57 protein-coding genes (1 of these 57 only partly in view) are annotated in these 55,497 nt (G+C 64.5%); 32 read left to right on the forward strand and 25 right to left on the reverse strand.

What is annotated here, in order from left to right; translation table 11 throughout:
* The first annotated feature begins 336 nt into the window (after nt 1-336).
* The 3 genes from pta to FHP91_RS10700 all read left to right on the forward strand — a co-directional run bounded on the left by pta (nt 337) and on the right by FHP91_RS10700 (nt 4,087).
* Nucleotides 337-1,350 carry a phosphate acetyltransferase gene (gene pta / locus FHP91_RS10690; protein WP_144309595.1) on the forward strand — a complete coding sequence of 338 codons (1,014 nt, stop codon included), beginning with the start codon at nt 337-339 and terminating at the stop codon, nt 1,348-1,350.
* A gap of 5 nt (nt 1,351-1,355) precedes the next feature.
* Entirely contained in the window at nt 1,356-2,114 is a 759-nt protein-coding gene (locus FHP91_RS10695) for a sulfite exporter TauE/SafE family protein (protein WP_144309596.1), read from the forward strand.
* Between the two features lie 92 nt (nt 2,115-2,206).
* Nucleotides 2,207-4,087, forward strand: a complete 1,881-nt coding sequence (locus FHP91_RS10700; protein ID WP_144309597.1) for a methyl-accepting chemotaxis protein — start codon at nt 2,207-2,209, stop codon at nt 4,085-4,087.
* Nucleotides 4,088-4,111: 24 nt separating this feature from the next.
* Here the strand turns inward: FHP91_RS10700 and FHP91_RS10705 are convergent, their stop codons facing one another.
* On the reverse strand, nt 4,112-4,966 hold the full coding sequence (locus tag FHP91_RS10705) for an IclR family transcriptional regulator (RefSeq protein ID WP_144309598.1): 855 nt from the start codon (nt 4,964-4,966) through the stop codon (nt 4,112-4,114).
* A 150-nt stretch (nt 4,967-5,116) separates the two neighbouring features.
* Between FHP91_RS10705 and FHP91_RS10710 the strand changes: the two genes are divergently transcribed.
* The 4 genes from FHP91_RS10710 to FHP91_RS10725 all read left to right on the forward strand — a co-directional run bounded on the left by FHP91_RS10710 (nt 5,117) and on the right by FHP91_RS10725 (nt 9,924).
* The gene (locus tag FHP91_RS10710; RefSeq protein WP_144309599.1) at nt 5,117-6,715 is read left to right on the forward strand and encodes a GMC family oxidoreductase; all 1,599 of its coding nucleotides are present in this window, start codon (nt 5,117-5,119) and stop codon (nt 6,713-6,715) included.
* Nucleotides 6,716-6,786: 71 nt separating this feature from the next.
* Nucleotides 6,787-8,013 carry a TRAP transporter substrate-binding protein gene (locus FHP91_RS10715; RefSeq protein ID WP_144309600.1) on the forward strand — a complete coding sequence of 409 codons (1,227 nt, stop codon included), beginning with the start codon at nt 6,787-6,789 and terminating at the stop codon, nt 8,011-8,013.
* 86 nt (nt 8,014-8,099) lie between these two features.
* Nucleotides 8,100-8,633 carry a TRAP transporter small permease gene (locus tag FHP91_RS10720; protein ID WP_144309601.1) on the forward strand — a complete coding sequence of 178 codons (534 nt, stop codon included), beginning with the start codon at nt 8,100-8,102 and terminating at the stop codon, nt 8,631-8,633.
* 4 nt (nt 8,634-8,637) lie between these two features.
* Nucleotides 8,638-9,924 (forward strand): TRAP transporter large permease, encoded by a 1,287-nt coding sequence (locus FHP91_RS10725; protein ID WP_144309602.1) that lies wholly within the window; start codon nt 8,638-8,640, stop codon nt 9,922-9,924.
* A 295-nt stretch (nt 9,925-10,219) separates the two neighbouring features.
* Here the strand turns inward: FHP91_RS10725 and FHP91_RS10730 are convergent, their stop codons facing one another.
* Entirely contained in the window at nt 10,220-11,131 is a 912-nt protein-coding gene (locus tag FHP91_RS10730; protein WP_144309603.1) for a LysR family transcriptional regulator, read from the reverse strand.
* 110 nt (nt 11,132-11,241) lie between these two features.
* Here FHP91_RS10730 and FHP91_RS10735 point away from each other — a divergent pair, with 110 nt between their 5' ends.
* Nucleotides 11,242-12,567, forward strand: coding sequence for an SGNH/GDSL hydrolase family protein (locus FHP91_RS10735; protein WP_144309604.1), 1,326 nt, complete (start codon nt 11,242-11,244; stop codon nt 12,565-12,567).
* A gap of 189 nt (nt 12,568-12,756) precedes the next feature.
* Here the strand turns inward: FHP91_RS10735 and FHP91_RS10745 are convergent, their stop codons facing one another.
* On the reverse strand, nt 12,757-13,569 hold the full coding sequence (locus tag FHP91_RS10745) for an AraC family transcriptional regulator (protein WP_222105172.1): 813 nt from the start codon (nt 13,567-13,569) through the stop codon (nt 12,757-12,759).
* Between the two features lie 85 nt (nt 13,570-13,654).
* Between FHP91_RS10745 and FHP91_RS10750 the strand changes: the two genes are divergently transcribed.
* The 4 genes from FHP91_RS10750 to FHP91_RS10765 all read left to right on the forward strand — a co-directional run bounded on the left by FHP91_RS10750 (nt 13,655) and on the right by FHP91_RS10765 (nt 17,474).
* Entirely contained in the window at nt 13,655-14,647 is a 993-nt protein-coding gene (locus tag FHP91_RS10750) for a bile acid:sodium symporter family protein (RefSeq protein ID WP_144309606.1), read from the forward strand.
* Nucleotides 14,648-14,786: 139 nt separating this feature from the next.
* Nucleotides 14,787-15,476, forward strand: a complete 690-nt coding sequence (gene aqpZ, locus FHP91_RS10755) for an aquaporin Z (protein ID WP_144309607.1) — start codon at nt 14,787-14,789, stop codon at nt 15,474-15,476.
* Nucleotides 15,477-15,654: 178 nt separating this feature from the next.
* Entirely contained in the window at nt 15,655-16,368 is a 714-nt protein-coding gene (locus FHP91_RS10760; RefSeq protein WP_144309608.1) for a haloacid dehalogenase type II, read from the forward strand.
* Between the two features lie 224 nt (nt 16,369-16,592).
* Entirely contained in the window at nt 16,593-17,474 is an 882-nt protein-coding gene (locus tag FHP91_RS10765) for a hypothetical protein (RefSeq protein ID WP_144309609.1), read from the forward strand.
* 106 nt (nt 17,475-17,580) lie between these two features.
* On the opposite strand, the gene FHP91_RS10770 is transcribed toward FHP91_RS10765, so the two are convergent.
* The 7 genes from FHP91_RS10770 to FHP91_RS10800 form a co-directional block, all read right to left on the reverse strand.
* A complete protein-coding gene (locus tag FHP91_RS10770; protein ID WP_144309610.1) occupies nt 17,581-18,369 on the reverse strand; it encodes an enoyl-CoA hydratase-related protein in 789 nt (262 codons plus the stop codon).
* Complete coding sequence (locus FHP91_RS10775) at nt 18,369-20,543, reverse strand: acetate--CoA ligase family protein (RefSeq protein WP_144309611.1); 2,175 nt, start codon at nt 20,541-20,543, stop codon at nt 18,369-18,371. The genes FHP91_RS10770 and FHP91_RS10775 overlap by 1 nt, the downstream gene beginning before the upstream one ends.
* Nucleotides 20,544-20,545: 2 nt before the next feature.
* Nucleotides 20,546-21,328 (reverse strand): enoyl-CoA hydratase/isomerase family protein, encoded by a 783-nt coding sequence (locus tag FHP91_RS10780; RefSeq protein WP_144309612.1) that lies wholly within the window; start codon nt 21,326-21,328, stop codon nt 20,546-20,548.
* A gap of 63 nt (nt 21,329-21,391) precedes the next feature.
* The gene (locus FHP91_RS10785; protein ID WP_222105173.1) at nt 21,392-22,330 is read right to left on the reverse strand and encodes a MurR/RpiR family transcriptional regulator; all 939 of its coding nucleotides are present in this window, start codon (nt 22,328-22,330) and stop codon (nt 21,392-21,394) included.
* 407 nt (nt 22,331-22,737) lie between these two features.
* The gene (locus tag FHP91_RS10790) at nt 22,738-24,087 is read right to left on the reverse strand and encodes an alanine/glycine:cation symporter family protein (RefSeq protein WP_144309613.1); all 1,350 of its coding nucleotides are present in this window, start codon (nt 24,085-24,087) and stop codon (nt 22,738-22,740) included.
* A gap of 26 nt (nt 24,088-24,113) precedes the next feature.
* A complete protein-coding gene (locus FHP91_RS10795) occupies nt 24,114-24,491 on the reverse strand; it encodes a Rid family detoxifying hydrolase (RefSeq protein WP_144309614.1) in 378 nt (125 codons plus the stop codon).
* A 46-nt stretch (nt 24,492-24,537) separates the two neighbouring features.
* The gene (locus FHP91_RS10800; protein ID WP_144309615.1) at nt 24,538-25,791 is read right to left on the reverse strand and encodes a D-amino acid dehydrogenase; all 1,254 of its coding nucleotides are present in this window, start codon (nt 25,789-25,791) and stop codon (nt 24,538-24,540) included.
* A gap of 269 nt (nt 25,792-26,060) precedes the next feature.
* Here FHP91_RS10800 and FHP91_RS10805 point away from each other — a divergent pair, with 269 nt between their 5' ends.
* From FHP91_RS10805 to FHP91_RS10820, 4 genes are all read left to right on the forward strand, one after another.
* Nucleotides 26,061-27,590 (forward strand): sigma-54-dependent transcriptional regulator, encoded by a 1,530-nt coding sequence (locus FHP91_RS10805; RefSeq protein WP_144309616.1) that lies wholly within the window; start codon nt 26,061-26,063, stop codon nt 27,588-27,590.
* Nucleotides 27,591-27,890: 300 nt separating this feature from the next.
* Nucleotides 27,891-29,246, forward strand: coding sequence for a KAP family P-loop NTPase fold protein (locus FHP91_RS10810; protein ID WP_144309617.1), 1,356 nt, complete (start codon nt 27,891-27,893; stop codon nt 29,244-29,246).
* 545 nt (nt 29,247-29,791) lie between these two features.
* Complete coding sequence (locus tag FHP91_RS10815; protein ID WP_144309618.1) at nt 29,792-30,187, forward strand: cupin domain-containing protein; 396 nt, start codon at nt 29,792-29,794, stop codon at nt 30,185-30,187.
* A 41-nt stretch (nt 30,188-30,228) separates the two neighbouring features.
* The gene (locus tag FHP91_RS10820) at nt 30,229-30,759 is read left to right on the forward strand and encodes a gamma-glutamylcyclotransferase family protein (RefSeq protein WP_144309619.1); all 531 of its coding nucleotides are present in this window, start codon (nt 30,229-30,231) and stop codon (nt 30,757-30,759) included.
* Between the two features lie 224 nt (nt 30,760-30,983).
* On the opposite strand, the gene FHP91_RS10825 is transcribed toward FHP91_RS10820, so the two are convergent.
* The 3 genes from FHP91_RS10825 to FHP91_RS10835 all read right to left on the reverse strand — a co-directional run bounded on the left by FHP91_RS10825 (nt 30,984) and on the right by FHP91_RS10835 (nt 32,946).
* Nucleotides 30,984-31,517 (reverse strand): REP-associated tyrosine transposase, encoded by a 534-nt coding sequence (locus FHP91_RS10825; protein WP_144309620.1) that lies wholly within the window; start codon nt 31,515-31,517, stop codon nt 30,984-30,986.
* 136 nt (nt 31,518-31,653) lie between these two features.
* Nucleotides 31,654-31,941: a DUF2502 domain-containing protein gene (locus FHP91_RS10830; RefSeq protein WP_144309621.1), complete on the reverse strand. Its 288-nt coding sequence runs from the start codon at nt 31,939-31,941 to the stop codon at nt 31,654-31,656.
* A gap of 153 nt (nt 31,942-32,094) precedes the next feature.
* Nucleotides 32,095-32,946 (reverse strand): LysR substrate-binding domain-containing protein, encoded by an 852-nt coding sequence (locus tag FHP91_RS10835; protein ID WP_144309622.1) that lies wholly within the window; start codon nt 32,944-32,946, stop codon nt 32,095-32,097.
* A gap of 130 nt (nt 32,947-33,076) precedes the next feature.
* On the opposite strand from FHP91_RS10835, the gene glyA reads away from it, so the two are divergent.
* The 3 genes from glyA (at nt 33,077) to FHP91_RS10850 (ending at nt 37,619) form a co-directional block, all read left to right on the forward strand.
* Nucleotides 33,077-34,330 carry a serine hydroxymethyltransferase gene (gene glyA / locus FHP91_RS10840; protein ID WP_144309623.1) on the forward strand — a complete coding sequence of 418 codons (1,254 nt, stop codon included), beginning with the start codon at nt 33,077-33,079 and terminating at the stop codon, nt 34,328-34,330.
* Nucleotides 34,331-34,346: 16 nt separating this feature from the next.
* Nucleotides 34,347-35,726, forward strand: a complete 1,380-nt coding sequence (locus tag FHP91_RS10845; RefSeq protein ID WP_144309624.1) for an L-serine ammonia-lyase — start codon at nt 34,347-34,349, stop codon at nt 35,724-35,726.
* A gap of 87 nt (nt 35,727-35,813) precedes the next feature.
* Complete coding sequence (locus FHP91_RS10850; RefSeq protein WP_144309625.1) at nt 35,814-37,619, forward strand: ABC transporter transmembrane domain-containing protein; 1,806 nt, start codon at nt 35,814-35,816, stop codon at nt 37,617-37,619.
* A gap of 11 nt (nt 37,620-37,630) precedes the next feature.
* On the opposite strand, the gene FHP91_RS10855 is transcribed toward FHP91_RS10850, so the two are convergent.
* A complete protein-coding gene (locus tag FHP91_RS10855; protein WP_186301513.1) occupies nt 37,631-38,659 on the reverse strand; it encodes a GGDEF domain-containing protein in 1,029 nt (342 codons plus the stop codon).
* Nucleotides 38,660-38,888: 229 nt separating this feature from the next.
* Here FHP91_RS10855 and FHP91_RS10860 point away from each other — a divergent pair, with 229 nt between their 5' ends.
* The 9 genes from FHP91_RS10860 (at nt 38,889) to FHP91_RS10900 (ending at nt 45,053) form a co-directional block, all read left to right on the forward strand.
* Nucleotides 38,889-39,221 carry a thioredoxin family protein gene (locus FHP91_RS10860; protein ID WP_144309627.1) on the forward strand — a complete coding sequence of 111 codons (333 nt, stop codon included), beginning with the start codon at nt 38,889-38,891 and terminating at the stop codon, nt 39,219-39,221.
* Nucleotides 39,218-39,937 (forward strand): hypothetical protein, encoded by a 720-nt coding sequence (locus FHP91_RS10865; protein ID WP_144309628.1) that lies wholly within the window; start codon nt 39,218-39,220, stop codon nt 39,935-39,937. Before FHP91_RS10860 ends, FHP91_RS10865 begins: the two co-directional genes overlap by 4 nt.
* Nucleotides 39,938-40,045: 108 nt before the next feature.
* Nucleotides 40,046-41,446 (forward strand): sensor histidine kinase, encoded by a 1,401-nt coding sequence (locus tag FHP91_RS10870; RefSeq protein WP_246116279.1) that lies wholly within the window; start codon nt 40,046-40,048, stop codon nt 41,444-41,446.
* Complete coding sequence (locus FHP91_RS10875) at nt 41,418-42,053, forward strand: response regulator (protein WP_144309630.1); 636 nt, start codon at nt 41,418-41,420, stop codon at nt 42,051-42,053. Before FHP91_RS10870 ends, FHP91_RS10875 begins: the two co-directional genes overlap by 29 nt.
* A 133-nt stretch (nt 42,054-42,186) precedes the next feature.
* Entirely contained in the window at nt 42,187-42,903 is a 717-nt protein-coding gene (locus FHP91_RS10880) for a hypothetical protein (protein WP_144309631.1), read from the forward strand.
* Between the two features lies 1 nt (nt 42,904).
* Nucleotides 42,905-43,393, forward strand: a complete 489-nt coding sequence (locus FHP91_RS10885; RefSeq protein WP_144309632.1) for a MotA/TolQ/ExbB proton channel family protein — start codon at nt 42,905-42,907, stop codon at nt 43,391-43,393.
* Nucleotides 43,393-43,734, forward strand: a complete 342-nt coding sequence (locus tag FHP91_RS10890) for a DUF2149 domain-containing protein (protein ID WP_144309633.1) — start codon at nt 43,393-43,395, stop codon at nt 43,732-43,734. The genes FHP91_RS10885 and FHP91_RS10890 overlap by 1 nt, the downstream gene beginning before the upstream one ends.
* Entirely contained in the window at nt 43,731-44,591 is an 861-nt protein-coding gene (locus FHP91_RS10895; protein ID WP_144309634.1) for a sel1 repeat family protein, read from the forward strand. Before FHP91_RS10890 ends, FHP91_RS10895 begins: the two co-directional genes overlap by 4 nt.
* A gap of 12 nt (nt 44,592-44,603) precedes the next feature.
* Nucleotides 44,604-45,053 carry a regulator gene (locus FHP91_RS10900; RefSeq protein WP_144309635.1) on the forward strand — a complete coding sequence of 150 codons (450 nt, stop codon included), beginning with the start codon at nt 44,604-44,606 and terminating at the stop codon, nt 45,051-45,053.
* A gap of 42 nt (nt 45,054-45,095) precedes the next feature.
* Here the strand turns inward: FHP91_RS10900 and FHP91_RS10905 are convergent, their stop codons facing one another.
* From FHP91_RS10905 to FHP91_RS21150, 4 genes are all read right to left on the reverse strand, one after another.
* Complete coding sequence (locus FHP91_RS10905; RefSeq protein WP_144309636.1) at nt 45,096-45,491, reverse strand: hypothetical protein; 396 nt, start codon at nt 45,489-45,491, stop codon at nt 45,096-45,098.
* A 198-nt stretch (nt 45,492-45,689) separates the two neighbouring features.
* Nucleotides 45,690-46,310, reverse strand: coding sequence for a flavin reductase family protein (locus tag FHP91_RS10910; RefSeq protein WP_144309637.1), 621 nt, complete (start codon nt 46,308-46,310; stop codon nt 45,690-45,692).
* A 98-nt stretch (nt 46,311-46,408) separates the two neighbouring features.
* Nucleotides 46,409-47,986 (reverse strand): winged helix-turn-helix domain-containing tetratricopeptide repeat protein, encoded by a 1,578-nt coding sequence (locus FHP91_RS10915; RefSeq protein WP_144309638.1) that lies wholly within the window; start codon nt 47,984-47,986, stop codon nt 46,409-46,411.
* Between the two features lie 7 nt (nt 47,987-47,993).
* Entirely contained in the window at nt 47,994-48,143 is a 150-nt protein-coding gene (locus tag FHP91_RS21150; RefSeq protein WP_186301514.1) for a hypothetical protein, read from the reverse strand.
* Here FHP91_RS21150 and FHP91_RS10920 point away from each other — a divergent pair.
* From FHP91_RS10920 to FHP91_RS21300, 4 genes are all read left to right on the forward strand, one after another.
* The gene (locus tag FHP91_RS10920; protein ID WP_144309639.1) at nt 48,142-48,900 is read left to right on the forward strand and encodes an SDR family oxidoreductase; all 759 of its coding nucleotides are present in this window, start codon (nt 48,142-48,144) and stop codon (nt 48,898-48,900) included. The genes FHP91_RS21150 and FHP91_RS10920 overlap by 2 nt on opposite strands.
* A gap of 44 nt (nt 48,901-48,944) precedes the next feature.
* A complete protein-coding gene (locus tag FHP91_RS10925; RefSeq protein WP_144309640.1) occupies nt 48,945-49,424 on the forward strand; it encodes a carboxymuconolactone decarboxylase family protein in 480 nt (159 codons plus the stop codon).
* A 20-nt stretch (nt 49,425-49,444) separates the two neighbouring features.
* Nucleotides 49,445-49,846: a cupin domain-containing protein gene (locus FHP91_RS10930; protein WP_144309641.1), complete on the forward strand. Its 402-nt coding sequence runs from the start codon at nt 49,445-49,447 to the stop codon at nt 49,844-49,846.
* 213 nt (nt 49,847-50,059) lie between these two features.
* A complete protein-coding gene (locus FHP91_RS21300) occupies nt 50,060-50,317 on the forward strand; it encodes a hypothetical protein (protein ID WP_222105174.1) in 258 nt (85 codons plus the stop codon).
* Between the two features lie 29 nt (nt 50,318-50,346).
* Here FHP91_RS21300 and FHP91_RS10940 read toward each other — a convergent pair whose 3' ends face one another.
* The 7 genes from FHP91_RS10940 to FHP91_RS10970 form a co-directional block, all read right to left on the reverse strand.
* Nucleotides 50,347-51,210: a universal stress protein gene (locus tag FHP91_RS10940; RefSeq protein WP_144309642.1), complete on the reverse strand. Its 864-nt coding sequence runs from the start codon at nt 51,208-51,210 to the stop codon at nt 50,347-50,349.
* An 11-nt stretch (nt 51,211-51,221) separates the two neighbouring features.
* Nucleotides 51,222-52,703, reverse strand: a complete 1,482-nt coding sequence (locus FHP91_RS10945) for a SulP family inorganic anion transporter (protein WP_144309643.1) — start codon at nt 52,701-52,703, stop codon at nt 51,222-51,224.
* A gap of 583 nt (nt 52,704-53,286) precedes the next feature.
* Nucleotides 53,287-53,484, reverse strand: a complete 198-nt coding sequence (locus tag FHP91_RS10950; RefSeq protein ID WP_144309644.1) for a hypothetical protein — start codon at nt 53,482-53,484, stop codon at nt 53,287-53,289.
* 4 nt (nt 53,485-53,488) lie between these two features.
* Entirely contained in the window at nt 53,489-53,860 is a 372-nt protein-coding gene (locus FHP91_RS10955) for a Lin0512 family protein (RefSeq protein ID WP_144309645.1), read from the reverse strand.
* Complete coding sequence (locus FHP91_RS10960; protein ID WP_144178199.1) at nt 53,853-54,206, reverse strand: Lin0512 family protein; 354 nt, start codon at nt 54,204-54,206, stop codon at nt 53,853-53,855. The genes FHP91_RS10955 and FHP91_RS10960 overlap by 8 nt, the downstream gene beginning before the upstream one ends.
* Nucleotides 54,207-54,209: 3 nt before the next feature.
* Entirely contained in the window at nt 54,210-54,584 is a 375-nt protein-coding gene (locus tag FHP91_RS10965; RefSeq protein WP_144309646.1) for a cupin domain-containing protein, read from the reverse strand.
* A 29-nt stretch (nt 54,585-54,613) separates the two neighbouring features.
* On the reverse strand, nt 54,614-55,497 hold the 3' portion of the coding sequence (locus tag FHP91_RS10970) for a cobaltochelatase CobT-related protein (protein WP_144309647.1). The gene runs 856 nt beyond the window's last position; 884 of the gene's 1,740 nt are visible here — the last part of the coding sequence; the start codon falls outside the window, past its right edge — the gene reads right to left on this strand; its stop codon occupies nt 54,614-54,616.

Raw genomic sequence — 55,497 nt, forward strand, 5'->3', positions numbered from 1 at the left:
CAAGATCGAGGACGTGGGCCCGGCGCTCAAGAAGGCCATCGACGCGCAGATGAACGAGGGCAAGACGACCATCATCGAGATCATGTGTACCCGCGAGCTGGGCGATCCGTTCCGACGCGATGCACTGTCCAAGCCGGTGCGTTTCCTTGATAAGTACAAAGACTACGTTTAAGGGCCGCCCTGACCGTATTTCTCCTCCCGCCTCGCCCCACCCTCGCATAACGGGGTAGAGGCTTTGCCGGAACGTCAGCATCTTTCCCCCGATGCATCGTTCCGGCATATTTTTTTCCGTTGGCTGACGGGCTCACCCGCCACCCGACACTGGAGCTGATGATCATGAAAGCACTGAATCGCATCATCGAGCAGGCCCGCAAAGCACCGGGCCGCATCGCCCTCTCCGAAGGCGACGACGCGCGTGTTCTTACCGCCGCCGTCCGCGCCACCCAGCAAGGCATCGCCCGCATCATCCTGGTTGGCAGCCGGGCCAACGCCGAAGCCCTCGCCGCCAAGGAAGGCCTGCCGCTGGACGGCATCGACTTTGTCGATCCGACCGACTCCCCGCTCATGCCCGAACTAACCGACGCCCTGTTCGAACTGCGCCGCCACAAGGGCATGACCCGCGAGCAGGCCGCCGAGCAGGCCGCCCAACCGCTGATCTGCGCCAACTTGCTGGTCAAGGCAGGCCACGCCGATGGCACCGTGTCGGGTGCGGTCCACACCACCGGTGACGTGGTGCGCGCAGCCATCCAGATCCTGGGCGTGAAGCCCGGTTTCAAGCTGATCTCCAGCTTCTTCCTGATGATGATGTGCGAGCCGTTTCACTCGCTCAAAGGCGGGCTGATCTTTTCGGACTGCGGGCTGGTGGTTGATCCGAACGCGGAAGAGTTGTCGGAAATCGCCATGGCCGCTGCCGACAGTGCGCGCGACCTGCTGATGGAAGAGCCGCGCGTGGCAATGCTATCGTTCTCCACACGCGGCAGCGCCCGACATGCAGCCGTGGACAAGGTGGTCGAGGCCGCACGCCGTGTGAAGGCACAGCGCCCGGGCATGGCAATTGATGAAGACGTGCAGCTCGACGCCGCCATCGTGGCCGAGATTGCCAACCGCAAGCTGCCGGACTCACAGGTCAAGGGCAACGCCAACGTGCTGATCTTTCCCAATCTCGAAGCCGGTAACATCGGCTACAAGCTGGCCGAACGGGTCGGCGGCGCGGTGGCCATCGGCCCGCTCATGCAAGGCCTGAGCCTGCCGGCCAACGATTTGTCGCGCGGCTGCAGCGCAGAGGACGTGTTCCATGTGATCGCTGTCACTGTGGTGCAAGGCCACAGCGCCGCCGCGGCCAAGGCCTGACCGGCATGCCCGATCCCGCCCTCATCGCCCTGCTGGCCTTCTTCGCCATCGGCACCTATTTCCAGACCGTCACCGGTTTTGGACTGGGCATGATCGTGATGGGGGCGGCGAGCGGCTTCGATCTGGCGCCGCTGCCGGTGGTGGCGGCGGTGGTCAGCCTGATGGCGCTGATCAACAGCGCGATCGCGCTGCGCGGGAATCTGCATCTCATCGACTGGCCGGCGGCCCGCGCGGTGCTGATCGGCGTGGTGCCGGCGATTGTCGCCGGCGTGCTGCTGCTCGACTATCTCAGCGTGGTCGCGGCCACCGCACTCAAGCTGCTGCTCGGCGTCGTGATCACCTACAGCGGCATCGTCTTTGCGCTACGCCCCACCCAGCTGGCCGAACGCTCGCCCAACCGCAGTTTCTTCGTCAGTGGCGTGCTCGCGGGTCTGTTTGGCGGCCTGTTCGGTATGGCCGGCCCCCCGGTGATCTTCCATTTCTATCGGCAACCGATGGAACTGCCCGCGGTGCGCAGCATGCTGCTGCTGGTGTTCACCTTCACCTCGGCCAGCCGCACCGTGTTCGTCGGCGCCCAGGGCGGGCTCACCACCGAGGTCTGGCTACTCACCGGTTTCGCCTCCGTGCTGGTTGCTGGGGCTGCCTTTGCCGGACGACGCTACCCGCCCCCGGTCGCACCGACCACGCTCAGGCGCATCGCCTTCAGCGTGCTGATCCTGATAGGTCTGAGCCTGATCACCTCCGCGGTCAGCGCCCTTCAGTAAACCGCCACATGCCCGATAACACCGGAAACCAGACGTCGATCTGGGCTTAACCCGAGTTGCGCTCAAGGCGCAGCCCAACGGAGACATGCATCGTGAAGATTTCCCACAAAGTCGGCATCGCGGCCGCGGCCGTCCTATTCCTGACCGTCGGCATCCTGTCATGGATTCAGGTCAGTCAATTACGCAGCAGCCTGCAAAGCCAGGCCGAGTCGAGCATTTCGCAATCGGGCAGCGCGCTGGCGCGGCAGATCGAGAACTGGCTCAACGGCAAGCTGCAACTGATCGACATGATGTCGCAAAGCGTGGACGCCGAATTCACGCCAGAGCACATCCAGCAGGTCTTCGACCAGCCGATTCTCAAAGAGCAATTCCTGCTGATCTTTGGTGGCCTGGAAACCGACGGCGTACGCATCACCAACACCCAGAGCTGGAACCCGACCGGCTGGGACGCCCGCAAGCGGCCCTGGTATCCCGTGGCCAAGGACAGCCCCCGCGCCGCGCTCACCGAGCCCTATGCCGACGCGGCCACCGGCGAGATCCTGATCTCGGCGGTGGCCAAGCTGACCGACAAAGGCCAGTTCATGGGCGCCTTCGGCGGCGATCTGAGCCTCAAGACCATATCGGAGGCGGTGAACGCGCTGGACCTCAATGACGCGGGCCAGGCCTTCCTGATGGCGGGCAACGGCAAAATCATTTCGCACCCGGACGCCAGCCGCAATGGCAAACCCTATGAGGAATTGTTCGACAACCAGCGCCCGGCGCTCCAGGCCACGCTGGCCACAGTACAAAGCGGCGGCAAGGAGTTGATGGTGTCCTTTACCCCGCTCACCCATCTGAAAGGCATGGAATGGTATCTCGGCATTGCGCTGGATAAAGCCGTGCTGATGCAGGAGGCGCAAGCGGCCACCGTGCGCGCGATCATCGGCACGGTCATCGGCGTGGTCCTCAGCATCATCGTGCTGGCCGCGCTGATGGGCCGCATGCTCACCCCGCTGCAACGCCTGCATCAGGCCCTGCAGGAGATCAACGGTGGCGCGGGCGACCTGACCCGCCGCCTGCCGGCCGATGGCAAGGACGAGGTCGCGCAGCTGTCGCAGGAGTTCAACCGCTTTGTTGAGTCACTGCAGTCGCTGATCGGCAACGTCATGGGCAAGGCCAGTCAGGTTAGCGAAGCCAGCTCGGAAACCTCCAGCCAGGTACAAACCGCGGCCGGCCGGCTCCACCGCCAGCTCGAAGAACTCGATCAGCTCGCCGCTGAAATGGATGGCATGAACAGCACAGCGATCTCCATGGCCGATCAGGCGGCCGCTGCCGCCCAGGCCGCCCAGGCCGCCAACACCCAAACCGAGCAGGGCGTGAAAGTGGTCTCGCAGTCCTCGGACGCGATCGGCCGCCTGGCCAATGACCTGAGCGACACGGGCCAGTCGATCAACAAGCTGGTGCAGCTGAGCAAGAACATCGACAGCATTCTGGCCAAGATCACCGGCATTGCCGATCAGACCAACCTGCTGGCACTCAACGCGGCCATTGAAGCGGCGCGCGCAGGCGAGTCGGGGCGGGGTTTTGCGGTGGTGGCCGACGAGGTGCGCACCCTGGCATCGTTGACACAGGAGTCCACCGGCGAAATCCGCAACATCATCGAGCAGCTGCAAAGCGGCGTGACGCTTGCCGAGAACAACATGCGCCAATGCAGCAAAACCGCCGTCCAGACCGTCGAAGACGCCAGCACGGCGAACACCATTCTTGGCGAAGTCAGAACGGCGATTACCCGAATCAACGACTTGAATCTGCAGATCGCCGATAGCGCCAAGGCGCAAAGCACACGGGCCGGCGAGTTGAATCAGCGCACCGGCAGCATCCGCGACATCAGTCAGGAGGTTGCTGGCGGGGCGAAGACGCGGGTTGGTCTATGCGCCTCCATGGTCGAGCACATCGGCCAGCAAAACGCGCTGCTGGCGCGATTTAAAGTCTGAGCACGCCGGGGGCCCGCCCCCGCGTCACGCCTCGCGCGGCAGCAACACATCACGCATGAGTTCGGCAGCGGTGCGCATCTGCGGCACGTTGCCGAGCAAGTCCTCGAGCGACACGCGTGCGCTCGGCCCGTGGCAAGCGATGGCCGCCACCAATTTGCCTTCGTGGTCGCGCACCGGCACGGCGACCGCGATCATGCCGCGCACGAATTCCTCGTTGTCGATGCCGACGCCGCGCTTGGCAATGCGGTCCAGCTCGACCTCCAGCGCGGCCCGGTCAGTGATGGTGCGCGGCGACGAGCGCGGCAGCGGCATGTGCGCGAGCACCGCCTGCCGCTCAAGCAATGACATCGAGGCCAGAAACAGTTTGCCGCTGGCGGTGCAATGCATGGGCACCCAGGTGCCCGGCTGCACATACATGCGCAGTGGCTCGGCCGTGTCGACCCGCTCGACGTAGAGCACCCGCCCAGCGTCGGGCACGGTGAGGTTGCAGGTCTCGCCCAGGCGCCGCACCAACGCGCGCAGCACCGCCCGACACTCCCGGCGCATGTTCGACCCGCGCAAGGTGTTGAGCGCCAGCGACACCGAGCGCGTGCCGGTCACATAGCCGCGATCAGCCGGCATGTGCAACACATAACCCTGTGCCTCCATCGAATGGAGCAGACGCATCAATGTGCTCTTGGGCACCTGCATCTGAAGCGCCAGTTGCGCCAGCGTCAGCGGTTGCGGTGAGTGGGTCAGCAACTCCAGCACGGTGAGCGGGCGCAAGCGCCGGATGTCCTCATTGGCGCCCGAGGTGGCCGCGTCTTCCACATCGTCAAAAACAGGCTCAATCGATGTTGCAGTGCGATTCTGGTTCGTCTCGTCCGGGTTTCGTTTCATTTCAGGCCTCTTGTGCAAATAGCGCTTGGCTTTTCATCTCACTGCCACAATAGTGCATTCAAGGATTTATTGGAACGATACGTTTCATTTATAACTAGATTTTCGGTAGGACACACCGTGTCATCGACCGAACCCCAGGAGACGAGAAACATGTCCATCGACGTTGACTACATTGTGGTCGGTGCCGGCTCTGCCGGTTGCGTACTGGCTAATCGCCTGTCGGCCGATCCAGCCAACCGCGTATTGCTCCTCGAAGCGGGCGGCCCGGACAACAACCCGTGGATTCACATCCCGGTTGGCTACTTCAAGACCATGCACGACCCGAAGTACGATTGGTGCTACAAGACCGAGGCCGATGCCGGCATCGCCGGGCGCCAGCTGCAGTGGCCGCGCGGCAAGGTATTGGGCGGCTCCAGCTCGCTCAACGGCCTGCTGTATGTCCGCGGTCAGCACGAAGATTACGACCGCTGGGCCGCGCTGGGCAACGCGGGTTGGAGCTTCGCCGAGGTGCTGCCCTACTTCAAGAAATCTGAAGACCAGGAGCGCGGAGCGAGCGAGTACCACGGTGTCGGCGGCCCACTGAAGGTCTCTGACCTGCGCCTGCGCCGCCCGATCGCCGATCACTTCATTGCCGCGGCCAAAGACATCGGCATCCCCTACAACGACGACTACAACGGCGCGGTACAGGAAGGCGTGGGCTACTTTCAGCAGACCGCGCACAAGGGCTTTCGCTGGAGCACGGCCAAGGGCTTCCTGAAGCCGGCGCGCAGCCGCGACAACCTGATCGTAGAAACCCGCGCGCAGACCACCCGCGTGCTGTTCGAAGGCAAGGTCGCCGTCGGCGTGGAGTACATGAAGGGCGGCAAGCTGCTGCAAGCCCGCGCCAAGGCCGAAGTCATTCTGGCCTCGGGCGCCATCGGCTCGCCGCAGATTTTGCAGAACTCGGGCGTCGGCCCGGCCGAGGTCTTGCAAAAAGCCGGCGTCGCGGTGCTTCACGATCTGCCCGGCGTCGGCGAGAACCTGCAAGACCACCTGCAGGTCCGGCTGGTCCTCAAGACCCGCGAGCGCACGCTCAATGACGAGGTCAACAACCCGATCAACAAGCTGTGGATCGGCATGCAGTACATGCTCAACCGCACCGGCCCGCTGACCCTCGCCGCCAGCCAGGTGGCGATCTTCACGCGTTCGGGCCCGGATGTGGATCGCCCGGACATCCAGTTCCACATGCAGCCGCTCAGTGCCGACAAGCCGGGCGAAGGCGCGCATCCGTTCTCGGCTTTCACCGCCTCGGTCTGCCAGCTGCGCCCGTTCAGCCGCGGCCATGTGCGCATCACCAGCGCTGATCCGCTCAAGTATCCGGCGATCCAGCCCAACTACCTGTCAGACGAACGCGACCACCCGGTGGTGATCGGCGGCATCAAGGTGGCGCGGGCGATTGCCGATGCGCCCTCGCTCAAGAAACACATCATCGACGAGTTCGTGCCCGGCCGGCAGTTCCAGACCGACGACGAACTGCTCGACGCGGCCCGCCGATACAGCCAGTCCATTTACCACCCGGCCGGCACCTGCAAGATGGGGAATGACCCGATGGCGGTGGTCGACGCACGCCTTAAGGTGCACGGGCTGGGCAATCTGCGCGTGGTCGATGCCTCGATCATGCCGGAGCTGGTCTCGGGCAACACCAATGCGCCGACGATCATGATCGCTGAAAAGGCAGCCGACATGATCCTGGCCGACAACACGCGCTGAACATCGCGATACCTATAGAACGCTTCACAAGGGCAATCATGCCCGCCCTGCCACCCAGAGGAGACACTCAAATGGCTAACGACAACACTCTCGACCGCCGTGGATTCCTGCGCATTGCGAGTCGCTACGGTCTGACGTCAACCGCCTTTGCTGCGGCGACCGTCGCCGGCCCGCTGACACTCAGCAGCGTCGCCCACGCAGCCTCGAAAAACGCCGATGCACGTGCCGCCAGCACCCCGCTGGTGACGCTCAAGTTTGGCGCATCGGGTTTCAACGAAAACAACCTGAAGATTCAGGAGTCGGGCCAGCTGTGGTTTGCCCAGCAACTGGAGGAGCGCAGCAACGGCGCGATGAAGATCGAGTTCATTGGCAGCAACGCCATCTGCAACCAGCTCGACTGCGTCAAGAAAACCCAACAGGGCATCGTGGACATCTACTCGGCCAGCACGCAAAACTCGGCCGGCTCAGCGCCCTACTACAACGTGCTCGACTTCGCCTACATGTTCCCGTCGCGCGCGGCCCAGCACCACTTCTTCTATCACCCGAAGAGCGAGAAGCTGCTGCGCGAACCCTTGCGCAAGCGGCACAACATCCAGTTCCTCTACACCCACTGCGAGCTGCGCGGCATCATGCTGGGCAAAAAGTTCGCCGACAAGCCGCTGGTCACCAGCGTCGATGACCTCGCCGGCACCAAGAACCGTGTCACCGGCACCCAGCTGGGCCGCATCGCCATGCAGTTGATGAATCTCAACCCGATCCCGCTCGCCTGGGAGGAGACCCTCGACGGCCTCAAGCAAGGCCTGATCGACGGCGCAGAAACCTGGATGGGCGCAGCCGCCTACGCCAACATGTCGCCGGTGCTGTCACAAGCGGTGGATCTGAAGTTCTTCTGCGGTACCGAACACACCGCCATGAACAACAAGACCTTCGAAAAACTGCCCTCCACGCTGCGCGACATCGTGATGGAAACGGCTTACGACGCGCAGCAATACACCCAGCGCGAACAGGAACGAGCGCTGATCGAAGTCGTCGGCGCGGTGCCCAATCCGGGTCCGAACACCGAATTCGGCAAAAACGGCGTGCGCGTTGCGACGCTGTCCGACGCCGAAATTCTCAAGGCCGAAAAGATGTGTTCGCCCGAGTACCAACCCAAGCCGTGGGAAGAGTGGCGCGAGCGTCTCAACAAGATGTCGGGCGGTCAGGATGTGTACAAGGAGATCTTCACCATCGCGCGCGAGATCCCCAAGGACCTGCCGGTTGCCGACGTGAAGCCGCGCCGCTGGTGGCAGAGCGCCTGATCGGCGCCTGACACTCCGCGCATCCCATCGCCCAGCCCCGGCGCAGACCGGGGCGGGCACACCCCCCTGACTTCGGAGGCCACCTCATGTCTTTCCTGATGGCAATACTTCGGTGGCTGGACCGCCACGCCGAGCGCACGCTCATACTGATCGCCTACTCAAGCATGGCTTTGATCATTGTGTACGCGGTCTTCGAGCGCTACGTGTTCAGCACCCAGATTCCCTGGAGCTCCTCGATCCCGATCTACCTGTTTTTGTGGGTCACCTGGGTCGGCTGCGCCTACAACGTCAACCAGCGCACCCACCTCGTGTTCAACGAGTTTCGCCTGCGCATGTCCTACGGATGGCAGTTCGCCATGATGTGGCTGGACGCCATCCTGTGGATCAGCTTCGGCTCCATGGTGGCCTGGTTCACCATCGAGCAGACCCAGTTGGCCTACATGAACTTCGCCATCGTGCAGGGCACCGACAACATCATGCAGTGGTGGTTCTATCTCGCTACGCCGATCGGCTGGGGCCTGCTGATGTTCCGCGCGCTGCAGAACCTGATTCAAGACATCGGCCGTTATCGCCGCGGCGATCCCTTCCTGGTCGACATCCAGACCATCGGCGGAGACTGAGACCATGGACCAAACACTGCTCATCACACTCGTCACGATTGGCGTCGGCATCCTGTTCCTGGTCGGCGTACCGATCTTTCTGGTCATCGGCTTCTGGGTGACCGGGGTATCGATCGTCATCGACTTCACGCTCGCCAACATCGGCGTCACGCTGTTCGAAGGCCTCAACTTCTTCGGCCTGCTGTCGCTGCCGCTGTTCATCCTCACCGGTGACCTGATCGCCGCCGCCGGCATCGCCACCCGCCTGGCCAACTTTGCCCACGCCTGCCTGAGCTGGATGCGTGGCGGCCTCGGCCTGGCAACGATTGGCTCCTGCGGCCTGTTCGCCGCCATCTCGGGCTCGAACTCGGCAACGACGGCCACCATCGGCGGCATCATGCATCCGCTGCTGGTCAAGGATGGTTACGACACCCGCTTCGCCGCGGCCACGGCTGCCGCCGGCGGCACGGTCGGCATCATCATCCCGCCATCGATCATCTTCATCGTCTATGGCTTCCTGATGAATTTGTCGATTTCCGACCTGTTCGTCGCCGGCATCCTGCCGGGCGCGCTGATGGTGATCGCCATGCAGCTGGTGTGCTGGTGGATGTGCCGCAAGCACGGCTGGGGCTCGGTCACGCCGCTCGACATGGGCCGTGTGCTGCGCACCGCGCGCAGCGCCTACCTCGGCTTCTTCGCCATCTTCATCGTCATCTTCGGCATCTACTCGGGCATCTTCTCGCCCACCGAAGCGGCGGCCATCACGGTGGGTTTCTGCCTCATCGCCGGCCTGCTGATCACGCGCGAAATCAAGTGGAAGGCCCTGCCCGACATCCTGCTGCGCTCCGGTCAGCTCACCGGCATGCTGGCGCCGATGATCGCCATCTCCATCGTCATGCAACAGGTGTTCGCCCTGCTCGGCGCAGCCGAGACGGTGCAGGCCTTCGTGGCCTGGTTCGGTGACGGCGAGATCGTCGTGCTGCTGGTGTGCATGGCCATCGTGCTCGCCGCCGGCTGCATTCTGGAAAGCCTGCCAGTCACCGTCATCTTCGCCCCCATCCTGGCGCCCATCGCGGTGGCCACGGGGGTGGATCCGGTGCATTTTTCGGTGATCTTCCTGGTCGGCGCGGCTATCGGCTTCATCACCCCGCCCTTCGGCCTCAACCTGTTCGTGGCCAGCGGCGTCACCGGCATCCCCTACGCCAAACTGGTGAAGTTCGCGGTGATGTACATGATCGGTCTGATCATCTCCTGGCTGATCATCGCCTTCATCCCGTGGCTGTCGCTCGGCTTGATACCGGCGCCGGGCTGACCCCCCTGCCGATGCCCTGACGCGTTCGCGTTCAGGGCATCGGCGATGGCACCCACCTACCGCACCACCTTCTTCTGCTGCTCTCATGGCGGCAGTTGCCAGCGACATCCCGCCCCGTAGCGTCCCTACCATCCAACGCAGGACCGACCAGCACCGCGGCAAGGCAAGAAATCTGGTCGAGCGCTTCTTCAACCAACCCAAGCATCTTCGTCGCCTCACCACACACCATGACAAGCGGGCTTCTCGGCTCAACGCTTTGTCACATGCACCTGCATCGGGCTACGGTGAACACGCACTAGCCTTGGCTGATATTCACCCGCTCCGCCAAGAAGTCCAGAAAAGCACGCACCCTCAGTGGCAGGTAGCCACCCTGCCCAACATAGACAGCGTGGACTTCCTCAACATCGCCCGGATTGCAGTCTTCAAGCACCGGCACCAGCCGGCCGGCGGCTATGTCGTCCCGTACCTGAAAGGCTGCCAGGCGTGCCAGCCCCAGACCGGACAAAGCCAAATGGTGTAAGGCTTCGCCATCACTGGCCTGCGCATTGCCAGTCACTGGAAAAACGATATTTTCGTCCTTGTCTCGCAATGGCCAGCCGGGCTGCGCTCGCTTGTAGTTCGCCCCCAGGCGATTATGCGTAAGTAGTTCTTCCGGTATAGCGGGCGTGCCGTGGCGAGTCAGGTAGCTTGGTGCGCCTACGATCACCATGCGCGTACTGCCCAGTTTGCGCGCCCCCAGATTCGAACTTTTCAGCGGACCAGCGCGAACAGCCACGTCAGTGCGCTGTTCCAGGATGTCGATGACCTCATCGGTCAGCACGATGTCCAGGGTCACGTCGGGATGACACTCCAGGAATTCGGGTACCAGCGGCAGCAAAAAGTGGTGTCCGAAAGGTACGTTGGCATTCACGCGCAGGCGACCGCGAGGCGCAGCGTGCGCGCTCACGCAGCGTTCGGCGTCTTCCAGGTCGGCCAGGATGCGCACACCGCGCTCGTAGAAGGCGCAGCCTTCGGCGGTGAGCTGGAGTTGCCGAGTAGAGCGGTTTACCAAGCGTGTACCCAAGCGTTGCTCCAAGCGAGAAACCAGCTTGCTGACCGCCGAGGGCGTCATGCCACAGGCACGGGCAGCGGCGGAGAAACCGCCCAGCTCGATGGCGCGCACGAACACCTCCAATTCGCCAGATCGGTTGACTTCCGAGCGAGCCACAACACCTCACCTGTGAATTCAATTCACAAATCATTTTCCTTCGGCCAGCCTACTCCAAATTGGTCTGTGAATTCATACTTGCCACACCAACGGCCAATGAATTCACCAACATGAAGAAACCCACAACATCACTTCTTTCTCGTGCCTCGGCCGTGCTGATCTTGGCATTGGCGACGGGCAGCACGATAGCTTTCGCACCTGCGATGGCCGCCCCGCCGGCTTGGGTGGCAACTTGGCAAGCCAGCCCCCAGCAGGTCTGGGGATCGGACTTCCTGTTTCCCACGAATGTCCCGCCGGCATTGCGCAGCGAAACCGTGCGTCAAGTGGCGCGCATCAGCTTGGGCGGCCACCGCTTGCGGATCGTGCTGTCCAACACCTACGGCAACCAGCCCCTGACCGTGGGCAAGGCGACGGTCGCACAGCCCAAGCAGCGCGGCGGAGTAATCACCGACAGCCTGCGTACCGTGACGTTTGGCGGCCGGGAAGGAGCGAACATCCTGCCCGGCGCAACGTTGGTCAGCGACCCTGTAGCCTTGCCGGTGTCTTCGCTGGCGCAGGTGGCAGTTAGCCTCTACCTGCCGGATACGACGCCGGTGAGTACATTCCATTGGGACGGTCGGCAGACGGGCTGGATCGTCCCCGGCGATCAGACTTCGGCGCCGGCACTGAAACTGACTAAGGCCGACGGCACCACGGCTCGCCCGCTGCTAACGGGAATTCAGGTCGAAACCGAACAAGCCGCACGAGCGGTCGTGGTGCTTGGCGACTCCATCACAGATGGTGCGACAGCCAGTCTGGACAAAGATAGCCGCTGGCCTGACTTTTTGGCCGCTCGCCTGGCGCCTCACGGCGTTGCCGTCGTCAACGCCGGTATCTCTGGTGCGCGCCTGCTGTCCGATGGCATGGGCGCCAACGCACTGGCGCGGCTGGATCGGGACGTGCTGGCCCAACCGGGGGTTCGTAGCCTGATCGTGACGCTGGGCATCAACGATATTTCCTGGCCAGGCACCGCTTTCGCACCGGACGCGCGCAGACCGACACTGGACGATTTGACGGCAGGCTACCGGCAGTTGGTCACACAAGCCCACAGTCATGGCGTTCGCGTGATCGGCGCAACGCTGACGCCGTTCGAGGGTGCGTTGCCCGGCACGCCGCTGGACAACTACTACCACCCCGACAAGGACGTCTTGCGCCAGCAGGTAAACGACTGGATTCGCCATGGTGACGTATTCGACGCGGTGATCGACTTCGATGCGGTGCTGCGCGACCCCCACCATCCAGCCAGGATCGCTACGCGCTACGACTCCGGCGACCATCTACACCCCGGCGATGAAGGCAACCGTGCGATGGCCGACGCCGTCAATCTCGAAGCCTTGTTGCCTGGACTCGATGCCCCGCCTGCTGACATTTCGCTCAAGATCTCACCGGCACGTTGAACCATGCAGTTCACGCCTTATCGCCTGGAACACCCGGAACGGCCCAACCGCATCGTCTTGCCGCCGATGACCCGTTCGTACTCGGGCGCGGGCAATGTGCCCCTTGCGTTGATGGTCCGGTTTTTGTCGCCCCTCAGGGACGAAAATCGCAATCGGCCGTTGGCGGGGCGATGCCGCGTTCAACCCGCCTCACCCCACCTGCGACAGGTCACGATTGGCCTGCACGAACGCCCCCGGCGTCGCATCAAACTGTTGCTTGAACGCCGCAATGAAAGCCGACAGCGAATCGTAGCCACAGGCCAGCGCCACATCGGTGACCCGCTCGCCGCGCGCCAGTGCCGGCAAAGCGCCGAGCAAGCGCACACGCTGACGCCAGACACGGAAGCTCAAGCCGGTCTCGCGCACAAACACCCGGCTCAAAGTCTTCTCCGACACCCCCACGCGTGCACTCCACTCGGCCAGCGTGACACGCCGGTCGGGGTGCGCCTGCACCCGGTCGCACAACTGCCGCAGCCGCACATCCGTCGGCAGCGGCAGCATCAGCGCCACCTCGGGCGCGGCCGCGATCTGGTCGAACAGCACCGCCGCCAACCGACCGTCGGGGCCGGCCTCATCATAGGCTTCCGGCACCAGACTGAAGGCGCGGATCAACTCGCGCAGCAGCGGGCTGACCACCAGCACCCGGCAACGGTCGGTCGCCCAGCCGGGCATCTCGGGCGCCACATACAGGCTGCGGATGCGCGTCTGCGCGCTACACACCACCCGATGCATCACGCCGGCGGGAATCCACACCGCGCGCTGTGGCGGCGCCACGAATCGCCCGGCAGCGCTACGCACTTCAAGCACGCCTTGTTCGGCATAGGCGAACTGCCCCCACGGGTGGCGGTGGCGATAGCCGAGCACCCGGTTGGGCAAGGCCTCGACATGGCCATAGAGGGGGCGTGGCAATTGCGTCAGTTCGCTGAGCTGGCGGGCGATTGCGCCGGGCGTTTGTCCGTTCATCGACATTTGACCGCCTATCTGCGTTAGTCGGAAGGTTTAGAGCACGCTACCGTGTGCCTTATCTCAACGCAAGCCGGAGCTCGCCATGCTCTTCCTCCGACGCCTGTTCGACCCGTTCTCCATCGCGGTGATCGTCGCCGTGCTGATCGCCACGCTGCTGCCGGCCGTGGGGCGCGGCGCCACCGTGTTCGGCGGGCTCACCCACCTGGCCATTGCCTTGCTGTTCTTTCTGCATGGCGCCCGCCTGTCGCGCGCGGCGATCCTCGCCGGCGCCGGACACTGGCGCCTGCATGCGCTGGTGTTCGCCTGCACCTTCGTGCTGTTTCCGTTGCTGGTGCTGGCGCTCAAGCCGCTGATTCTGCCGCTGGTGGGCGAGACGCTATACCGCGGCATGATCTACCTGTCGGTGCTGCCCGCGACGGTGCAGTCGGCCATCGCCTTCACGTCGATGGCGCGCGGCAATGTGCCCGCCGCCATCTGCAGCGCCGCGGCGTCCAGCCTGCTGGGCATCGTCCTCACGCCGCTGCTGGTGATGGTGCTGATGGATGCCGGCGACGGCAGCGGCTCGGGGCTCGGCGCGGTGGGCAAGATCGTGCTGCAACTGCTGGTGCCCTTCCTCGCCGGCCACGCCGCGCGCCACTGGATCGGCGCCTGGGTGGCGCGCCACCAGCGCTGGCTGAAGTTCATCGACCAGGGCTCAATCCTGCTGGTGGTGTACACCGCCTTCAGCGACGCCGTGACAGGTGGCCTATGGCAACTGGTGCCGGCAGCCGATCTGCTCGCGCTGGCGCTGGTGTGCTGTCTGCTACTGGCGATGGTGCTGTGGATCACCCAACTGCTGGCGCTGCGCCTGGGCTTCAGTACCGAAGACTGCATCACCATCGTCTTCGCCGGCTCGAAAAAGAGCATGGCCACCGGCGTGCCAATGGCGCAGATTCTCTTCGCCGGCGGCGCAGTGGGCCCGCTGATCTTGCCACTGATGATCTTCCACCAGATCCAGCTGATGGTCTGCGCCGCGCTGGCGCAGCACTACGCGCAACGCGACGAGGCGCCACTGAGCGCGGCCGACACGGCGTGACGCCGCAACCGGATCAGACCGCGCGCGGAAGCCGACACAAAACGTCACCGCCATGACGCACGATTTAACGACATCCGCATTGTCCGCCCGCCCGCAGGGGCTCTAGAGTGCGTTCTCCAATATCTGAGAGAGACGCACAATGAAACACTACGGAGCAGAGTTTCTGGGGACCTTCTGGCTGGTGCTGGGCGGTTGCGGCAGTGCCGTGCTGGCGGCAGCTTTCCCCGAGGTCGGCATCGGCCTGCATGGCGTGTCACTGGCCTTCGGCCTCACGGTGCTGACCATGGCCTTTGCCATCGGCCACATCTCCGGCTGCCACCTCAACCCGGCGGTGTCGATCGGCCTGTGGGCCGGCGGGCGGTTTTCGGCCAGCCAGCTCGTGCCCTACATCACCTCGCAGGTGCTCGGCGCCATCGCCGCCGGTGGCGTACTGTATGTCATCGCCAGCGGTGCGCCCGGCTTCGACGTGTCGGCTGGCTTCGCCTCCAACGGCTATGGCGAGCACTCGCCCGGCGGCTACTCGCTGGTGGCCGCACTGGTCACCGAAGTGGTGATGACCATGTTCTTCCTGCTGGTGATTCTCGGCGCCACCGACAAACGCGCCCCGGCCGGCTTCGCGCCAATCGCCATCGGCCTCGCGCTGACCTTGATCCACCTCATCAGCATTCCGGTCACCAACACCTCGGTCAACCCGGCGCGCAGCACCGGTGTGGCGCTGTTCGTGGGCGACTGGGCGGTCGGCCAACTCTGGCTGTTCTGGATCGCCCCCATCGTCGGTGCCGTGTTGGGTGCCGTGGCTTACCGTGCCATCGGCGGCGAGACTGACTGACGCTGCAACATTATTCACAGAAAATGCCCCTCCCCTGAATTCCAGATAGATACAGGAGGCGGGGCGCCATGAGGCCAAAACACAGCACCTCTCTACCCGCGCCTCGCCAGACATCCACGCGAATCTGCTATCTTCCTTCTCGAACTCGCCAGGTTCGGCATCACTTGAAGAGGCGCCCATGCAGCAGATCAAAGCCCTGATATTTGACGTCTTCGGCACGCTGGTCGACTGGCGGACCGCCATTGCGCGCGAAGCCGAACAGGCGCTGGCGCCACGCGGCATCACCTTCGACGCCCTCGCCTTCGCCGATGCCTGGCGCGATCAATACCAGCCCGCCATGGAAGAGGTCCGCGCCGGGCGCATCCCGTTCTGCAAGCTCGACCGCCTGCACCGCCGCAACCTCGACGTGGTGCTCGCTGACTTCGGCCTCGACCGCGTTGATGAAACCACCCGCCAGCACCTCAACCTCGCCTGGCACCGCCTCGATGCCTGGCCCGACGTCAGCGCCGGGCTGCACACGCTGAAGCCACACTGCCGGCTCGCACCCTGCTCCAACGGCAACATCTCGCTGATGGTCGACCTCGCCCGCCGCAACGACTTCCCGTGGGACGCCATCCTCGGCGCCGAAGTGGCGCGCGACTACAAACCCAAACCGACGGTGTACTTATCGGCCGCCGACGCCTTCGACCTGCGCCCCGACGAAGTCATGATGGTCGCCGCCCATTCATCCGATCTGGCAGCCGCCGCCGAGGCTGGATTGCGAACCGCCTTCATTGCACGGCCGGACGAGTTCGGCCCGGGGCTGGGCGAGTCGGCGGCAACGGTGGCGGTGGATGTGTCGGCGGGGAGTCTTGCTAACCTGGCACAGCAGCTTGGAACAGCATGCGTCTAGCAACATCCTCTCTCCCACTCCTGCAGCTGGATGTCGCCCTCCGACACCGCTCGAATTCTAGGCTAAGCAGAACTTCCCACGAACCACTTCAGGGCCACCATACCCTTAATGACTGAGCCAAGGTATACTCTGTGCCGACCACTCAGCCCCCTATACGGCCACAAAATTGACTCGAAAAGCATGCGGCTGGTCAGTCCAGATATTCTCGTTAGATCGGAAATAAAATGATTGTTATTGCTCGCATATTGATTGTGGCGTTTGCCCTCACGGTGACAGGTTGCGCGACCATCCGTGAAAGTGTTCCTCCCGAGACGACAATAGGTTCAATGAAGTCACTTTCGATCTCCGAGGATCTTCCCTCATCGGACTTTTTTCCCGGACACTCGGCGGTAGCGCAAGGAACGCGCTACGTTGTCGTTCAGGCCGACGGGGGAAACATTCTTCTCGGGCCAATTTTTGGCGCAATCAACATTTCAGCCAACACGCGAAAAATGGCGGAAAAATACCGAGGATCGTTGCTGAGTATCGATCCTATGCCTATCGCACGTGAAGCGATGGCACGCGGGGGTGTTCTCCCCTCCGAGACAAGAGCATCGTTTGTCGCAAAACCTTTTGTGTTTGTTCAGCATTGCTACGACGACAGATTCCGTTTGTCTCTCGTTTTCCATGTTGAGAATACTGACCAATCACCGAGCTGGATTGGTAGATATACCTACCACCTGCCGACTACGTATGCAGCATCTCAATTCGCGCAGCTGTCGGAAGGCCAGATCCAAAACTACCGGACAGAACTCACTCTGGGGGCCACGATACTAACGCGCTTGATGCAGCGAGATCTTTCAGGAGAACTTCCCGCAACAGGGAAGTTGGTCGACTTCGGGAGTTTGCATCTCTTGGGTCACAAAATGGGGGGGCTCGGAATCTACACCATGCCGGAAGAGCTGTATTTCGCCAAATCGCAGCTTATTGAGGAAACCGATAGTCATGTAACTATGCGCGTCAAGGGAGTCATGAACACGGCTGCTGTATTCGGGGGGATGGGCTTCGGGGTACACTATATTCACAGGAAGCTGGTCCATACTCTGAAGCCCGTCAAGACTGAGTGAGCGGACTCAGATAAGACTTCCCGCATCTTCGGCTATCGCATTGAATGCAGACTCAAAACGACAACGGACCGCAAGGTCCGTTGTCGTTTTATTTAGCATGCCTTCTCTACCGCTTCAACATCTGATGCACCGCCTCAAGATGCTCCGGCTCGTTGTGGCACATGCCCTGGAAGGTGGCGCACAGATCGAGGAAGTCTTTCAGTTCCATGCGCTGTGCCATTTTCATCAGGCGCTTGGTCAGGCGGGTGGCCTTGGGCGGCTGGGTGGCGATGCGGGCGGCGATTTCCTGCGCCCGCGCCATCAGCTGTTCCGGCGCCACCACATCCAGGACGATGCCCAGCGTCTTGGCTTCATCGGCACCAACAATGCGGCCCGAGAGCGTCAGCTCGAAGGCCTGCTGGTAGCCGATCAGGCGCTGCATGAACCACGCCCCGCCGTCGCCAGGGATGATGCCGAGGTTGAGGAAGGTTTCACCGAACTTGGCCTTGCTGGAGGCCACGCGGATGTCGGCCATGTTGGCCAGATCAAAGCCGGCGCCGATGGCCGGGCCGTTGACTGCGGCGATGACCGGGATCTCGACATTGTGCAGCGCCAGCGGAATGCGCTGGATGCCGCGCCGGTAGCGGTCGGCGCACTCGGCCACATCGCCGGCAAAATCGCCGCCGCGCTCGGCCATGTCCTTGACGTTGCCGCCGGCCGAGAAGGCGCTGCCGGCGCCGGTCATGACCAGCACGGAAACCTCATCGCAGCCATTGACCCACTCGGCCACCTGCACGATGTCGTCGATCAGGCCGGTGCCGGTGAGGGCGTTGCGCACGTCATCACGGTTGAAGGTCAGCGTGGCGACGCGGTTTTCGACGCTCAACAGCGCGTCTTTCAGAATCGGGGGAGTCATCAGATGGCGTCCTTGCGATTGACGATGATGCGGGCATCGACAATGGCGTAGCCGTCGTCGTAGGCCAGCACGGGGTTGAGGTCGAGTTCGGCCAGTTGCGGATAGGCCGAGACAATGCTGGAGACCTTGAGCAGCAGGTCGACCAGCGCGGCTTTATCCACCGCCGCTTCGCCGCGCGCGCCTTCGAGGATCTTGCGTGCCTTGATCTGGTTGACCATCGACTCGGCGGCATGGCGCGACAGCGGAATGGCACGGAAGGCGACGTCTTCGAGAATTTCGACGAAGATGCCGCCGAGGCCAAACATCAGCACCGGGCCAAAGATCGGGTCACGGCTGACGCCGATGATGATCTCGGTACCTTTTTTGGCCATGGGGGTCACCAGCACGCCCTTGATCTCGGCGGTCGGCAGATAAGCCTTGCAGGAGCGCATGATCTGCTCGTGGGCGTCTTTGAGCGCCACTTCGCCGCGCAGGAAGAGCTTCACCCCACCCGCGTCGGACTTGTGCAGTATGTCTTTCGACACCACCTTCATCACCAGCGCCTGGTCGCCAAAATGCGCGGCGACGTTGCCCAGCTCGTCGGCGCTCTCGACCAGAATCTCTTCGGCCACACTGATGCCATGCGAGCGCAACAGCGCCTTGGCCTCGACCTCGAACAGGTCGCGCCCCTCCGCCTGAGCCTTGGCGAACACCGCCAGTTGATCGGCGTGCGGCACCACCGGCGCTGCCGGCACCTGCTCGGCCGCCCCCTTGAGGTAAATGCCCCGTTCCCCCAGCGCCGCCAGCACACGCACGGCAAGTTCGAGCGAGCTGTACACCGGCAGTCCGGCTTCGTGCAGGCGACGCAACGGCGGCGGCTTGACCGGCGCATACAGGCTATAGATCACCAGCGGCTTGTCGATGCGGTGGGCCAGCTCGATCATTGTCTCGGCACCACGCATCTCGTCGCCGAGCAGATGTTCGGCAAAACGAATGCTGTAGCCACCGAACATGCCAACGAGAAAGATCGCATCGACCCCCTCGTCGTCGGCCACGATCTCCATGCAGGTCGCCAGCAAGGCCGGATCGGCGTCGGTACTGCCCGCCACGTCGACCGGGTTGATCACCGAGGCTTGCGCAAACAAGACCTCACGCAAGCGCTGCTTGGTCGCGTCAGACAACTCAGCCAACTCCAGCCCCGCCTCCGACAACCGATCAGAAGCAATCGTCGCCTGACCGCCGCCGTCGGCGATCACCGCGATGCGCTTGCCCGGCGCCTTCTGCAACTGCGCCAGGCCCTCGGCCACGGGCAGGATCTCATCGGAGTTCTGCACCACACTGACGCCCACCTGGCGCAGCAGATCGACCGTCATCGCATAGCTGCCGGCCAGCGCACCAGTGTGGGAGCTGGCGGCCTTGGCGCCCATTTCGGTCGAGCCGGATTTGTACACCACCACCGGTTTGACCGCGGTCACGTCGCGCGCCACTTCGAGGAAGCGCTCGCCGTCGCGGAAGCCCTCGACATACAGCGTCGCCACATGGGTGTTTTCGTCCTCGCCCAGATAGCGCAGGTAATCGTTAAAACCGATGTCCACCTGGTTACCCGGACCGACATAGGTCGAGAAGCCGACATGGCGGTTGTGCTCGGCTTCGAGCACCAGCGACAGCAACATGTTGCCCGACTGTGAGATGAAACCCACATGCCCCGGCTTGACGTTGGACAGCGCCAGCAGGTTGACCTGTTTGTGCAGATTGAACATGCCCGAGGTGTTCGGGCCGATGATGCGTACGCCGCCCGCCCGCGCCGCTGTCATCATCTGCTCTTCGAGCGCCGCACCTTCCGGGCCGACTTCCTTGAAGCCGCTGGCCAGCACCACCGCGCCCTTGACGCCCTTCTTGCCACACTCGGCCAGAATACCGGGCAGTGTCGCCGCCGGCGTGCAGATCAGCGCGAGATCGATCTTGCCGGGAATCGCCTCCAGCGAGGGGTAGGCCTTGACGCCCAGCACCCGGTCCGCCTTGGGATTGATCGGATAGATATCGCCGGCGTAGCCGTCCTTGATCAGCCCGACCATGGCCTTGTAGCCGCGCTTGGTCGGGTCGGCCGACGCGCCAACAATGGCAATCGCGTCGGGGGCGAGAAACTCATGCAGCGGACTGCGGCCGCTCAGTGATTGATGTTTTGCAATAGCCATGCTCAAACCCCCTTGAAAACCGGTGTGCGCTTTTCGGCGAAGGCGTCGATGCCTTCCTGCCAGTCTTTGGTGGTGCCAACAAACATCATGCCTTCGAGCTCGGCCGTGAGCGCCGCGTCGAGCGTGCGCTCGGCGGCCATGTTGAGCTGCTCCTTGGCCAGTTGCATCGAGAACGGCGCCTTGCTGGCAATGCGCTGCGCAAACTCGCGCGCCCCGTCCAGAAAGCCATCATCTGGCAACACGCGATTGGCCAGGCCGATGCGCACCGCCTCCTCGCCCTTGATCCGCTCACCCAGAAACACCAGCTCGCGCGCCTTGGCCAGCCCGACCAGACGCGGCAACAAATAGGTGACGCCGCCGCCCAGGTAGTTGCCGATACTCACTTCGGGCAGCCCGATCTGCGCGCTCTCGGCCATCAGGATGAAGTCCGAGGCCATCGCCACTTCGGCGCCTGCGCCGAGGGCATAACCGTTGACCGCGGCAATCACCGGCTTGGACAAGAGCATCAATCGCTTGCAGACAATCTGCTCGCCTTGCAAATACTGGCGTCGATCAAAAGCGGTACGCCCCGTCTTGTGCTCCTTGAGGTCGGCGCCCACGCAAAACGCCCGGCCCTCGCCGGTGAGCAGCACCACGCGCGCGTCCTTGTCAGCCTCCGCCACGCCCAGCGCGTCGTTCAACTCGTCATACAGCGTCTGCGTGACGGCATTCATGCGATGCGGCCGGTTAAGCCGGATCTCGGCAATGCCGTTTTTCATCTCGTACAGAATCGTTTCGTAAGCCATGGTCACTCCTCTGAATTGCGCATTCGGTTCTGCGGCCGCACCGCACAAAATCGTTCAAACACTTCATCGCATCTCGATGCCCAGCGCATCGAGAAACTGCTCCTGCCGCTCCAGCGCCCGTAGCGCCTTGCCGCCCAACTCTTTGGCCACCAGATTGGTCAGCCCCTCGCAAAACACCACATAGGCGCCGATGCTGTTGCTGATGAAACTGCTCTGGTGCGGAATGAAAAACGCATGCCCGGCCCGCGCAGCCAGGGGTGAGGCACGCGAATCTGTCAGCGCAATCACCGAAATACCCGCCTCACTGGCCACCCGCGCCACCTCGGCCACGCGGCGGCTATACGGCTTGACGCTGGACACCACAAGCACATCGCCCTTGGCCATCTGCGCCAGCGCCTCGGCAATGCCCTGCCCCGGCGCATCCAGTAGCGACACATCCGGGCGCACCAGACTCAAGCCATACGACAGCAGGCTGGTCACCGCATGGATCTGGCGAACACCAAAGAGCCGCACCCGACGCGCACGCGCCAGCAGCCGCGCCGCCTGGCGCAATTCGGTGGCATCCAGTTGAGAGAGAAAGCCGTCGACATTGGCCGTCGACTCGCGCGCGAGCTGAACGACCACACCCACGTAATCGTCGGTATCGCCATCCGCGTCGAGCAATCGGTGTGCCTGACGGCTATAGAAATTGCCGTGCGCCCCGGCAATGCGCTCGCGAAACACACTCTGAAAATCGGAGAATCCTGAATAGCCAAGGCTGCGCACCATGCGTGAGAGCGTCGATGCATTCACACTCAAACAGCCCGCCAACTCGGTGATCGAGCGCACCGCCACTTCTTCGGGGCGATCCACCAGCCGCGCCACCACATCCAGCGCCTTCTTGCCCAAAGACACCTCCGCCTCGCCCCGCCGGATACGCACCACCAACTCGCGCAAAGCCTCCACACTGCGCGGCGGCAGTAGCGGCTCAACACATTGCGCCGAAGCAAGCGGGGAATTCACGAGGGTATCGGACTCCTGATCAGGTCGGGGCGTGGCGCCCCATCTGTGCGCAATAAAATTTGCGCCATGGCAACGTTCAGCAAGAATAGTTGCATTTCGTGCCACATGGCAAGTCGGCGAACACCGACCGAGACAAGGCGATTAACCCAATTTGCATTGCTGCGGCGCGGTAGTGAAATATTCGGAATCCGATCGCGAAGAGCCAACTCTCAGTGCTGTTTCGCGATTCTGAGCACCCAACGCCGCGGCAAAAAAAACGGCCCCGACACAAGGTCGGGACCGACAATCACGCAAGCGGGGGAGCCTGCGTGGTTTCGACGCCATCCGGGGAACACTGAGGGAGATCCGGATAGCGTCTTGGGAGCGTTATCCCGGCAGCGCGACGCGCCGGGACCGGTTTTGTAGAATCAGCCGCGCCGACCCGCAAAGTAGTCTTGCGTGAGCTTGGCAACAATGGGCGACAAGAGCAGCAGCGACACCAGGTTGGGCAGCGCCATGAAAGCGTTGAGGGTGTCGGCGACCAGCCAGACGAAGTCCAGCTGCGACACCGCACCAATCAAGACAAAGATCGTCCACAGTGCGCGATAAGGCTTTTCGACCGCCGTGCCAAACAGATATTCCCAGCACTTCTCGCCGTAGTACGCCCAACCAAGAATGGTGGTGTAGGCGAACACCGCCAGCGAGATCGCCAGGAAACCCGCGCCCACGCCGGGGAAGGCCGTGGCAAACGCGCTGGAACTCAGCGCCGCGCCGCTCAGGCCGCTGCTCCAGGCGCCGGTGACGATCAACACCAGACCGGTCATGGTGCACACGATGAGCGTGTCGATGAAGGTGCCCATCATGCCGACCAGACCGGACTCCACCGCGTTCTTCGACTGGCCAGCCGCCTGGGCGATACCTGCCGTGCCGAGGCCTGCCTCGTTCGAGAAAATACCGCGAGCAACACCATAGCGAATCGCCATCATGATCGCCGCGCCAGCAAAGCCGCCGGTGGCTGCCGCCGGGCTGAAGGCGTGGCTAAAGATCAGCGTCAGCGCGTCGGGAATCTTGTCGGCGTAAAGCCCAAGCACCACCAGCGAGGCGGCAATGTAGGCGATACACATGAAGGGAACGAGCTTTTCGGCCACCGCGCCGATGCGCTTGACGCCGCCGAGCAGCACGAAGCCGGTCAGCGCGGCAAGGACAACCCCGGTCACCCACGGGTTGATGCCAAAACTCGCCTGCATGGCTTCGGCGATGCTGTTGGATTGCACCATGTTGCCAATACCGAAACCCGCCAGACCGCCAAACAGCGCGAAGGCCGCGCCCAGCCAGCGCCACTTCGCGCCCAGGCCGTTCTTGACCGCATACATCGGGCCACCGACCTGCTCGCCGTTGGCATCGGTTTCGCGGTAATGCACCGCCAGCACCACTTCGGCGTACTTGGTGGCCATGCCGACCAGCGCGGTCATCCACATCCAGAACAGCGCACCCGGGCCACCCACGGCAATGGCCGTGGCCACACCGGCAATGTTGCCGGTACCCACCGTGGCAGCGAGTGCGGTCATCAGCGCAGCAAAGGGCGTGATTTCACCGGGGGCGTCAGCGGCCGGCTTGCGGCCCTGCCACACCATGGCAAATCCGGTGCCGATCTTGGCGATCGGCATCAGCTTGAGACGAATTTGCAAAAACAGGCCCGTGCCAAGGATCAGCACCAGCATGGGCGGACCCCACACGATGCCGTTGATGGCCGAGACGAATTGCGTCAATGCTTCCATGAAGTCGATTCCTTGAAATGGCGCGATCAGCGCGCAAGTCGGGCGATGGCTTCGACTTCGACGCGGGCGCCGGTCGGCAGCGCCACCACCTGCACCGTCGAGCGGGCCGGGCGGTGCGCGCCAAAACGCTTGGCAAACACGGCGTTCATGGCCGCGAACTCGCCCAGGTCCGTCATGAACACGGTGACCTTGATGACGTCGGACAGCGTCGCGCCGGTGCTCATCAGGATGCCTTCGAGGTTGTTGAAGACCTGCTCGGTCTGCACGGCGATGTCGCCCTCGACCTTGCTGCCGTCGGTGGTCAGCGGAATCTGGCCGGAGGTGAACAGCAACCCCTCGAGTGCGATGGCCTGTGAATAGGGGCCGATAGCCTGCGGGGCATTGGGCGTGGAAACAACGTTCATCAGGGGTTCTCCTTTGGTTTGGTTCGTGTTTTTTTTGGGGTGCGACTCAGCGATAGCGGGCGACGGTCAGCCCTTCCATGCTGATCTCGGGCTGACGACCGCTGATCAAATCGGCCATCACGCGGCCGGTGCCGGCCGCCATGGTCCAGCCCAGCGTGCCATGACCGGTGCTGAGGTAGAGGTTGCGATAACGCGTCTCGCCCAGGATCGGGGTGCCGTCCGGCGTCATCGGGCGCAGACCGGTCCAGAACTCGGCCTTGCTTACATCACCGCCTTTCGGGAACAGATCGGTCACCACATAATTGAGCGTCTTCTGGCGCGAGGCGTCGAGCGCCAGATCGTAGCCCGACAACTGCGCCGTACCACCAACCCGAATGCGATCGCCCAGACGGGTCACCGCCACCTTGTGCGTCTCGTCCATGATGGTCGACTCCGGCGCCATCGCCGCGTCGGTGATCGGCACCGTGATCGAGAAGCCCTTGACCGGATACACCGGGATGTTGATGCCGATCGGCTTGAGCAACTGCGGCGAATAGCTACCCAGCGCGAGAATGATCTTGTCGGCAGTGAGTACGCCCGCGTCGGTGCGCACGCCGGTCACACGGTCGCCCTCGCAGTCGATGCCCTGGATATTCACGCCAAAGCGGAAGGTCACGCCCAGCGCCTCGGCCATGGCGGCCAGCTTCTGGGTGAACTTGAAGCAATCGCCAGTCTCGTCGGCCGGCAGGCGCAGCGCGCCCACAAATTTGTGCTTCACCTGCGCGAGCGCCGGCTCGTATTGCAGATAGGCATCGCCCGCCAGCACCTGATAGGGCACGTCGTACTGCTTGAGGATGTCCACATCCTTGCCCACACTGTCGAGCTGCTTCTGGGTGCGGAACAACTGCAGCGTGCCCTGGGTACGGTCGTCGTACTGAATGCCGGTGTCGGCGCGCAGTTGCTTGAGGCAGTCGCGGCTGTATTCCGCCAGACGCACCATTCGGCCCTTGTTGATGCCGTAGCGCTCGGTCGTGCAGTTGCGCAGCATCGCCATGCCCCAGCGCCACATGGCCGGATCGAGCATGGGCTTGATCACCAGCGGGCTGTGATGCATCAGCATCCACTTGATCGCCTTGATCGGCACACCGGGGCCGGCCCACGGCGCCGAGTAGCCCGGCGACACCTCGCCCGCGTTGGCATAGCTCGTCTCCAGCGCCGGGCCGGGCTGCCGATCCACCACCGTCACCTCATGCCCGGCCTTCGCCAGGTAGTAGGCCATGGTGGTGCCAATCACGCCGCTACCAAGAATAAGAACTTGCATGAGGCCGCTCCGTTGCTGTCGATGGGCAGCGCCGGGGAGGCGCCGCAATGCCAAGTCAATTAGCAACCCCCATGCCAGAAGCAAAAAAAGCAGGAAAACCAATCGCTTGCAAGACATTAGCGTAAGCGCAGGCAAGGGCATCTGTATTGACATCCATACAGATCGATTGAACGGCATGTTAGCAACAGACATTGATTGTTAATAATCAATAAGTTGCAAAGCATGTATTGATCTCAATACACTGTACGCAAATCAACACGGAAGCCACCATGCGCATCGCCATTCTCTTTGCCGACCGCGTCGGCATCGCGCAGGAAATCCTCGCCGTCCTCGCCCAGCGCGCGCTCAGCGTGACTGCCGTCGAAGTCGAGCCGCCCTATATCTATATTGAAGCGCCGGCATTGGCTCAGGCCGATTTCGTCAAGTTGCGCGGGCAGTTGCAACAGGTGCGCGACGTGCAGTCGGTCGACGTGGTCGACATGCTCCCCGGCGCCCAGCGGCGGCTCTACCTCGCCGCCCTGCTCGCCTCCCAGGCCGACCCCGTATTCGCCATCGACGCCCAGGGCCGTATCGTCATCGCCAACGGCGCCGCCGTCACTGCCTGCGGCATGCCCGAGTCCGCCCTGCTCGCCACCACCATCCAAACCCTCATCGGCGACCCCGGCCTGCTCGACGTGCTGGTCGACGGCGGCTTCCACCTGCCGGTGCGCGAGATCGAAATCCACGGCGAACCCTACATGCTCGAAACCCTGCCGCTGCACGAAACTAGCGGCCGTGCCGCCGGCGCCGTGCTCACCCTGCACGCCCCCAGCCGCATGGGCGAACGCCTGAGCGCGCTGCAGAACTACAACGCCGGCGGCTTCGAAGCCATCCTCGGCAAATCGCCGGAAATCGAACAACTCAAACAGCGCGCCGCCCGCATGGCCCAGGTCGACGCCCCGCTGCTCATCACCGGCGAAACCGGCACCGGCAAGGAGCTGCTCGCCCACGCCTGCCATGCCGGCAGCAGCCGCCGTGCCGAACCCTTTTTCGCGCTCAACTGCGCGGCCCTGCCCGAGAGCCTCGCCGAGAGCGAGCTCTTCGGCTACTCCCCGGGCGCCTTCACCGGCGCCCTGCGCGGCGGCAAACCCGGCCTGCTCGAAATGGCCGACGGCGGCACCGTGTTTCTGGATGAAATCGGCGAAATGTCGCCCTACCTGCAAGCCAAACTGCTGCGCTTTCTCAATGACGGCAGCTTCCGCCGCGTCGGCGGCGACCGCGAAGCCAAAGTCGACGTGCGCATCATCAGCGCCACGCACCGCCCACTCGAAGCCATGGTCGAAGCCGGCCACTTCCGCCAAGACCTGCTCTTCCGCCTCAACGTGCTCAACCTGCACATGCCCGCCCTGCGCGACCGCCCCGGCGACATCCTCCCCCTCGCCGACACCTTCCTCGCCCGCGCCTGCGCCCAGGCCGCCCGCCCCGCCATGCGCCTCTCCCCCGCCGCCAAATCCGCCCTGCTCGCCAATCGCTGGATCGGCAACGTGCGCCAGTTACAAAACACCATCTTCCGCGCCGTCACCATGGCCGAACGCCTCGTCATCGACGCGGGCGACCTCGAACTCGCCGATGCCACCACACCCGCCGACACCACCGCCGACGGCGACATCACCACCCTCGAAGCCGCCGTCGCCGACTTCGAAAAATCGCTGCTGCAGCGGCTGTATCGCGACTACCCGTCCAGCCGGCGCTTGGCCAAGCGGCTGGCGGCGTCGCATTCGGCGATTGCTGTGCGGTTACGGCGGCATGGGATCGGGTGAGTGCGCAGCGCGGATAGTGATCTGGGGTACTTGTCACGGAGTGGAAAGCCGCGTTTAATCCTTGGCTTATAGAGCTGCCCAATGAGCATGGTGCTGAAGCCAGTATGAACGCACGCCGGCCCACACCAAGCAATTGAGACGGCGACGTATTTGCATCCATTTTTTAGGATGGTCTACACAGCGAACAACCATTGAATTCAAAAGAATTTTTTTGAAAAATCGACATGCCTACATCATCGTGACGCAATGTGTTGCGTCAATTAGGTTGTCCACTTAACGTTATACCCATTCGAGACGCCTATGAAACTTGTCACTCCCTCCTTGGTGGTTGAAGATTCAGACGGATTCAGGAACGACGTGCTCCAGCGCCAACAGTTTGGAGAAGCTCTATCAAATTTGGTCACTCGCTCGACGGACGAACTAGTAATCTCGCTTGATGGTAAATGGGGTGAGGGAAAAACGACATTCGTAAAGATGTGGCAGGGCCTTTTGAATGAGAGAGGCATTCCGAGTATCTACATCGACGCGTTTCAAAATGACTACACGGAAGATGCATTCATGTCGATTGCGAGCGCAATCACTTCGTACGTAGATCAGCACTCCGCCGAATCTCAGAAAAGCTCTAATTTTAAGGATAAAGCAAAGAAAGTCGGGGTACGCCTGCTCTCATGGACCGCGAAGATCGGCATCAAAGCAGCAACACTTGGAATCATCAAGGAATCCGACATTGAAACCTTGTCTGAGATAGGTGACGACGTTGCCGCCGATACTTCCGAAACAATCGCAGATTTAGTCAAGGAGCGTCTTAGTGCACACGACAAAGAGACTGAACTCATCCAGTCATTTCGAGAGTCTCTATCGGACCTGCCAGCAAATCTGATGGATAACAGCAGCGGTCGTCTTGTTATCATTATTGACGAACTAGATAGATGCAAGCCTTCCTTCGCAGTGGAGGTTCTTGAGAAGATAAAGCACCTCTTTTCCGTCAAGAATGTTGTCTTCCTTCTTGTGATGCATAAGCAACAACTAGAGGAAGCGATTAGGAGCGTATATGGGAGCAATATTGACGCCCACACCTATCTCCAAAAATTCATTAACGTTGAAACATCCATTCCAAAAAGGATTGCTGACCGATACAGCAACGACATTGAGTTGTACATCAAGAAGCTACTTCAATTGCATGAGATTACAACCTGGGGCGATGATCGTAATATCGTTGATTGCTTGATTCCTTTGGCTCAGCATTTCAATCTTTCGCTGAGACAGTTGGAGAAGGTTTTTACAAACTTGGCGATCATCTACAGCACGTCAGGAGAGAATCATCTTCGACTCGTTCCTGTCATTGTTTTCATCGCAGTCGTCAAGGTCATCAACCCGAATGTGTTTGGAAATCTCCTATTGGGGAGAATATCGTTTTCGACGCTGTGCGAACAACTTGGTCTTCTTGGACTTAACGAAGAAGAGGAAGGCAAGCGCAAGTTGTTTTGGCTGATGAATTGGATTCGCTTTTCAATGCTCACTGAATCCGAGTATCAAGGCATTGACGCGGACGATCCGATTAAGGGGTTTGGACAGTCACTTTGGCGGTACAACGTAGATCGAGAAAGCCTACTTCCAATATTCTGTCAGAAGCTGAGCATGTTCACCGTGAACTAGCCATGTATAACACGGCGCTCAACCTCGCTCCCTTCGGTCGCTGGACGCTGTGCGATAAAGCCGCGCAGCGCCGGTTAGCTCTACGTTGAGGCTGTAGAAAAACCTCCTCACCCCGCCCCTGCCAGATAATGCTTTTCGTATAATCAGGCATCGCCTTTGCGGAGTCTCGCGATGCCACGCTTCAAGAAGCCGCGAAGCCGGGGTCAGGTCTTGAAATCCAACATTTCTAATCAATCCCGGTCCCATGGCGGGGTTTCCCCGCACTGAGTTGGCCTGGACGTTTTGCAGGCGTCGCCCGGATACACTGCAGCGGAATCCGTGCTCAGTGGTGGATCGGCCACCATCCCGGATTCCGGCCTTCGGCCTGCATCCGGGCTGCAAACATGTGGTGACGCACTGCATCTCGGGAAGATGGGAGGCACCTTTCGGCAGTCCGTCATCCACGCCAAGATCGACGTGCGTTCGCCAGAAGTCGGTAATCTGTCCCTGTTCTCATTCGAAGCGTCCTGAAGACAGCCTGAACCCAACAACCAGGAGCCCCCACCATGTCCCCCAGCGCCCCGAAACTCGCCGAAGTCTTCGCCGTGCTGAATCCCGATCTGTCGGTCAACACGGTTCCGGTCACGCCGTCCATCTACACCGATCTGGACACGAATTTCGATCACTTCAAGGGCCGCGTGCTGATCTCCGAATACGCCTTCACCACCGACTGGCCGACCTGGGAGCGTCATCCGGCCGGGGATGAGGTGGTGGTGTTGCTGGCGGGTCAGGTGGAGATGGTGCTTCGTACGGCGGACGGGGACGAGATCATTTGTCTGGACCAGCCGGGCAAGTACGTGGTGGTGCCGGCCGGCACCTGGCATACGGCGAGGACATCAGTGCCCACGCGGATGCTGTTTGTCACGCCGGGCGAAGGGACGGAGAATCGGGCCGAGCCGTGAATTGCCACGCCGGCAGCCATCCTTCTTTGAAGCAGCAGCCCATGTCCGACAGCCCACTCACCTACTTCGCCTATGGCTCCAACATGTCGGTGGCACGCCTGCGCGCGCGCGTTCCGGGGGCGCGCCGGCTCGGCTTGGCGACGCTGGCGGGGCATGTGCTGCGCTTTCACAAGTGCGGTGCCGACGGCTCGGCGAAGCTGGACGTGGTGGCCGCGGGCGATGCGGCGGATCGGGTGTTGGGGGTGCTGTTTGGCCTCACGGCGACCGAGAAGGCGGTGCTCGACGCCATCGAGGGGCCGGGCTACGAAGGGGTGACGGTGGCTGTCGGCAACGCGGATGGCGCGGTGGTCGAGGCGTTCATGTATCGCGCGCTACGGGTGGATGCAACGCTGCGGCCGTTTGCCTGGTATGTGCATCATGTGCTGACCGGCGCCCGCGAAGCCAGCCTGCCGGCGGACTATGTGGCGCGCATCGCGGCGGTGGAGACGATCGACGATCCGGATGCCGACCGGGATGCGCGCGAACGCGGCGTTCATCGCAACCGGCAGCAGGCGCCAGGCGGCTCCCCGTAGGGCGCAATAACCGAAGGGCATTGCGCCGTATGTCTCGCAAAGACCGCGCGGTGCAGCCGGAGCGGCACGCTTTACCCAATTCACTGAACCACGGCTTGCCTGCGAAATTTCGAAGCGGGTGAATCGGCAATCGTTTCTTTTCGACGTGTGTCGCAGCAAGAGCCGTTGATTGGTGCAATGCCCTTCGGTTATTGCACCCTACGAAGGGCGCTCTCCTCGGTTGGTCACTCCCGACCCTTCAAAGCGTCTGCACCGGCGCTGCCCGCCCAATCCTGCGGATAGACGCCGGCCGCCACCAGCCGATGGAAGGTCGAATAGGGCCAGTCGGCCACGCATGACACGTGGCGGTGCTTGACGGGGTTGAAGTGCAGGTAGTCCATGTGGGCCGCGAAATCACGCTCATCGCGAATCAGGTGTTCCCAATAGCGCCGTTGCCACAGCCCGCGCTCGCCTCTCGCCTGCCGCACGGTCGAGCGGTGTTCAACGGCGGGCAGACGTTTCGAAAAGGCTGACTTGATCAGGCGCCAGCGGGTGGCGAAGTTGGCGTCGCCAGGCGGCAGCTCGATCACGCAGTGCATGTGCTCCGGCAGCACGACCCAGCCGTGGATGATGAAAGGATGCCGTTGACGGACGTCGCGTACCGCGTCGCGAAGCGGTTCGATGTGGCGGGTGAGGAGGTCGTTGCCGTACCGTTGCAGGGCATTGACGGTGAAGAAGTAGGTGCCGCCGGGGTGCCAGGCGCGTCGGTAGTCGGGCATGCGGGGATGATGACGATGGCAAACGGGCGAGGCAATGGTTTTTGGGGTATCGCCTGGCATTCGACGGTATTGCAGCGAACAAGCGTTGGGTGGTGCAATGCCCTTCGGTTATTGCACCCTACGCCCCCTGCTCTGCTCAGCAGTTGCCCTTCTTGGCCTGCCCCGGCGGGCAGTGGTAGCCCTTGTTCCCTTTGCGGCGGTGGTCGTCGTCGTCGTAGTCACGGTAGTGGTGCTTTTTCCAATACACCGGATCGCGCCACACTCCGCCATCCCAGTAGTAACCGCGTCGGTCGCGGTCGCCGATGGAGAGGGTGACGCCGCCGGCCTGGATTCGGACACGGTCGACGTCGATGCGGACATCCGACGCATGGGTTAGCGCGGAAGCGCCAGCCAAGAACGCTGCGACAAGCACAATCTTCTTCATTCACTGCTCCGGGTCATGGGTCGTCCGTGGCGTGCTGCTACCGTTGATGAACGGTTCGCGCCGCCTGATTCTGCTAACGACATAGAAGGGGCGAAATTTACACCGTCCCGGCCCGGAGACGATGACTGTTTGATCTCACGATGTATCGCGCGCTCAGGTCAGACTGCTGGCGATGTAGTCCGACAGGCAGGCGGTGGCTTCGTTGGCCGAGGCCGGCGCGATGTGCAAGCGCACGTCCAGGCTCCCGATGGCGGGGAAACCGTCGCGCTCGCCGAGCCGGCGCACGCCCTCGGGCACGGTGCTGCCGGCCAGCACTGTGACGCCCAGCCCAGCACGCACGGCGGCGAGGATGCCGCTGTAGCTGGAGCTGGTGTAGGCAATCTGCCAGGGCACACTCTGGCGGTTGAGATTGAGCAATACGCGGCTGCGGTAGATGCACGGCGGCGGCGCGACCACCAGCGAAAGCGGGCGTTCTTCGTGGCGCACGTGGTCCTGGCTGGTGACCCACACCAGCGGCTCGGTGAGTACCTTGACGCCGCGGCCGTCGCCCGGCCCGTCGTGCAGGGCCACCACGAGATCAAACTCGCCTTCGTCCATCCGCATGAGCAGGTTCTTGGAGAGGTCGCAGGTCACGTCAAGCATGACATTGGGGTGCGACTGGGCAAACTTGCCGAGAATGATCGGTAGCAGGGAGGCGGTGTATTCATGCGGCGCACCGAGCCGCACGCTGCCGGCCACCTTGGGTTGGCGCAGGCTGCCGACGGCTTCGTCATTGAGCGCCAGCATGCGCCGGCCATAATCGAGCAGCATGGCGCCCTGTTCAGTGAGTCGTACCCGATGCGAGCCGCGCACCAACAGCGGCGCATCCAGCAAATCTTCCAGTCGGCGGATCTGCAGACTGACGGCCGACTGGGTGCGACCGACCGCCTCGGCGGCGCGGGTGAAGCTGCCGGTTTCGACGGTTTTGACAAAGGTGCGCAGCAAATCGGTGGGCAGGTTGAGCATGGCGACAGTCCATTGAAGTTGCCAATTATTTTATTGGAACTATTAACAATGCCAATGCACCGCCCGTCGTAGGATGGCCGGATCACAGGCCCGAGGGCCGATCCCGTCCACTCCGTCCACAGGAACGCCCATGTTCGACAAAACCATGCAAATCGCCGGCTACGACCCCGAGCTGTGGGGCGCCATCGAAGCCGAGCGCCTGCGTCAGGAAGACCATATCGAACTCATCGCCTCGGAAAACTACGCCAGCCCGCGCGTCATGCAGGCGCAAGGCACGGTGCTCACCAACAAGTATGCCGAAGGCTATCCGCGCAAGCGCTACTACGGCGGCTGCGAGCATGTGGACGTGGTCGAACAATTAGCCATCGACCGGGTCAAGCAACTGTTCGGCGCCGATTGGGCCAACGTGCAGCCGCACTCGGGCTCGCAGGCCAACGCGGCGGTGTACCTCGCGCTGATCAAGCCGGGCGACACTATTCTCGGCATGAGCCTGGCCCACGGCGGCCACCTCACCCACGGCGCCAAGGTGAACTTCTCGGGCAAGATCTTCAACGCCGTGCAGTACGGCGTGACCGATGAGGGCGTGATCGACTACGACGCGCTCGAAGCGCAAGCCGTCGAGTGCCAGCCCAAGATGATCGTCGCCGGCTTTTCGGCCTACGCCCGCCATCTGGACTTCCCGCGCTTCCGTGCCATTGCCGACAAGGTCGGCGCGCTGCTGTTTGTCGACATGGCCCACGTCGCCGGTCTGGTCGCCACGGGGCTCTACCCCAACCCGGTGCCCTTTGCCGACATCGTCACCAGCACCACGCACAAAACCCTGCGCGGCCCGCGCGGCGGCATCATCATTGGCAGGGCGAATGCCGAGATCGAAAAGAAGATCGCCTCCATGGTCTTCCCCGGCACGCAAGGCGGCCCGCTGATGCATGTCATCGCCGCCAAGGCCGTGGCCTTCAAGGAAGCGCTGGAGCCGGCCTTTGCCGACTACCAGAAAGATGTGATCGCCAACGCCCGCGCCATGGCGGCGGTGTTCATCGAACGCGGCTACAAGATCGTCTCCGGCGGCACCGACGACCACCTCTTCCTGGTCGACCTGATCGCCAAGGGCATGACCGGCAAAGCCGCTGACGCAGCCCTCGGCGCCGCGCACATCACCGTCAACATGAACACCGTGCCCAACGATCCGCAGTCGCCCTTCGTCACCAGCGGCATCCGCATCGGCGCACCGGCCGTCACCACGCGCGGCTTCGGCATTACCGAGGTGAGTGCACTGGCCGGCTGGATCTGTGACATCCTCGACGATATCGACAACCCGGCCGTGATCGACGCGGTGCGCGCCAAGGTCGCCGAGGTGTGCGCGCGCTTCCCCGTCTACGGCCGCTAAACCGGAGCGAACCGCCATGGCCATCAGCGTATTCGACCTGTTCAAGATCGGCATCGGCCCGTCGTCGTCCCACACCGTGGGGCCGATGCGGGCGGCGATGCTCTTCGCGACCGCCCTTAAAGAAAGTGGCACGCTGGGCAATGTCGCCAGCGTCAAGGCCGAGCTGTACGGTTCGCTCGGCGCCACGGGTAAAGGCCATGGCAGTGACAAGGCCGTGCTGCTCGGCCTCGAAGGTGAGGCGCCCGACGTGGTCGACGTCGAGCAGATCGAAGGCAAGCTCGCCCGCATCCGCGGCGAACACCGCCTGCTGCTGGCCGGCGAGCACGCCATCGACTTCATCGAGCGCGAGCACCTGATCATGCACCGGCGCACCTCCTTGCCCTACCACCCCAACGGCATGCGCATCAGCGCCTTCGACGCCGCCGGCGAGGTAATCAAGGAGAAGGTGTATTACTCGGTCGGCGGCGGCTTCGTGGTCGACGAGGCCGCCGCCGGTGCCGACCGCATCGTGGCCGACACCACCCGCGTCACCCATCCCTTCAAGAGCGGCGACGAATTGCTCGCCCATTGCCGCGACAAGCGCATTCCAGTCAGCCAGGTGATTCTCGAAAACGAGCGTGCCTGGCGCACCGACGCCGAGACCCGCGCCGGCCTGCTGAACATCTGGGACGTGATGCAAAAATGCGTGCGCCGCGGCTGCGAGCAAGAAGGCATCATGCCCGGCGGCCTGAAGGTCAAACGCCGCGCGGCGGGCCTGTACCGCAAGCTGTCGAGCGCACCAGAAGCCGGCATGCGCGACCCGCTCACCACGCTCGACTGGGTCAATCTCTACGCGCTGGCCGTCAATGAAGAAAACGCCGTCGGCGGTCGCGTGGTCACCGCGCCCACCAACGGCGCGGCCGGCATCGTGCCCGCGGTGCTGCACTACTACACCCGCTTCGTGCCCAACGCGACCGAAGACGGCGTGGTGCGCTTCCTGCTCACCGCTGCCGCCATCGGCATCCTCTATAAAGAAAATGCCTCCATCTCCGGCGCCGAAGTCGGCTGCCAGGGCGAAGTCGGCGTGGCCTGCTCGATGGCTGCCGGTGCGCTGGCCGAAGTGCTGGGCGGCACGCCCGAGCAGGTCGAGAACGCCGCCGAAATCGGCATGGAGCACAACCTCGGCCTCACCTGTGACCCCATCGGCGGGCTGGTGCAAGTGCCCTGCATCGAGCGCAACGCGATGGGCTCGATCAAGGCCATCAACGCCGCACGCATGGCCTTGCGCGGCGACGGCACACACTTCGTGTCGCTCGACAAGGTGATCCGCACCATGCGCCAGACCGGCGCCGACATGAAAACCAAGTACAAGGAAACCGCGCGCGGCGGCCTGGCGGTAAACATCATCGAGTGCTGAGCGTACCGACCGCCTGACGCCGGCCTGCGCAGACATGACGCCGGCCGGCCCCAACGCACGCCATGCCGCGATGAACGATAATCGCGCATGGCCCGTCGCTCCCCCTCCGCTCCCAACCGTCCTGTCGGTTCCCGCAAAGTCTCCACCCTTCGGGGTCTGTGGCCGTTTCTGCGGCCCTACCGCGCCCGCATCGCGCTCGCCTTTGTGCTGCTGTGCCTGGCCTCGGCCACGCTGCTGCTGGTGCCGCTGGCCTTTCGCGATCTCATCGACGCCGGCTTCGGCAAGACCGCACAACCGCCGACCGGCCTGCTCGGCGGGCTAAGTCTGAACGACCACTTTCTGGCCTTGTTTGCGTTGGCCAGCGTGTGGGCGCTGGCGGTGGCCGGGCGCTACTACACGGTGTCGTGGATTGGCGAGCGCGCCACTGCCGACCTGCGCAGCGCGGTGTACGCGCGGGTGCTGAGGCAGTCGCCGCAGTTCTTCGAGACCACCCAGACCGGCGAAGTGCTCTCGCGCCTGACCGGCGACACCACGCTGATCCAGACCGTGGTCGGCAGCTCGATCTCGATGGGCCTGCGCAGCCTGTTCCAGTTTGCCGGCGGCATGGTCATGCTGGCCGTCACCAGCTTCCATCTGTTTTCGCTCAACCTCGGGCTGATGGCCCTGCTCGCGCTGCCGATCTTCGTCATCGGTCGCAAGGTGCGCACCCTCTCGCGCGAATCGCAAGACCGCATCGCCGACGCCTCGGCACTGGCCGGCGAAATCCTCAACGCCATGCCCACCGTGCAGGCCTATACGCAGGAGCCGGCCGAAGCCCAGCGTTTTTCCGAACGCACCGAAACCAGCTTCGCCACGGCCATCCGCCGCACCCGGGTGCGCGCCGCGCTCACCGCACTGATCATCACCGCGATCATGGGCACCATCATCTTTGTGCTGTGGATCGGGGCGCAGCAGGTCGCGGCCGGCACCATGACCGAAGGCCAACTCTTCTCCTTCGTGCTCTACGCCGCGCTGGTCGCCGGTGGTGTGGGCACGCTGGCCGAAGTGTGGGGCGACGCGATGCGTGCGGCCGGCGCCACCGAGCGTCTGCTCGAGTTGCTGCACGCCGAGCCCGCCATCCGCGAGGCCGCCACGCCAATCACGCCCGCCGCCTCGCCACAGGCCGCGATCCGCTTCGATCATGTGCGCTTTGCCTACCCCGCCCGAGCGCAACTCAACGCGCTCGACGACATCTGCCTCGACATCGCGCCGGGCGAGTCCGTGGCGCTGGTCGGCCCCTCGGGCGCCGGCAAGACCACGCTGTTCCAGTTGCTGCTGCGCTATTACGATGTGTCGGACGGCAGCATCGCCATCAATGGCCAGGACATCCGCCAACTCAGCCTGCACAACCTGCGCAAGGACATCGCCATCGTCCCGCAAGACCCGGTGATCTTCTCCGCCAGCGCAATGGAAAACATCCGTTACGGCCGCAGCGACGCCAGCGACGACGAGGTGATCCAGGCCGCCCGCGCGGCACGGGTCGATGAGTTCATCGACCGCCTGCCCGAGGGCTATCAAACCTTTCTGGGCGAGCGCGGCACCCGCCTGTCGGGCGGTCAGCGCCAGCGCATCGCCATTGCCCGCGCCATGCTCAAGGGCGCCCGCCTGCTGATGCTCGACGAAGCCACCAGCGCGCTCGATGCCGAATCGGAAATCCTCGTCCAGCAAGGCCTCGCCGCCGCCATGGCCGGGCGCACCACGCTGATCATCGCTCACCGTCTGGCGACGGTGCAGCAGGTGGATCGCATCGTGGTGATGGACGCCGGACACATCGTTGAAATCGGCACGCCGGACGACCTGCGCCGGCAAGGCGGGCTGTATGCCCGGCTGGCTTCGCTACAACTGGATCTGTAAACCGGGCAAGCTCAGACCGCCAGCATCACCCGATTTCGCCCGCCCGACTTGGCCTCGTAGAGCGCCTTGTCGGCACGCTGAAACAGGGTTTCCATGTCGTCGCGCAGGCTGCGCTTGGCGATGCCGATCGAAATGGTGAACTGGGAAATTGCCATCTTGTCGTGACGACGGATCAGGCGCAACTTTTCGACGGTGTCACGAATCGTTTCCGCAATACCCCTGGCCTCATCGGCCGAACTGCGCGGCAGCAGCACGGCAAACTCTTCGCCGCCATAGCGTACCGGCACGGCACCGGCGGGAATCAACCGCTTGACGGTCTGAGCCACCTTGCGGATCACCACGTCGCCCACGGCATGGCCGTAGGTGTCGTTGATGCGTTTGAAGTGATCGATGTCGAGCACCATCATGGTCGCCTTGCCCTCGACGTCTTCGCCCAGCACCCGCGACATCTCCACTTCCATGCCGCGACGATTGAGCAGACCGGTGAGCGGGTCGGTCATGGTTTCGCGGCGATGCTTTTCAAGTTCGCTGCGCAACTGCCGGGCTTCCTGGTCGGCGGTTTCGAGGCTTTTCTTTAGCACATCGTTGGTCTCGCTGGCCTTGATCGCCGATTCGAGCAGGCTTTGCGCCACCTGCTTGAGATGCAGCGCGTCGCTGGACTGGCCAACTTTGCCGATATTTTCCCGCAAGGACGCCTGGTATTCCGACGAGCCCTGATCTGCCGTACGCAGGCTGTCCATCAAGCCCTCAAGCAAGCGCTCGACATCGGAACCCACGCCACGAAAACGACGGATCGCCTCAGCCGCGAGATACTCCTCATAGAGTTCCCCGACAAAGAAAGCGTCCAGTGGTTTGCCCGCAGCCAACAGCCCATCGATCGCCGCGCAGATTTCCTGATGCTTGCCATCGAAATACGCATGCACCACGGCATAGTGCACCGGCGTCGTGCTCAAGCGGTGCACAAACAGGAAGTCAATGACCCGAAAGGCGACGTCATCTTCCCGCACTGCCGCATCCATCGGGGTAGCTGAAGAATCCATGTCGGACGTCGTCATACGGGCCTCGTCGAATATCGCATTTCGCTACTGCAGATGCTGGTTTGGCGTATGCGCCAATCATCCGTTGGTGATAGCGCAAAAAAATCTGACGCATTATGACAGAGATGCCTCCATCATCACCATACCAAGAGCGCGGTTAATGCCATTACAGTGCACCGCGCCCCACGCATAGATTATGCTATCGCTCTCATCCATTTGGCCGAGCGCCGCCATGGCCCAGCACACGCCCTACCTCGACACGCCGCTCACCCGCCAGACGGTCGACGCGTTCGATCAACCGACCGTGCTCGACTTCGGCGCGAACTGGTGCGGCTACTGCCTTGGCGCCAGCGCCATGGTGCAAGCCGCGCTGGCGAGACACCCAAACGTGCAGCATATCCGGGTAGAAGACGGCCCGGGCCGGCGCCTCGGGCGCAGCTTCACTGTGCGACTGTGGCCGACGCTGGTGTTTCTGAAAAACGGCCAGGAAGTTGCCCGACTGGTGCGCCCGGAAGATGCCGCCGCCCTTGAGCAGGCACTGGCGCTGCTCGACGCCAACCCGTGAGCCCGCCCGACTTCAGCGCGCTCGACGCCGTCGGGCTCAACCTGCAGGCCGTCTTCAACCTCACCGAACTGCCAGAGCCCCTGCGCGAGCGCGTGCTGCACGCCACGTGTCCGCAAGCGGGCTTTCGACAACTCATCCTCATTGGCAACGCCGGGCCTGTGCTATGGCGAGCACTCTGTGCCGACGGCATTGACGACGACGATCCGATCGATGCGTTCAGTGTGCGCGAGGTCAACCGGTGGTTCGAACAGCAGTACCCGGGCCGCACCCAGCATCGCCTCTACCCCGGCAATACCCCGGTCAACCTGCAGCAACTCGGGCAACACGCCGGCTGGCACCATGACAGCCCATTCAAGGTCGGCATCCAGGCCGAATTGGGCACCTGGTTTGCCTATCGGGTGGCCTTGCTCGCCGACACCACACTCCACCCCACCCCGCCCGTACGCACCCGATCGCCCTGCAGCGACTGCGCCGACACGCCCTGCATCCGCAACTGCCCGGCGGACGCGATGGCCGGCGGAGGCTTTGCACTCGACGCCTGCATCGACTATCGCCAGCAGCCCGGCTCGCGCTGCGCCGACACCTGCGTCGCGCGACTGGCCTGCCCTGTCGGCGACGCCCACCGCTACGATGCGGCGCAGATCCACCACGGCTACGCCCACTCGCTGCGCATGATCAAGTGGTTCGCCGCCCACCGCGAGACGCAGATCGACTGAGACCGGGCAATTTGCCCGCAGCATGGCCAGCGCTGCACCCCGCCCCTCGTGGCGCAGTACACTGACGTGCATCTTCCGTCACGCCCGGCGCCCATGCGCCATCCTCCCATGTCCCCAGCCCCCGCCCATCCGCCGGGTTTTGATCTCAAGCGACACCTGGCGCTACGGGTCACCTTGTTCGCCTGCCTCATCGGCCTGGGCGCATCGGGCTTCGTCATTGACCACAGCACACGGCGCATCGGCGAACATGTGCGGCTCAGCGGCCCCACCGTCGAGCAGCTCATCGGCCGCGAACTGGACACGCCGCGCGATGGCTTCGACCGCAGCGCCGACAACCTGGCGCTCGCCCTGCCCGACGCCCTGGGCCGGCTGCTCAGGCTGTGCATCGAGGTGCACACCTTCTACGCCAACCAGTCGCGCCAGCGCTGCTACCCGGACGCATCCGACGCGGCACCCGCGGCGGTGCGCGCGCTCCTGGCCTGGCAACTGGGCGACGCGGCGCGCCATGCCGGGCCGATCCGCCAGTACCCCGGCATCACCGTCGGCCATGTCACCGTCACCCCCGACCTCGACAGCGAAGCGGCCGCCCTGTGGCAACAGCTGCGCCTGGTGCTGGCCATCAGCGCCGGCGTGCTGCTGCTCAACCTGCTGATCTACCTGCCAGTGCGCCGCGCGCTGCGCCCGACCGATCGGGTGCTCGACACCCTCCGCCGCCTCGAACGCGGAGACCTCACCGCCCGCATGCCGCGCCCGGCGCTGGTCGAGCTGCGCCGCATCGCCGAAGGCTTCGACCACCTCGCCGAACGCCTGCAGCGCACCGACCGCCGCCAGCGCCAGCTCGCCCAGCGCCTGCTCACCGTGCGCGAGCAGGAGCGCCGCCGGCTGGCGCGCGAGCTGCACGACGAGTTCGGCCAGTCGCTGGCCTCGATCCGCGCCGAAGCCGCCTGCGCCGCCGACGCCCCGCCAGCCGAGCGCGCCGCCGCCATTGACGCCATCGCCCGCAGCACCGCCACAATGATGGACAACCTGCAGCGCATCCTCCACCAGCTGCGGCCGGTCGGGCTGGAAGAATTCGGCCTGCGCGCCAGCCTGACCCAGCTGGCCGACACCGCCCGACGCCACCACCCGGCCTGCCGCATCGACCTGCGCCTGGCCGACGACATCGACCGCCTCCCCGACGCGCTCACCGTCAGCCTCTACCGCATTTCCCAGGAAGGGCTGAGCAACGCCTTGCGCCACGGTGCGCCGCGCCAGATCCGCCTCGCGCTCGAACGCGACGCCCACGGCATGGCGCTCACCGTTGAAGACGACGGCACCAGCGGCGCGCAGGACACCCGCGGCAGCGGCCTCGGCGTGCTTGGCATGACCGAACGCGTCGAGGCCCTCGGCGGCCACTTTTCGCTCACCCCGCGCCAGCCCTGTGGCATGACGCTGCACGCCGGGTTCCCGCCCTCGGCACTGACCCATGGAGACCTCGCCGATGAGCATCCGCCTGCTGCTGGTCGATGACCACGCCGTGGTCCGCGAGGGCTACCGCCGCCTGCTCGAACGGCGCGGCGACCTGCGCATCGTGGCCGAAGCCGGCACCGCCGCCGTCGCGCTGAGCGCTGTGCGCGAACACGCCCCCGACCTCGTCGTGCTCGACCTCGCCCTGCCCGACATGGGTGGCATCGAGCTGATCGGGCGACTGCGCCAGCGCGCCCCGGCGCTGCGCATTCTCGCCTTCAGCATGCACCGCGACCCCTTGTTTGCCGCCCAGGCGCTCAAGGCCGGCGCGCTCGGCTATGTCACCAAGAGCAGTGAGCCGTCGGTGCTGGTGCAGGCGGTGTATCGCGTCGCCGGCGGCGTGCGGACGCTGAGCCCCGACATCGCCCCGGAGCTGGCAATGAGCCTGCTCGACGACGCGCCCGGCCCGCTGCACGCCCTGTCGCCGCGCGAGTTCGAGGTCCTGCGCCTGCTGCTCGACGGTGACGATCACGCGCGCATCGGTGAGCGCCTGCACATCAGCCCCAAGACCGTGCAGAACACGCATTACCAGATCAAGCGCAAGCTCGGCGCCCGAAGCGACATCGAGCTCGCCCGCCTGGCCACCGAACACGGCCTCGGACGCGGCTGAACCCCGCGCCCGCGTCGCCGGGCGGGCGAAGCACCCGACGCCCCCCGGGCAATCTGCCCGCCCCCCGGTTTGCCCCTTTTTCTCGCCGGCCGCGACGCTCACGATGGCCACACTGCCATCCCCGGAGCGCCCCATGCCGCCCCGCAACGCCGTCCTCCTCGTCATCGCACTCGTCCTCGCCACACCTGCTGTGGCGGTCGTCCCGCCCACCAGCTGCGGCGGCCCGCCCGACGCGCCCGACGCCGCACAAAGTGACCTGTCGATCGCCTACTGGTCGCAGCAAGAAGCCAGCTCGACCATGTGCGCCTACGGCTACTGGGCAGAGAAATGCGGCAACCACGCCATCGCCCACACCATCTTCGACCGCTGCATCGCCGCCGGCTACGTCGGCGCCATGATCTGGAAAGCCCTGCTGCTCGAAGACGGCACCGGCATCGCGCAGGACAGTGCCGCCGCCACCGAGCTGATGCGCCGCGCCGCCCACAGCGACGACCGCGAATACGCCACGCTCGGCAAACTGCACTACGCCACCGCGCTCTACCTCGGGCGCGGCGTCGAACGCGACGAGGCCGCGGCCGAGCGCTGGTTTCGCGAGGCGGCCGCCGAAGGCGACGCCGACGCCCAGGCCTTTCTCGACAGCGGCACCCACACTGCTGACCGCGACCAGCGCGGCCGCTCCGTCGCCGCCCAACGCGCCGCCCGCGACAGCACCGGGCCGCGGCTGGCCCCCGTCGCCCCGGCCTCCGCGCCCGCCCCCACGCCGGCCCTCGGCCTGATCGCCGCACTGGCGACGCTGCTCGCCGCGGGTGCCGCGGCCCGCGCCCGCGACGGGCAACAGGGCGCCCACTGACATGATCGCCACCCTCGACACCGCCATGTACAGCCTCGGCCAGTTGTTCCTGGCGCCGGTGCTGATCGCAATCGCCGCGCTGTTCGCCTACGCCTTTGTCGCCCTCGGCGCCCTCGCCTGGCAAGCCCGTCAGCGCCGCGGCGGGCATCCAGCAGGCTTCGAGTTGCTGGCGCTGGCCCGGGCCCGCCCCGAGCTGGACGCCACCGCGCTCGAACGCATCGCCCACGAGCGCCTGGAGCTGGCCCGCCTCGCCACCCGCGTTGCCCCCATGCTCGGCCTGGTCGCCACCATGATTCCGATGGGGCCGGCGCTGCGCGCGCTCGGCGACGGGCAGCTGGCCGACGTCTCTCAGGCGCTGGCGGTGGCCTTCTCGGCCGTCATCCTGGCGCTGATCGCCGCCGCGATCACCTACACCGTGCTCACCTGGCGGCGGCGCTGGTATGTGCGCGATCTCGACGCCATTGCCGCGCAGCGCGCGGAGGCGGCCTGATGCGCCCCCCGCTGCGCGACGAGGCGCATGACGAAGACCCGATCCTGTCGGTGGTCAATCTGATCGACGTATTCCTGGTCCTCATCGCTGCGCTGCTGCTGTCGATCGCCAACAGCCCGCTGTCGCCCTACGGCGCCGAGGCGCTGACGCTGATCCGCAATCCCGGCAGCGCCGACATGGAACTGGTGGTCAAGGACGGCGAGCGCATCGAACGCTACCGCGCCGACGGCACCGCCGGCATCGGCCAGGGCGTGCGCGCCGGCATCGCCTACCGCCTGCCCGACGGCGCGATGGTGTACGTCCCCGAAACCACTTCCCCCCCAAACGAGGCTCCCCGATGACACATCTCCCTGCCCTGCTGCTGGCGGCCCTGCTGGCCGCCCCTGCCGCCGCTGACACTTTGCCGATCGCCGTCGCCCCCGAACGTGCCTGGCGCGCCCTGCTCGGCCAGCTCGACAACGACCAGCTGCGCGAGCGCGCGCAGCTCGACCTCAACCGCTTCGAAGGCCAGCTCCACCTGCCCGAGGCGGGCGTAGTCGACGTCAGCGTGGATTGGGACGCAGCCACCGGCGGTACCCACCTGCGCTGGCACGCGTCCGATTCGCAGCCCGCGCACCACGCCGCGGCCCGACGCTGGATGCAGCGCGTCGCCGACGCCGCCCCGCGCCTGCCGCGGCCCAACCACCTGTGCCAGGGGCCGGAGCCTGCCGCCAACGGCCCGGACGCCGACACCTACACCGGCAAGGCCAGTTGCAGCTTCGGCACCGGCCACTTCTCGTCGGCGCTGTTCGAACTGGAAAAATGCGGCGACTACGAGTCGGCGCTGGTGATCCTCGCCGCCTGCGTGCGCGAAGGGCATGCCGGCGGCCTGGTGCGGCTGGCGCAGTTCTTCGAAAGCGGCCTCGGCGTGCCGCGCCGCCCCGAACGCATGACCGACTACCTGCGCCAGGCCGTCGCCAGTCACACCCCCGGCTACAGCGACGGCGCCCGCGTCCAGTACGCCACCGCGCTGTATTTCGGCGTGGGCACCGCGCCCGATCGCGACGCCGCCCTGCGCCTGTTCAACACCGCCGCCGCAGCCGGCGACCGCGACGCGCGCAACTTCCTCGCCCATGGCGTGCACTACGCCTGGCGCCGCGAAGACGGCAGTGTTTATGCCGACCCCGCGTGGATTCCCACCCCGTCCAACCACCCCTGACCGGAGACCGTCATGACCACCCCCAGCCCCCTCGACGCCGCCTTCGCCTGGCACCGCCTCGGCGATTTTCCGCACTTCCACTACACCATCCTGGCCGTCGATGAAGCGCGCCAGATCACCGACTTCATCATCCGCTACGACTCGGACGCGCCCATTTTCCTGCACCGCCACCGTTCCGAAACCCATACCCTGGTGCTGCAGGGCGAGCACCGCCTCTACGCCCCCGACGGCGCCCTGATCGACACCCGCCCGACCGGCCGGCACAGCATCACCGCCGCCGATGCCGACCCGCACAGCGAAGGCGGCGGCCCCGGCGGCGCACTGGTGCTCTACAGCACCCGCGGCAGTACCGACGGCGTGCTCTTCGATGTGCTCGATGCGGATGGCCACACCGTCGCCACGCTCAGCGTGGCCGATGTCGCCGGACTGCTCGCCCAGCAAGGCCACCCGGCCGGCCAGTAAGCCCTGGCGCCGGGGGCTGCACATCGCGCACCCGGCGTCACCTCACTGGCACTTTCCCGGCGCCGGCGCGGTGATGCGCTGATAGCCCGAGCCGTCCATCCCGTAGGCCTGGATCCACGGCGAACCGCGGCCGATCAGGCAGCCCGCCACCTCGGCGCGACAATCGCCGCCGGCGCCGCACTGGGCGTAGCAGGTCTTGCTGCTGATGCCGCACACCTGGCCCGCCAGCCGGCACTGGTTGCCGGAATTGATCTGGTACTGGCGTCCCGTGCCACGCGCCTTCCAGGTAATCACGTACTTATAGGTCGCCTTTCCGTCACACATCGACTGGCTCTGCGCCATGCCCAGATCCACCCGCGGCACGGCCGCCACTGCCACCTCGCCCCCGAACACCAGGCCCAGGCACAGCGCACCGAGGCCCCATCGCCAACGCTTCATGTCACTCTCCTCATGTCATCCGGCCACGGACAGGGCGTCCGCCACCGCTGTCGAGGGCACGGCCAGGGGCCGCAGAGGTCGATGGTCATGGGCTCGATCAGGCCGGCGCCCGCGCGCGCCGGGCACCTGCTTCTACTACTAGATCACCGGTGTGGGAGATGCCAGTACGACATGCGCCGCCAGGGCGGATTGCAGGTCTCAGCCCGGCCGCTTCATGCGGAACAGCTGCGCCGGCCCCACCGTGAAGTAATCCGCCGGGCCGCCGCCGCGCAGGATGTGGCCGGCGTTGGCGGTATCGTAGATGCCGTCCTTGAGCAGCGCGCGGTCGATGTGCACCGCCACCACCTCGCCCAGCACCAGCCAGGTCGGCACCGTCTCGCCGGCGGCGCTCTGCAACTGGAGGATCTGCGTGCGGCGACACTCGAAGCTCACCGGGCTCTGCGCCACACGCGGCACGCCGATCAGGCGCGAGGCCACCGGCGTGAGCCCGGCCAGCGCAAACTCGTCCACCTCGGGCGGCACCGCGGCACAGCTACGGTTCATCGCCTCGGCCAGCTCGCGCGTGGCCAGGTTCCAGGCGAACTCGCCGGTCTGCTCGATGTTGCGCACCGTGTCTTTGTAGCCGGTGGAGGCAAATCCAATGATCGGCGGCGTGTAGTTGAAGGCGTTGAAGAAGCTGTAGGGCGCCAGGTTGAGCACGCCGTCGGCGCTGCGCGACGAGATCCAGCCAATAGGACGCGGGCCGACGATGGCGTTGAACGGGTCATGCGGCAGGCCGTGGCCCAGGCGCGGTTCGTAGAAGTGTTCGGTATCGGACATGGGGGGCTCGCTACGGGATCAGCACGGCACGTTAGCAGTTCGGTGGGCGGCAGGCCATGCGGCGGCAGCGGCGAAGACCGCGCGGGGACCCACACACCTCACCCCGGCAAGCCGGCGCGGCACAGGCCTTCTCGCAAGGTAGCGACGTTCTCCGGCCGGCGCAGCGGCAGCCATTCCGTGAGCGTGGACTGGCGCAGCGCGGGGTCGAGCCGGCGCACCGTTTCCAGCGCACGCCGCGCCTCGTCAATTCGCCCGGCCAGTGCATGGCTGGCCGCCAGGATGGCCGCCGCCAGCAACAGGCTGGGCAGTTCGCGCTGCGCCTTCTCCGCCCACGCCGCCGCTGTGTCGAAGTGCCCCAGGAACAAATGCGCGGCCGCGGTGCCGGCCTGCATCCGGTACAACTCCGGATCGAGGGGGCTCAGGCGCATCGCATGGGTGAAGGACGCAAGGGCTTCTTCCGTCTCGCCTTGCCAGAGCCGGAGGAAGGCGCCGAGAAACCATGCCGCGGCGAGGTTGGGGTTGAGCATCAGCGCCCGGTCCACCAGGGCAATGCCGCCGGCGACGTCGCCGGCCAGATGGCCCAGCGCATGCCCGCATCGGGTAAGCGCGACCGCATCGTCCCGGCCCAGCTCGACCGCCCGACGCGCCAGCCGGATACCTTCGGCCACCTCCCGCGGGCGATCGCTCATCCAGCCGTTGATCTTGCGCCAGCAATGGCACCAGGCGGCCATCGCACAGGCCGAGGCGAACTCCGGGTCGGACGCCATCGCCTGGTGGAAAAGCGGCAGCGCCTGGTCGATGGCCTCGCGGGCGCCCTGATGCAGCCGGGCCATGCCGCGCAGATAGTAGTCATAGGCGTCGAGGCTGCCGGTCGGCTTGTGCCTTGCGCGCTCGATCTCCGCACGCTCGAGCTGCGGGGCGATCGCCCCGACCACGGCCTCGGTGATCTCGTCCTGCAGCGCGAAGATGTCGCCCAGCACGCCCTCGAAGCGGCCGGCCCAGTGATTCGCCCCGGTCGTGGCGTCGATCAGCTGGCAGGTGATGCGCACGCGGGTATCCGCCGTGCGCCAGCTGCCCTCCAGCAGGTAGCGAACGCCCAGTTCGCAGCCGACCTGCTTGATGTCGACGGCACGGCCCTTGTAGGTGAAGCTCGAATTGCGCGCGACGACGAACAGCCAGCGGTATTGCGACAGGGCGGCGATGATGTCCTCGACCACGCCATCGGCCAGGTAGTCCTGCTCGGCGTCACCGCTCAGGTTCACAAACGGCAGGACGGCAATCGACGGCTTGGCCGGCAGAGCTGGTGCGGGCGCAGGGGCGTCGTCGGATCGGCCGGCGTCGGTCGGGCCACCCTCCGCCAGCGCGTCGGTTTTGCGCACCTCGGCCACGAAACGGAAGCCTCGACGTGCAACGGTGCGAATCACGCGCTGCTGGCGACCATCGTCGCCGACCGCCTTGCGCACCGCATTGACGTGGCTGGCCAGGGTGGACTCCGAGACGATCCGGCCCGCCCAGACGGTATCGATCAAGTCGTCCCGGCTGACGACGCGCTCGCCGTGCTCGGCCAGATAGACCAGCAGGTCGAAGACCTTGGGCGCCATCGCCACGCTTTGCGACGCGCGGGACAGTTCCCGCCGGTCCAGGTCGAGCACGCAGTCGTCAAACACGAGAAACATTCGGGGCTCATTCACTCAGTGCCGGCCCGGACAGACCGGCAAGCCAAATCCAAGGAAAACTCAAGGTGTCGACAAAGTCCAGGTCCGGCACGCCGCGCACACTACAGCCATCGATCACCGCAGTGGCGTGATCGACCCCAACCAAGGAGAAGACCATGAAAATCGTCGTGATCGGCGGCACCGGCCTTATCGGCTCCAACATTGTAAGCAGACTGCGTCAGCAGGGACATGAAACCGTGGCGGCCTCCCCCGGCACGGGCGTCAACACCCTCACCGGTCAGGGGCTGGCCGAAGCGCTGACCGGCGCCCAGGTGGTGGTCGACGTGAGCAACTCGCCGTCGTTCGAAGACCGGGCGGTGCTGAGCTTCTTCGAAACCTCGACCCGCAACCTGCTGGCAGCCGAAGCGGCCGCTGGCGTCAAACACCATGTGGCACTGTCCATCGTCGGCACCGACCGCCTGCCCGACAACGGCTACTTCCGCGCCAAGGTCGCCCAGGAGAAGCTGATCCGCGCCTCGCGCAGGCCCTACACCCTGCTGCGCGCGACGCAATTCTTCGAGTTCATCGGCGGCATTGCCGACGCGGGTGCCGACGCCGACGGCACGATCCGCCTCTCGCCGGCCCTGATCCAGCCCATCGCGGCGGACGACGTGTCAGCGGTGCTGGCCGAGCTTGCGGTCGGCGCGCCGGTCAATGGCATCGTCGAAGTGGGCGGCCCGGAGCGCTTACCGCTCGACGCACTGGCGCGCGAGGTGCTCGCCGCGCGCGGAGACACCCGCGAGGTCGTCGCCGACGTTCATGCGCGCTATTTCGGCAGCGAACTGGACGACCGCTCGCTGGTGGCTGCCCCCGGCGCACGCACCGGCCCGACCCGCCTCCACCACTGGCTCGGCCGCTCGCTGGCGAACGCCTGAGCTCGCCCCCCCCGACCCCATCCCCCCAACAGAAAGGAATCATCATGACCCAGCGCATCGACTACCAGAAGCAGTCCCCCGAGCTCTTCAAGAAACTGCTCGCCTTCAGCATGGCGCTCAACGAGACCACCATCGAGCCGTCCATCCGCCATCTGGTGGATATCCGGGCCTCGCAGATCAACGGTTGCGCGTTCTGCGTCGACATGCATGTCAAGGAAGCGACGATGCATGGCGAGCGTCCGCTGCGGCTGCACCACCTCGCCGTCTGGCGCGAATCGCCGCTGTTCAGCGCGCGCGAACGCGCCGCCCTGGCGTGGGCCGAAAGCCTGACCCGGCTCCCCGCCGAGGGCGTGCCCGACGACATCTATGCGCGCGTGCGCGAGCAGCTGTCCGAAAAGGAAGTGTCCGACCTGAGCTTCCTGGTGATGTCGATCAACGCCTGGAACCGCGCCAGCGTGGGCTTCCAGGTCGTCCCCGGCTCGTCCGACAAGGCCTTCGGCCTCGACCGGTCCGGTCTGTCCTGAACCGCCACAAGGAGCACGTCATGTCCAGATTCAAGATCCTCGCCACGCTGTTGCTGCTGGCCGCCGGTGCCACCAGCGCACAACCGACGCCGCCACCGGCGCAGGTGACCCCCCTGATGACCCAGGCGCTGCCCGACTACCCCGGCAAGAACGGCGTGGTCATCACGGTCGAGTACCCCCCGGGCGGAGAAAGCCCCGTGCATCGCCACAACGCGCACGCCTTCGTGTATGTACTCGAAGGCTCGATCGTGATGGGTGTGCGCGGCGGCAAGACCGTCACGCTCGGCCCGGGCCAGACCTTCCACGAAGGCCCGGACGATATCCACACCGTCTCGCGCAACGCCAGCCGCACCGAACCGGCGCGCTTTCTGGTCGTCCTGCTGAAGAACGCCAGCGAACCGATCTCGATGCCGGCCCACTGACGCGGATGGCGGCCTGCCGGGCCACGCCAACTTCATGGTCGCGTTTGAGCGCGGCCACCTGGGACTGACACTCGCGGCAGCGACCGGCAAGCTGGTCGCCGAAAGCATTCAAGACCGTGCAAACGAATCGGCACTTGCCGTCTTCTCGCCCGCGCGATTCGGCAATGCCAACACAGCCTTCATCTCACCAGAGCGGTCCCTCATGATTCTTCAATGCGGCTCAACACCTATGGCATCCCGTTCGGCGTGATCTCGCTGGAGTCCTTCTTCCCCAAACCCGAAGGGCACATCAAGTACGCGGCGAGCTTCGACTTCCCGGTGCTTTACCACACCGTCAGGGGCGCCACCGCCGACCGCCCCATCCGTGAGCGTGCCCGTTCTCGACCTGACCAGCCTCACCCGCACGGTCGCCGCGACGGTGCAGCGCACCCGGAAAAGCAGAAAGGCGCCATCGGCGCCTTTCTTGATTGAGACAGCAACAGACGACCCGGCCGCGCCGGTCAGCGCAGCAACAAGGTTGGCACGCAGGTCGAGGTGAGCATGTCGGTGGTCTTGCTGCCAAACAACAGGCTGCGCAGCGGGGAGTGACTGTAGGCGCCCATCACCAGCATGTCGAAACCGCCGGTGGCCAGCGCGTCGGCGACGACCTCTTTCGGGCTGCCGGCGCGCGTGCTGGCGGTGGCTTCGATGCCGGCGGCGACCAGGCTGACGACCGCGGCATCCAGCGACTTCTGCTCGGCCGCGCCGGGCTCACCGGCGATCAGCAATTGCAGCTTCAGGCCGCGCAGCAGCGGGCTACCGGCCAGCATGTCGACGCCCTTGCGGGTCACGCTACTGCCATCAAAGGCAAACAGCACCGACCTCGGCTCCCGATACGCTTCGGTCACCACCAGTACCGGCCGGGTGGCTGAGCGCACCACCCACTCCAGGTGCTGGCCCAGGCCGGTCTTGGCATCGCGCCTGGGGTGCCCGTTGCGACCAATGATCAGCAGCCGGCTGCCTTCTTGCTGCTCGGCTAGGGTCTCTTCGATGTCGCCATGGCGCAAACGGCTGTCGACGGTCGTCGCGCCACCTTGCTCGGCGCGTTCGCGCAGGCCGGAGAGCAACACGCGGCCTTGCTCGCGCGCGCTGCGGGTGCGCTCGGCATCCTCCTGGGTCAGCCGGTCCATCAGCTTCTCCTGGGCGTCGAGGCCAATGGCGCCACTGTGGTCCTGATTGTCGGACAGCTCGACATGGCGCTCGAGCACATGCAGCAGCTCCACCGGCGCATCGAGGCGGCGAGCCGCCCAGGTCGCGTAGTCGGTCACCACATCGGCCATCGGCGTGGTATCCACGCAGGCGAGAATCTTGCGATCGATATTCATGTGCATTCTCCTCAGTGGCCCAGCAGCACGTCGTCGGCGCCGTCTTTGTCATGCACGGCAAACTTGTCCACCATGGTGGCGCTCGCTTCATTCAGGCCGATGACCTCGACCTCGGTGCCTTCGCGGCGGAACTTGAGCACCACCTTGTCCAGCGCGCTGATCGCGGTGATGTCCCAGAAGTGGGCGCGGCTGACATCGATGCGCACCGTGTCGAGCACCTCCTTGTAGTCAAAGGCGTTGGCGAAGCGCTCCGCCGAGGCGAAAAACACCTGGCCACTGACCTGGTAGCTGCGGCTGCGGCCATCGTCCTCGGTGCGCGAGCCGATGCGCAGGATCTGGCCAACCTTGTGGGCAAAGAAGAAGCCCGACAGCAGCACCCCGGTCAGCACGCCCTTGGCCAGGTCGTGGGTGGCCACGGTCACCACCACCGTGGCAAACATCACCACCGAAGAGCTCTTCGGATGCTCGCGCAGGTTGGTGATGGAGCCCCAGTTGAAGGTACCGATCGACACCATGATCATCACCGCCACCAGCGCCGCCATCGGGATCTGCTTGACCCAGTCGCCCAGGAAGACCACCAGGATCAGCAGCACCACCCCGGCCACCAGCGTCGACAGCCGGCCACGGCCGCCCGATTTCACGTTGATCACCGACTGGCCGATCATGGCGCAGCCCGCCATGCCGCCGATGAAACCGGTGGCGATGTTGGCGATGCCCTGGCCGACGCATTCCTGGCTCTTGTCGCTCTTGGTGTCGGTCAGGTCGTCAACAATGGTGGCGGTCATCAGCGATTCGAGCAGACCGACCACCATCAGCGTCAGCGAGTACGGCAGGATGATCTGCAGCGTCTCGAGGTTGAACGGCACGTTCGGCATCAGGAAGGACGGCAGGCTGTCGGGCAGCTCGCCCATGTCGCCCACCGTGCGGATGTCGAGACCCAGCGCGATCGACAGCGCGGTGAGCGACACAATGGTCACCAGCGGCGAGGGCACCGCGCGGGTGATGTACGGGAAACCATAGATGATGGCCAGCCCGGCCGCCGTCATGGCATAGACATGCCAGGTCACATCAATCAGCTCGGGCAGCTGCGCCAAGAAGATCAGGATCGCCAACGCATTGACGAAGCCGGTGACCACCGAGCGCGACACGAAGCGCATCAGCTGGCCGAGCTTCAGCCAGCCGGCAAAGATCTGCAGCACCCCGGTCAGTACCGTGGCGGCCAGCAGGTAGTCGAGGCCGTGCGTTTTCACCAGGGTCACGATGACCAGGGCCATGGCGCCGGTGGCGGCAGAGATCATGCCCGGCCGGCCGCCGAAGAAGGCGGTCAGCGTGGCGATCGAGAAGGAGGCATACAAGCCCACCTTGGGGTCCACACCCGCAATGATGGAAAAGGCGATCGCCTCGGGAATCAAGGCCAACGCGACCACAAGACCTGCGAGCAGATCGTTGCGGACGTTCGAAAGCCAGTCCTGCTGGAGTCTGTGTAGGGACATAGTTAGAGGTCTGTCGACCGCGATGGCCGAGTAACAAGAAAATGGAGAACACACGACGCCCGCCGGTACACCGAGCGAAAACGGCCAGTCAGTTGCATGCCAGCATCATCGACGCGATGGCAGCGCAAGCCTTCAGGTCAAACGGCGTCAGACGTGGATCAAGGAGGTGTTACAGCGCAGAAGTAGCCACGCGGCAAGGCGGCGCCACGAGAGTTGACGGGCTGAGCCCCATGCACGGCAAAGCCACGGAGGCGGATGCATTGCAGTGCAATTGAGCGGCGCGCGGCGACTACCTTCATCGCCGCATTGTGCATTGCACAACAGCGCCGCGTCAAGAAAGGCACCGACGCCCACTCGCTTCACCCACATCTGCCAAAGCCGATTCCCGCCAAACGCCGCCTACCGGATGCCACCACGCCAACACCGGACGACGTGTTTGGCGACACACTCGCCCCAAGTAGAACGCTCTCTCGCCCCTGAAAGTCGACTGGCCACTCGACCTTCGACCTATCCATGAGTCTCCCGCATCCGCTGATGCAGGGCGGATCAGCGAAGCGTCATCCGCCGAATGCCTCCACTCCAATCACCGCATGCGGTGGAAGGCGCTGCGCTTTTCCACCCTACGCGGGCTGTGTCGTTCAGCGTAGCCGGCCGCATGCTGACGCGGTCGGGCGAGCACGGTCGCGCAAGAGACAAACAGAAAAGGCGTTTCGCCAGGCCAAAACCCCGGCGATACGCCCTGCCCTTTTGTCGCCACCGACACCGTGTCGGCGAGCGTCATGCCATCACACGCCTTCGCTCAAGCGCCAGGCGCCCGCGGTGAGCGGCACGAAAGCTTCAACGGCTGCCGTGGCGATGATGTGGGTGGTGCCCTGTTCGGGGTCGTGCACATTCAGCCCACCCTTCACGGCTTTTACTTCGGCGTAGCCGCGCGGCAGGGTGTCGGCGACCGCATCGGTGTCGACCTTGTCGGGGTCTTGCACGCCGATGGTCACTTGCACGCGCATGTCGCGGTGGTCGATGTCCAGGCTGCGGAACAGCAGGATGGACGAGTGGTGCAGTGCATCCTGCACGGCGCGGCAGGCGGCCTTGGTGTAGTCCTCGCCGTAGAGGTCGTTGCCGGTGCCCATTTCGAGGATGATGCGTTTTTCAGTCATGGGCGGCCTCCATGTCGAAGGAAACGGTGATGGCGGCGTTGGCGATGACGCTGATACTGTCGCCGCTGGGCTTGGGTACGTCGAGCCCGCCTTCGATCACGCGAACCGTGACCTGCCCGTACGGAAACACCTTGATCAGCTCGGCTTCATCGACCAGATCGGGGCGCTGAACGGCAACGACGGCGTCGATGACCATCGCGGTACGGGGGAAGCCGAAGGCATCGGCGACGTTGAGCGAGTGATGCCAGAGCGCGTCGCGGATCGCGCGTGCGCCGGCCTGAGTGTAGTTGCGGCTGCGGATCGAGGTCCCCATGCCGAACTGCACCACCATTTTTTTCAGGGCCATGATTTAGTCCTCGGTGGGGGTGTAGCTGCGGATGACGTAGTGTTTGGTGGTGGTTTCGATCACGTCCCAGTAGCCGCGAAAGCCATTCGGGATCATGAAGGCGTCACCGGCCATGAAGGTCTTGGCGGTGCCGTCGTCGGCGATCAGGCGGCAGTGGCCGGCGAGGATGACGCAGAACTCGTCGCGATCGGTGAAGGCGTGCCAGCGGCCGGGGGTACTGGTCCAGGTGCCGGCAATGAGCGCACCGTCGGTGCTTTCGAAGTGCTGCTGGTTGCTGTGCTGCGGGTCGCCTTCAACAACGCGATCGGGCAAATCAGCCAGTCGGCTGTCGACGCGCTCGGCGCCGCTCTCAGCAAAATTGATCACCGGGTTTGGCATGGGGCTTTCCGTCAATATTGGGGCCGGCATCAGCGCCGGTGGCGTCCGCCAATGAGCTGGACGATGTCGTAGAACAGTTCGTTGTCGAGCGCCTGGCTCATGTCGGTGGCGAGGCAACGGCGGTAGAAGGGGCTCAGGTCGAGGCCGGCGCCAAGGCCGAGGATCTCCACCGCGCCCTGCGCCTCGCGCCGCGCCACCACATCCTTGAGGTGGTTGTCGAGGTAGAAGTCGTCGTTGGCGCGGCCGGTGGCGCTGTCGGCGGGGCAGCCATCGGAGATCACGATCAGGATCCGCCGTTCTTCGCTGCGCGCCAGCAGGCGGTTGCAGGCCCAGTCCACCGCTTCGCCGTCGATGCCTTCGCGAAACAGGTCGGGCTTGAGCAAGGCCATCATGTCGATGCGGGCGCGGCGCCAGTTGCGGTCGGCCTCTTTGAACACCATGTGAGTGACTTCGTTGAGCCGCCCCGGATGCGCCGGCTTGCCATGCGCCATCCATTCCTTGACCGCCCGGCCGCCGTTCCAGCCGCCGGTGGTGAAGCCGAGCATCTCGGTGGTGACGCCCACCATCTCAAGCGCGCGGATGAGCAGGTCGACCATCATCGCCACCGGCTCAGAATGCGTCTTCATCGAGCCGGAGCAATCGACCAGGAAGGTGACCACGCAATCGGCTTGCGGCTTGTACTGGTCTTGCCGGAACAGGCGGCGTTCGGCCGGCGAGCTGATGAGCTGCGACAAGCGGGCGCCGTCGATACGCCCTTCTTCCTGCCCGAACAGCCAGCCGTCGCGCTGCGGCTGGGCCAGGATGGCGCCGAGCATGCGCGCCAGGCGCGGCAGGTTGATGCCCTGCTCGGTGATGCGCTTGTCGACCCGCTCGCGGTACTCGCGCAGCAGCGCCTTGCGCACCAGCGTGCCGG

The organism is Denitromonas halophila (genome assembly GCF_007625155.1).
GTDB classification, from domain to species: domain Bacteria; phylum Pseudomonadota; class Gammaproteobacteria; order Burkholderiales; family Rhodocyclaceae; genus Nitrogeniibacter; species Nitrogeniibacter halophilus.

Coding starts and splice junctions, on each gene's coding strand:
- FHP91_RS10950 (WP_144309644.1), bottom strand. CDS start 53,484: ATGACGCTCGCCGACACGGTGTCGGTGGCGACAAAAGGGCAGGGCGTA.
- FHP91_RS10800 (WP_144309615.1), bottom strand. CDS start 25,791: ATGCAAGTTCTTATTCTTGGTAGCGGCGTGATTGGCACCACCATGGCC.
- FHP91_RS10725 (WP_144309602.1), top strand. CDS start 8,638: ATGGACCAAACACTGCTCATCACACTCGTCACGATTGGCGTCGGCATC.
- FHP91_RS10830 (WP_144309621.1), bottom strand. CDS start 31,941: ATGAAGAAGATTGTGCTTGTCGCAGCGTTCTTGGCTGGCGCTTCCGCG.
- FHP91_RS10930 (WP_144309641.1), top strand. CDS start 49,445: ATGTCCAGATTCAAGATCCTCGCCACGCTGTTGCTGCTGGCCGCCGGT.
- FHP91_RS10795 (WP_144309614.1), bottom strand. CDS start 24,491: ATGAACGTTGTTTCCACGCCCAATGCCCCGCAGGCTATCGGCCCCTAT.
- FHP91_RS10965 (WP_144309646.1), bottom strand. CDS start 54,584: ATGCCAAACCCGGTGATCAATTTTGCTGAGAGCGGCGCCGAGCGCGTC.
- FHP91_RS10915 (WP_144309638.1), bottom strand. CDS start 47,986: ATGTTTCTCGTGTTTGACGACTGCGTGCTCGACCTGGACCGGCGGGAA.
- FHP91_RS10770 (WP_144309610.1), bottom strand. CDS start 18,369: ATGACTCCCCCGATTCTGAAAGACGCGCTGTTGAGCGTCGAAAACCGC.
- FHP91_RS10945 (WP_144309643.1), bottom strand. CDS start 52,703: ATGTCCCTACACAGACTCCAGCAGGACTGGCTTTCGAACGTCCGCAAC.
- FHP91_RS10900 (WP_144309635.1), top strand. CDS start 44,604: ATGACCACCCCCAGCCCCCTCGACGCCGCCTTCGCCTGGCACCGCCTC.
- FHP91_RS10960 (WP_144178199.1), bottom strand. CDS start 54,206: ATGGCCCTGAAAAAAATGGTGGTGCAGTTCGGCATGGGGACCTCGATC.
- FHP91_RS10850 (WP_144309625.1), top strand. CDS start 35,814: ATGGCCCGTCGCTCCCCCTCCGCTCCCAACCGTCCTGTCGGTTCCCGC.
- FHP91_RS10765 (WP_144309609.1), top strand. CDS start 16,593: ATGATTGTTATTGCTCGCATATTGATTGTGGCGTTTGCCCTCACGGTG.
- FHP91_RS10710 (WP_144309599.1), top strand. CDS start 5,117: ATGTCCATCGACGTTGACTACATTGTGGTCGGTGCCGGCTCTGCCGGT.
- FHP91_RS10720 (WP_144309601.1), top strand. CDS start 8,100: ATGTCTTTCCTGATGGCAATACTTCGGTGGCTGGACCGCCACGCCGAG.
- FHP91_RS10920 (WP_144309639.1), top strand. CDS start 48,142: ATGAAAATCGTCGTGATCGGCGGCACCGGCCTTATCGGCTCCAACATT.
- aqpZ (WP_144309607.1), top strand. CDS start 14,787: ATGAAACACTACGGAGCAGAGTTTCTGGGGACCTTCTGGCTGGTGCTG.
- FHP91_RS10820 (WP_144309619.1), top strand. CDS start 30,229: ATGTCCGACAGCCCACTCACCTACTTCGCCTATGGCTCCAACATGTCG.
- FHP91_RS10860 (WP_144309627.1), top strand. CDS start 38,889: ATGGCCCAGCACACGCCCTACCTCGACACGCCGCTCACCCGCCAGACG.
- glyA (WP_144309623.1), top strand. CDS start 33,077: ATGTTCGACAAAACCATGCAAATCGCCGGCTACGACCCCGAGCTGTGG.
- FHP91_RS10895 (WP_144309634.1), top strand. CDS start 43,731: ATGACACATCTCCCTGCCCTGCTGCTGGCGGCCCTGCTGGCCGCCCCT.
- FHP91_RS10810 (WP_144309617.1), top strand. CDS start 27,891: ATGAAACTTGTCACTCCCTCCTTGGTGGTTGAAGATTCAGACGGATTC.
- FHP91_RS10890 (WP_144309633.1), top strand. CDS start 43,393: ATGCGCCCCCCGCTGCGCGACGAGGCGCATGACGAAGACCCGATCCTG.
- FHP91_RS10905 (WP_144309636.1), bottom strand. CDS start 45,491: ATGAAGCGTTGGCGATGGGGCCTCGGTGCGCTGTGCCTGGGCCTGGTG.
- FHP91_RS10750 (WP_144309606.1), top strand. CDS start 13,655: ATGCTCTTCCTCCGACGCCTGTTCGACCCGTTCTCCATCGCGGTGATC.
- FHP91_RS10715 (WP_144309600.1), top strand. CDS start 6,787: ATGGCTAACGACAACACTCTCGACCGCCGTGGATTCCTGCGCATTGCG.
- FHP91_RS10910 (WP_144309637.1), bottom strand. CDS start 46,310: ATGTCCGATACCGAACACTTCTACGAACCGCGCCTGGGCCACGGCCTG.
- FHP91_RS10940 (WP_144309642.1), bottom strand. CDS start 51,210: ATGAATATCGATCGCAAGATTCTCGCCTGCGTGGATACCACGCCGATG.
- FHP91_RS10745 (WP_222105172.1), bottom strand. CDS start 13,569: ATGAACGGACAAACGCCCGGCGCAATCGCCCGCCAGCTCAGCGAACTG.
- FHP91_RS10825 (WP_144309620.1), bottom strand. CDS start 31,517: ATGCCCGACTACCGACGCGCCTGGCACCCCGGCGGCACCTACTTCTTC.
- FHP91_RS10735 (WP_144309604.1), top strand. CDS start 11,242: ATGAAGAAACCCACAACATCACTTCTTTCTCGTGCCTCGGCCGTGCTG.
- FHP91_RS10845 (WP_144309624.1), top strand. CDS start 34,347: ATGGCCATCAGCGTATTCGACCTGTTCAAGATCGGCATCGGCCCGTCG.
- FHP91_RS10815 (WP_144309618.1), top strand. CDS start 29,792: ATGTCCCCCAGCGCCCCGAAACTCGCCGAAGTCTTCGCCGTGCTGAAT.
- FHP91_RS10855 (WP_186301513.1), bottom strand. CDS start 38,659: ATGGATTCTTCAGCTACCCCGATGGATGCGGCAGTGCGGGAAGATGAC.
- FHP91_RS10805 (WP_144309616.1), top strand. CDS start 26,061: ATGCGCATCGCCATTCTCTTTGCCGACCGCGTCGGCATCGCGCAGGAA.
- FHP91_RS10760 (WP_144309608.1), top strand. CDS start 15,655: ATGCAGCAGATCAAAGCCCTGATATTTGACGTCTTCGGCACGCTGGTC.
- FHP91_RS10880 (WP_144309631.1), top strand. CDS start 42,187: ATGCCGCCCCGCAACGCCGTCCTCCTCGTCATCGCACTCGTCCTCGCC.
- FHP91_RS10875 (WP_144309630.1), top strand. CDS start 41,418: ATGAGCATCCGCCTGCTGCTGGTCGATGACCACGCCGTGGTCCGCGAG.
- FHP91_RS21300 (WP_222105174.1), top strand. CDS start 50,060: ATGCGGCTCAACACCTATGGCATCCCGTTCGGCGTGATCTCGCTGGAG.
- FHP91_RS10835 (WP_144309622.1), bottom strand. CDS start 32,946: ATGCTCAACCTGCCCACCGATTTGCTGCGCACCTTTGTCAAAACCGTC.
- FHP91_RS10775 (WP_144309611.1), bottom strand. CDS start 20,543: ATGGCTATTGCAAAACATCAATCACTGAGCGGCCGCAGTCCGCTGCAT.
- FHP91_RS10780 (WP_144309612.1), bottom strand. CDS start 21,328: ATGGCTTACGAAACGATTCTGTACGAGATGAAAAACGGCATTGCCGAG.
- pta (WP_144309595.1), top strand. CDS start 337: ATGAAAGCACTGAATCGCATCATCGAGCAGGCCCGCAAAGCACCGGGC.
- FHP91_RS10695 (WP_144309596.1), top strand. CDS start 1,356: ATGCCCGATCCCGCCCTCATCGCCCTGCTGGCCTTCTTCGCCATCGGC.
- FHP91_RS10790 (WP_144309613.1), bottom strand. CDS start 24,087: ATGGAAGCATTGACGCAATTCGTCTCGGCCATCAACGGCATCGTGTGG.
- FHP91_RS10705 (WP_144309598.1), bottom strand. CDS start 4,966: ATGAAACGAAACCCGGACGAGACGAACCAGAATCGCACTGCAACATCG.
- FHP91_RS10870 (WP_246116279.1), top strand. CDS start 40,046: ATGTCCCCAGCCCCCGCCCATCCGCCGGGTTTTGATCTCAAGCGACAC.
- FHP91_RS21150 (WP_186301514.1), bottom strand. CDS start 48,143: ATGGTCTTCTCCTTGGTTGGGGTCGATCACGCCACTGCGGTGATCGAT.
- FHP91_RS10925 (WP_144309640.1), top strand. CDS start 48,945: ATGACCCAGCGCATCGACTACCAGAAGCAGTCCCCCGAGCTCTTCAAG.
- FHP91_RS10885 (WP_144309632.1), top strand. CDS start 42,905: ATGATCGCCACCCTCGACACCGCCATGTACAGCCTCGGCCAGTTGTTC.
- FHP91_RS10955 (WP_144309645.1), bottom strand. CDS start 53,860: ATGACTGAAAAACGCATCATCCTCGAAATGGGCACCGGCAACGACCTC.